53 protein-coding genes and 4 tRNA genes (2 of these 57 cut by a window edge) are annotated in these 57,671 nt (G+C 40.5%); 19 read left to right on the forward strand and 38 right to left on the reverse strand.

What is annotated here, in order from left to right; genetic code table 11:
- From lon to TAO_RS05500, 13 genes are all read right to left on the reverse strand, one after another.
- Positions 1 to 792, reverse strand: partial view of an endopeptidase La gene (gene lon, locus TAO_RS05435; RefSeq protein WP_096526971.1) — the beginning only. It extends 1,650 nt beyond the left edge of the window; 792 of the gene's 2,442 nt are visible here — the first part of the coding sequence; it begins with the start codon at positions 790 to 792; its stop codon lies beyond the left edge, outside the window.
- Between the two features lie 71 nt (positions 793 to 863).
- The gene (clpX, locus tag TAO_RS05440) at positions 864 to 2,156 is read right to left on the reverse strand and encodes an ATP-dependent Clp protease ATP-binding subunit ClpX (RefSeq protein ID WP_096526972.1); all 1,293 of its coding nucleotides are present in this window, start codon (positions 2,154 to 2,156) and stop codon (positions 864 to 866) included.
- Positions 2,157 to 2,199: 43 nt separating this feature from the next.
- The gene (gene clpP, locus TAO_RS05445) at positions 2,200 to 2,814 is read right to left on the reverse strand and encodes an ATP-dependent Clp endopeptidase proteolytic subunit ClpP (RefSeq protein ID WP_096526973.1); all 615 of its coding nucleotides are present in this window, start codon (positions 2,812 to 2,814) and stop codon (positions 2,200 to 2,202) included.
- 55 nt (positions 2,815 to 2,869) lie between these two features.
- Positions 2,870 to 4,204, reverse strand: a complete 1,335-nt coding sequence (gene tig / locus TAO_RS05450) for a trigger factor (protein WP_096526974.1) — start codon at positions 4,202 to 4,204, stop codon at positions 2,870 to 2,872.
- A gap of 66 nt (positions 4,205 to 4,270) precedes the next feature.
- Positions 4,271 to 4,355 (reverse strand) — tRNA-Leu (locus TAO_RS05455).
- Between the two features lie 88 nt (positions 4,356 to 4,443).
- Positions 4,444 to 4,878, reverse strand: a complete 435-nt coding sequence (locus TAO_RS05460; RefSeq protein ID WP_231910597.1) for a hypothetical protein — start codon at positions 4,876 to 4,878, stop codon at positions 4,444 to 4,446.
- Positions 4,879 to 5,061: 183 nt separating this feature from the next.
- Positions 5,062 to 7,980, reverse strand: a complete 2,919-nt coding sequence (gene treY, locus TAO_RS05465; RefSeq protein WP_096526976.1) for a malto-oligosyltrehalose synthase — start codon at positions 7,978 to 7,980, stop codon at positions 5,062 to 5,064.
- Positions 7,976 to 9,841 carry a malto-oligosyltrehalose trehalohydrolase gene (gene treZ / locus TAO_RS05470; protein ID WP_096526977.1) on the reverse strand — a complete coding sequence of 622 codons (1,866 nt, stop codon included), beginning with the start codon at positions 9,839 to 9,841 and terminating at the stop codon, positions 7,976 to 7,978. The genes treY and treZ overlap by 5 nt, the downstream gene beginning before the upstream one ends.
- 399 nt (positions 9,842 to 10,240) lie before the next feature.
- Positions 10,241 to 10,314 (reverse strand) — tRNA-Cys (locus TAO_RS05480).
- A gap of 67 nt (positions 10,315 to 10,381) precedes the next feature.
- A tRNA-Gly gene (locus TAO_RS05485) sits at positions 10,382 to 10,457 on the reverse strand.
- A gap of 246 nt (positions 10,458 to 10,703) precedes the next feature.
- Positions 10,704 to 11,276, reverse strand: coding sequence for a CDP-diacylglycerol--glycerol-3-phosphate 3-phosphatidyltransferase (pgsA, locus tag TAO_RS05490; protein WP_096526979.1), 573 nt, complete (start codon positions 11,274 to 11,276; stop codon positions 10,704 to 10,706).
- Between the two features lie 45 nt (positions 11,277 to 11,321).
- Positions 11,322 to 13,136 carry an excinuclease ABC subunit UvrC gene (gene uvrC, locus TAO_RS05495; protein WP_096526980.1) on the reverse strand — a complete coding sequence of 605 codons (1,815 nt, stop codon included), beginning with the start codon at positions 13,134 to 13,136 and terminating at the stop codon, positions 11,322 to 11,324.
- A 77-nt stretch (positions 13,137 to 13,213) separates the two neighbouring features.
- Positions 13,214 to 14,599, reverse strand: coding sequence for a long-chain fatty acid--CoA ligase (locus tag TAO_RS05500; RefSeq protein ID WP_096526981.1), 1,386 nt, complete (start codon positions 14,597 to 14,599; stop codon positions 13,214 to 13,216).
- A 198-nt stretch (positions 14,600 to 14,797) separates the two neighbouring features.
- Between TAO_RS05500 and TAO_RS05505 the strand changes: the two genes are divergently transcribed.
- Positions 14,798 to 16,675: an AAA family ATPase gene (locus TAO_RS05505; RefSeq protein ID WP_096526982.1), complete on the forward strand. Its 1,878-nt coding sequence runs from the start codon at positions 14,798 to 14,800 to the stop codon at positions 16,673 to 16,675.
- Positions 16,676 to 16,708: 33 nt separating this feature from the next.
- On the opposite strand, the gene TAO_RS05510 is transcribed toward TAO_RS05505, so the two are convergent.
- Entirely contained in the window at positions 16,709 to 17,248 is a 540-nt protein-coding gene (locus TAO_RS05510; RefSeq protein WP_096526983.1) for a hypothetical protein, read from the reverse strand.
- A 293-nt stretch (positions 17,249 to 17,541) separates the two neighbouring features.
- Between TAO_RS05510 and TAO_RS05515 the strand changes: the two genes are divergently transcribed.
- The 5 genes from TAO_RS05515 to TAO_RS05540 all read left to right on the forward strand — a co-directional run bounded on the left by TAO_RS05515 (position 17,542) and on the right by TAO_RS05540 (position 20,795).
- Complete coding sequence (locus TAO_RS05515; protein WP_231910598.1) at positions 17,542 to 18,072, forward strand: hypothetical protein; 531 nt, start codon at positions 17,542 to 17,544, stop codon at positions 18,070 to 18,072.
- Between the two features lie 15 nt (positions 18,073 to 18,087).
- Positions 18,088 to 19,008: a DNA/RNA non-specific endonuclease gene (locus tag TAO_RS05520; protein WP_096526985.1), complete on the forward strand. Its 921-nt coding sequence runs from the start codon at positions 18,088 to 18,090 to the stop codon at positions 19,006 to 19,008.
- A gap of 232 nt (positions 19,009 to 19,240) precedes the next feature.
- Complete coding sequence (locus TAO_RS05525; RefSeq protein WP_172419064.1) at positions 19,241 to 19,627, forward strand: hypothetical protein; 387 nt, start codon at positions 19,241 to 19,243, stop codon at positions 19,625 to 19,627.
- Positions 19,624 to 19,842, forward strand: a complete 219-nt coding sequence (locus tag TAO_RS05530) for a hypothetical protein (RefSeq protein ID WP_096526987.1) — start codon at positions 19,624 to 19,626, stop codon at positions 19,840 to 19,842. The genes TAO_RS05525 and TAO_RS05530 overlap by 4 nt, the downstream gene beginning before the upstream one ends.
- A 371-nt stretch (positions 19,843 to 20,213) precedes the next feature.
- Complete coding sequence (locus tag TAO_RS05540; RefSeq protein ID WP_096526989.1) at positions 20,214 to 20,795, forward strand: beta-class carbonic anhydrase; 582 nt, start codon at positions 20,214 to 20,216, stop codon at positions 20,793 to 20,795.
- 52 nt (positions 20,796 to 20,847) lie between these two features.
- Here TAO_RS05540 and TAO_RS05545 read toward each other — a convergent pair whose 3' ends face one another.
- From TAO_RS05545 to TAO_RS05565, 5 genes are read right to left on the reverse strand one after another with little or no spacing between them, the layout of a single operon-like run.
- Complete coding sequence (locus TAO_RS05545; protein ID WP_096526990.1) at positions 20,848 to 21,684, reverse strand: symmetrical bis(5'-nucleosyl)-tetraphosphatase; 837 nt, start codon at positions 21,682 to 21,684, stop codon at positions 20,848 to 20,850.
- 28 nt (positions 21,685 to 21,712) lie between these two features.
- The gene (gene apaG / locus TAO_RS05550) at positions 21,713 to 22,138 is read right to left on the reverse strand and encodes a Co2+/Mg2+ efflux protein ApaG (protein ID WP_096526991.1); all 426 of its coding nucleotides are present in this window, start codon (positions 22,136 to 22,138) and stop codon (positions 21,713 to 21,715) included.
- Positions 22,125 to 23,144: a glucokinase gene (locus TAO_RS05555; RefSeq protein WP_096526992.1), complete on the reverse strand. Its 1,020-nt coding sequence runs from the start codon at positions 23,142 to 23,144 to the stop codon at positions 22,125 to 22,127. Before TAO_RS05555 ends, apaG begins: the two co-directional genes overlap by 14 nt.
- Positions 23,141 to 23,869: a 6-phosphogluconolactonase gene (pgl, locus tag TAO_RS05560; RefSeq protein WP_096526993.1), complete on the reverse strand. Its 729-nt coding sequence runs from the start codon at positions 23,867 to 23,869 to the stop codon at positions 23,141 to 23,143. Before pgl ends, TAO_RS05555 begins: the two co-directional genes overlap by 4 nt.
- Positions 23,870 to 23,898: 29 nt before the next feature.
- Positions 23,899 to 24,150, reverse strand: coding sequence for a DUF4342 domain-containing protein (locus TAO_RS05565; protein ID WP_096526994.1), 252 nt, complete (start codon positions 24,148 to 24,150; stop codon positions 23,899 to 23,901).
- A gap of 310 nt (positions 24,151 to 24,460) precedes the next feature.
- Here TAO_RS05565 and TAO_RS05570 point away from each other — a divergent pair, with 310 nt between their 5' ends.
- Both TAO_RS05570 and TAO_RS05575 read left to right on the forward strand, forming a co-directional pair.
- Entirely contained in the window at positions 24,461 to 25,795 is a 1,335-nt protein-coding gene (locus TAO_RS05570; protein ID WP_172419065.1) for an OprO/OprP family phosphate-selective porin, read from the forward strand.
- A 495-nt stretch (positions 25,796 to 26,290) separates the two neighbouring features.
- Positions 26,291 to 27,694, forward strand: coding sequence for an OprO/OprP family phosphate-selective porin (locus tag TAO_RS05575; protein WP_096526996.1), 1,404 nt, complete (start codon positions 26,291 to 26,293; stop codon positions 27,692 to 27,694).
- A gap of 34 nt (positions 27,695 to 27,728) precedes the next feature.
- Here TAO_RS05575 and TAO_RS09560 read toward each other — a convergent pair whose 3' ends face one another.
- Positions 27,729 to 27,953: a hypothetical protein gene (locus tag TAO_RS09560; RefSeq protein WP_145955146.1), complete on the reverse strand. Its 225-nt coding sequence runs from the start codon at positions 27,951 to 27,953 to the stop codon at positions 27,729 to 27,731.
- Between the two features lie 336 nt (positions 27,954 to 28,289).
- Here TAO_RS09560 and TAO_RS05580 point away from each other — a divergent pair, with 336 nt between their 5' ends.
- Entirely contained in the window at positions 28,290 to 29,492 is a 1,203-nt protein-coding gene (locus TAO_RS05580; protein ID WP_172419066.1) for a PEP-CTERM sorting domain-containing protein, read from the forward strand.
- A 75-nt stretch (positions 29,493 to 29,567) separates the two neighbouring features.
- On the opposite strand, the gene TAO_RS05585 is transcribed toward TAO_RS05580, so the two are convergent.
- Together TAO_RS05585 and TAO_RS05590 are read right to left on the reverse strand one after the other, a co-directional pair.
- A tRNA-Thr gene (locus TAO_RS05585) sits at positions 29,568 to 29,643 on the reverse strand.
- Between the two features lie 40 nt (positions 29,644 to 29,683).
- A complete protein-coding gene (locus TAO_RS05590; protein ID WP_096526998.1) occupies positions 29,684 to 31,690 on the reverse strand; it encodes a sodium-translocating pyrophosphatase in 2,007 nt (668 codons plus the stop codon).
- Between the two features lie 106 nt (positions 31,691 to 31,796).
- Here TAO_RS05590 and TAO_RS05595 point away from each other — a divergent pair, with 106 nt between their 5' ends.
- Positions 31,797 to 32,345 (forward strand): Smr/MutS family protein, encoded by a 549-nt coding sequence (locus tag TAO_RS05595; protein ID WP_096526999.1) that lies wholly within the window; start codon positions 31,797 to 31,799, stop codon positions 32,343 to 32,345.
- Positions 32,346 to 32,349: 4 nt separating this feature from the next.
- On the opposite strand, the gene purL is transcribed toward TAO_RS05595, so the two are convergent.
- The gene (gene purL / locus TAO_RS05600; RefSeq protein ID WP_096527000.1) at positions 32,350 to 36,258 is read right to left on the reverse strand and encodes a phosphoribosylformylglycinamidine synthase; all 3,909 of its coding nucleotides are present in this window, start codon (positions 36,256 to 36,258) and stop codon (positions 32,350 to 32,352) included.
- 61 nt (positions 36,259 to 36,319) lie between these two features.
- Between purL and TAO_RS05605 the strand changes: the two genes are divergently transcribed.
- A complete protein-coding gene (locus tag TAO_RS05605; protein WP_096527001.1) occupies positions 36,320 to 36,775 on the forward strand; it encodes an RDD family protein in 456 nt (151 codons plus the stop codon).
- On the opposite strand, the gene lptG is transcribed toward TAO_RS05605, so the two are convergent.
- Positions 36,753 to 37,817 (reverse strand): LPS export ABC transporter permease LptG, encoded by a 1,065-nt coding sequence (gene lptG / locus TAO_RS05610; RefSeq protein ID WP_096527002.1) that lies wholly within the window; start codon positions 37,815 to 37,817, stop codon positions 36,753 to 36,755. The genes TAO_RS05605 and lptG overlap by 23 nt on opposite strands.
- Positions 37,814 to 38,929 carry an LPS export ABC transporter permease LptF gene (gene lptF / locus TAO_RS05615; protein ID WP_096527003.1) on the reverse strand — a complete coding sequence of 372 codons (1,116 nt, stop codon included), beginning with the start codon at positions 38,927 to 38,929 and terminating at the stop codon, positions 37,814 to 37,816. The genes lptG and lptF overlap by 4 nt, the downstream gene beginning before the upstream one ends.
- 152 nt (positions 38,930 to 39,081) lie before the next feature.
- Between lptF and TAO_RS05620 the strand changes: the two genes are divergently transcribed.
- Together TAO_RS05620 and TAO_RS05625 are read left to right on the forward strand one after the other, a co-directional pair.
- Positions 39,082 to 40,596: a leucyl aminopeptidase gene (locus TAO_RS05620; protein WP_096527004.1), complete on the forward strand. Its 1,515-nt coding sequence runs from the start codon at positions 39,082 to 39,084 to the stop codon at positions 40,594 to 40,596.
- A 3-nt stretch (positions 40,597 to 40,599) separates the two neighbouring features.
- Complete coding sequence (locus TAO_RS05625; RefSeq protein WP_096527005.1) at positions 40,600 to 41,025, forward strand: DNA polymerase III subunit chi; 426 nt, start codon at positions 40,600 to 40,602, stop codon at positions 41,023 to 41,025.
- Positions 41,026 to 41,027: 2 nt separating this feature from the next.
- Here the strand turns inward: TAO_RS05625 and mqo are convergent, their stop codons facing one another.
- The 9 genes from mqo to TAO_RS05675 form a co-directional block, all read right to left on the reverse strand.
- On the reverse strand, positions 41,028 to 42,539 hold the full coding sequence (gene mqo, locus TAO_RS05630) for a malate dehydrogenase (quinone) (protein ID WP_096527006.1): 1,512 nt from the start codon (positions 42,537 to 42,539) through the stop codon (positions 41,028 to 41,030).
- 886 nt (positions 42,540 to 43,425) lie between these two features.
- Positions 43,426 to 43,947, reverse strand: coding sequence for a DUF2780 domain-containing protein (locus TAO_RS05640; RefSeq protein WP_096527008.1), 522 nt, complete (start codon positions 43,945 to 43,947; stop codon positions 43,426 to 43,428).
- A gap of 59 nt (positions 43,948 to 44,006) precedes the next feature.
- Positions 44,007 to 44,588 carry a TerD family protein gene (locus TAO_RS05645; protein ID WP_096527009.1) on the reverse strand — a complete coding sequence of 194 codons (582 nt, stop codon included), beginning with the start codon at positions 44,586 to 44,588 and terminating at the stop codon, positions 44,007 to 44,009.
- Positions 44,589 to 44,631: 43 nt separating this feature from the next.
- Positions 44,632 to 45,651 (reverse strand): DUF475 domain-containing protein, encoded by a 1,020-nt coding sequence (locus tag TAO_RS05650; protein ID WP_096527010.1) that lies wholly within the window; start codon positions 45,649 to 45,651, stop codon positions 44,632 to 44,634.
- Between the two features lie 34 nt (positions 45,652 to 45,685).
- Positions 45,686 to 46,648 carry an HpcH/HpaI aldolase/citrate lyase family protein gene (locus TAO_RS05655; protein ID WP_096527011.1) on the reverse strand — a complete coding sequence of 321 codons (963 nt, stop codon included), beginning with the start codon at positions 46,646 to 46,648 and terminating at the stop codon, positions 45,686 to 45,688.
- A gap of 18 nt (positions 46,649 to 46,666) precedes the next feature.
- Positions 46,667 to 47,779, reverse strand: coding sequence for a cysteine protease StiP family protein (locus tag TAO_RS05660; protein WP_096527012.1), 1,113 nt, complete (start codon positions 47,777 to 47,779; stop codon positions 46,667 to 46,669).
- Positions 47,780 to 47,911: 132 nt separating this feature from the next.
- Positions 47,912 to 49,009 (reverse strand): phosphoribosyltransferase domain-containing protein, encoded by a 1,098-nt coding sequence (locus tag TAO_RS05665; protein ID WP_096527013.1) that lies wholly within the window; start codon positions 49,007 to 49,009, stop codon positions 47,912 to 47,914.
- A 53-nt stretch (positions 49,010 to 49,062) separates the two neighbouring features.
- On the reverse strand, positions 49,063 to 49,641 hold the full coding sequence (locus TAO_RS05670; RefSeq protein WP_096527014.1) for a TerD family protein: 579 nt from the start codon (positions 49,639 to 49,641) through the stop codon (positions 49,063 to 49,065).
- A 23-nt stretch (positions 49,642 to 49,664) separates the two neighbouring features.
- Positions 49,665 to 50,117, reverse strand: coding sequence for a tellurite resistance TerB family protein (locus TAO_RS05675; RefSeq protein ID WP_096527015.1), 453 nt, complete (start codon positions 50,115 to 50,117; stop codon positions 49,665 to 49,667).
- A gap of 358 nt (positions 50,118 to 50,475) precedes the next feature.
- Here TAO_RS05675 and TAO_RS05680 point away from each other — a divergent pair, with 358 nt between their 5' ends.
- The 3 genes from TAO_RS05680 to TAO_RS05690 all read left to right on the forward strand — a co-directional run bounded on the left by TAO_RS05680 (position 50,476) and on the right by TAO_RS05690 (position 52,892).
- Positions 50,476 to 51,048, forward strand: coding sequence for an acyloxyacyl hydrolase (locus tag TAO_RS05680; RefSeq protein WP_096527016.1), 573 nt, complete (start codon positions 50,476 to 50,478; stop codon positions 51,046 to 51,048).
- 99 nt (positions 51,049 to 51,147) lie between these two features.
- The gene (gene hpnA / locus TAO_RS05685; protein WP_096527017.1) at positions 51,148 to 52,137 is read left to right on the forward strand and encodes a hopanoid-associated sugar epimerase; all 990 of its coding nucleotides are present in this window, start codon (positions 51,148 to 51,150) and stop codon (positions 52,135 to 52,137) included.
- Entirely contained in the window at positions 52,137 to 52,892 is a 756-nt protein-coding gene (locus tag TAO_RS05690; RefSeq protein WP_096527018.1) for an endonuclease/exonuclease/phosphatase family protein, read from the forward strand. Before hpnA ends, TAO_RS05690 begins: the two co-directional genes overlap by 1 nt.
- A gap of 4 nt (positions 52,893 to 52,896) precedes the next feature.
- On the opposite strand, the gene TAO_RS05695 is transcribed toward TAO_RS05690, so the two are convergent.
- The 3 genes from TAO_RS05695 to bfr form a co-directional block, all read right to left on the reverse strand.
- Entirely contained in the window at positions 52,897 to 53,667 is a 771-nt protein-coding gene (locus TAO_RS05695; RefSeq protein WP_231910599.1) for a methyltransferase family protein, read from the reverse strand.
- Complete coding sequence (gene cmoA, locus TAO_RS05700) at positions 53,664 to 54,395, reverse strand: carboxy-S-adenosyl-L-methionine synthase CmoA (protein WP_096527773.1); 732 nt, start codon at positions 54,393 to 54,395, stop codon at positions 53,664 to 53,666. The genes TAO_RS05695 and cmoA overlap by 4 nt, the downstream gene beginning before the upstream one ends.
- A gap of 229 nt (positions 54,396 to 54,624) precedes the next feature.
- On the reverse strand, positions 54,625 to 55,089 hold the full coding sequence (bfr, locus tag TAO_RS05705; RefSeq protein WP_096527019.1) for a bacterioferritin: 465 nt from the start codon (positions 55,087 to 55,089) through the stop codon (positions 54,625 to 54,627).
- A 150-nt stretch (positions 55,090 to 55,239) separates the two neighbouring features.
- On the opposite strand from bfr, the gene TAO_RS05710 reads away from it, so the two are divergent.
- Genes TAO_RS05710 through TAO_RS09920 form a run of 3 tightly spaced genes read left to right on the forward strand, consistent with a single transcriptional unit; the run spans position 55,240 to position 56,855 of the window.
- Positions 55,240 to 56,433, forward strand: a complete 1,194-nt coding sequence (locus tag TAO_RS05710; protein WP_096527020.1) for an NnrS family protein — start codon at positions 55,240 to 55,242, stop codon at positions 56,431 to 56,433.
- A gap of 45 nt (positions 56,434 to 56,478) precedes the next feature.
- Complete coding sequence (locus tag TAO_RS05715) at positions 56,479 to 56,727, forward strand: universal stress protein (RefSeq protein ID WP_231910600.1); 249 nt, start codon at positions 56,479 to 56,481, stop codon at positions 56,725 to 56,727.
- Positions 56,691 to 56,855: a universal stress protein gene (locus TAO_RS09920; protein WP_408607633.1), complete on the forward strand. Its 165-nt coding sequence runs from the start codon at positions 56,691 to 56,693 to the stop codon at positions 56,853 to 56,855. The genes TAO_RS05715 and TAO_RS09920 overlap by 37 nt, the downstream gene beginning before the upstream one ends.
- A gap of 104 nt (positions 56,856 to 56,959) precedes the next feature.
- On the opposite strand, the gene TAO_RS05720 is transcribed toward TAO_RS09920, so the two are convergent.
- Positions 56,960 to 57,671: the 3' portion of a sensor histidine kinase gene (locus tag TAO_RS05720; RefSeq protein ID WP_096527021.1), read on the reverse strand. Its footprint extends 659 nt past the window's final position; the window shows 712 of its 1,371 coding nt (coding positions 660–1,371); the start codon falls outside the window, past its right edge; the stop codon is at positions 56,960 to 56,962.

The following is a 57,671-nucleotide window of genomic DNA, read 5'->3' on the forward strand; positions in this document are numbered from 1 at the left end:
CTTATTAGTAATATCCTCAATCTCATTTGGTGCATCCTCAAGCTCGCCCAGTTCTTTCTGAATAGCTTTCATCTGCTCATTTAAATAATACTCCCGCTGGCTCTTTTCCATTTGCCTCTTAACGCGCCCACGAATACGCCTCTCTACTTGAAGGATATCAATTTCAGACTCTAAAAGACCCAGTAAGTGCTCCAGCCGTCCTTTAATGCTATCAATCTCTAAAATAGCCTGCTTCTCTTCTATTTTAAGCACCATATGCGCTGCAATGGTATCTGCTAGTCGCCCTGAATCATCAATGCTTGATAGGGAAGAGAAAACTTCGGGGGGTATTTTCTTATTAAGTTTAACGTATTGCTCAAATTGATTGAGTAAAGATCGAGTAAGTACCTCTATCTCTCGATCATCTTCTTCTGCATCTTGATACTGAAATAATTGTGCGCAGAAATAATTTTCTGTATTAGTATACTGTCGAACCCGCGCCCGTTTGATTCCCTCTACCAGTACCTTAACTGTACCATCCGGTAACTTAAGCAGCTGAAGAATATTAGCTAAAGTTCCAATACCGTAAATATCTTCAACTTGAGGATCATCTTGAGCTGGATTTTTCTGAGCCACTAGTAATATTTGTTGGTTAGCTTCAATCGCAATTTCAAGCGCTTTAATAGATTTCTCTCGCCCAACAAACAGTGGAATCACCATATAAGGATAAACAACGACATCCCGTAACAGTAGTACCGGTATAGAAATCTCTTGTATTTCATCTATATCGGTTTTCACGCCGTCTTTGTCCATAATAAGGAACCTCTATATACAAATATGTAGAGTTTTTATAACCCTAGAACCAATGATAGGTATAAGACTATCTAATCAGATATTGCACGGTTGGTTTCTTGGTTTTCATAAATTAGGAGTGGCTCAGCCTCTCCATTAACAACGCTCTCATCAATAATCACTTTACTAACATGATCCATCGAAGGAAGATCATACATAGTATCCAGAAGCATATTTTCAAGGATTGAACGTAACCCCCTAGCCCCAGTTTTACGTTCCATAGCTTTAACTGCAATAGCTCGTAGTGCATCTTCACGAAATTCAACCTTACAACTCTCCATCTCAAAAAGTTTAGAAAATTGCTTAATAAGTGCATTCTTTGGTTCTACGAGAATACGAATAAGCGCATCCTCATCAAGCTCATCTAAGGTTGCAATTACTGGCATACGCCCTACAAACTCAGGAATTAAACCGTACTTAATAAGATCTTCTGGCTCAACAGTTTGTAAAATTTCTCCCATACTTCGCTTATCTTCAATACTCTTAACCTCTGCAGAAAAACCTATCCCTCCTTTTTTAGATCTATCTCGGATAATTTTTTCAAGACCAGAGAAAGCACCACCGCAAATAAATAGGATATTAGCAGTATTAACCTGCAGAAATTCTTGCTGTGGATGCTTCCTGCCCCCTTGTGGTGGTACAGAGGCAATCGTTCCTTCTATCAATTTCAGTAAAGCTTGTTGTACACCTTCCCCAGAAACATCTCTTGTAATAGAAGGGTTATCAGATTTTCTAGAGATTTTATCTATTTCATCGATATAGACAATGCCTGTCTGTGCTTTCTCAACATCATAATCACACTTCTGTAATAATTTCTGGATGATATTTTCTACATCCTCACCTACGTATCCTGCCTCTGTTAGTGTAGTTGCATCAGCAATAGTAAATGGAACATTTAGCAGACGCGCCAAGGTCTCTGCAAGAAGGGTTTTACCACTACCAGTAGGGCCAATTAATAAAATATTGCTTTTTGATAGCTCAACATCATCGTTATTATTACTATTTTTCTTACCTAACTGAAGACGCTTATAGTGGTTATACACCGCTACTGATAATACTTTTTTAGCGCGGCTTTGATGGATAACGTATTGGTTGAGAATACCTCTAATTTCATGAGGCACCGGAAGGTGGCTACCTTTACCAACAGAGGAGAGCCTATCTTGCATTTCTTCGCGGATGATGTCATTACAAAGCTCAACGCACTCGTCGCAGATAAAAACAGAGGGGCCTGCAATTAACTTTCGCACCTCATGCTGGCTCTTACCACAGAAGGAGCAGTAGAGCAGTTTATCATCTTCACCTCTGCGGGGTTTATCATTATTCATGGTTTAGTCTTTCCTGTAAACTAGGTAAAAAAACCTAAACCTATCACTGGATAGGTATCTCACCACGCTGTTTAAGTACTGAATCAACTAATCCATAAGAAACAGATTCAGTGGCGCTCATAAAATAATCGCGATCAGTATCTTGTTGGATTTTCTCAACAGGCTGACCCGTATGTTTAGCTAAAATATCATTTAGACGTTCTCTGATTAACAAAATTTCCCGAGCATGAATATCAATATCTGTAGCCTGCCCCTGAAACCCTCCTAAAGGCTGATGGATAAGCAACCGCGAATGAGGTAAGCAATACCGTTTCCCATGGGATCCACCGGCCAGAAGCACAGCCCCCATACTTGCTGCCTGCCCAATACAAAGAGTACTAACATCCGGCTTAATAAATTGCATAGTATCGTAGATAGATAAGCCAGCAGTCACTGATCCACCCGGGGAATTAATATACAAATGGATATCTTTGTCAGGATTTTCAGACTCTAAAAAAAGCAACTGGGCAACAACCAAATTAGCCATATGATCCTCAACTGCCCCTACTAAAAATACTACGCGTTCCTTCAACAGTCTGGAGTAAATATCATAAGCACGCTCACCCCGTGCTGTTTGCTCTACAACCATAGGAACTAAGGTATTAAAATTATCCACTATTGGTTCTCTTTATTTATTTTTAAGGATTATCCTAATAATAATTTAATACATTTGGCTAGCTAGGGTTTTTTTCTTCTATTGATAAGAAACGAGAATTAACTACATCTTCAAAATCCATTACTTCATCTAATATTTCAACCTGATCCAATACCCAGCTTATAATCTTCTCTTCTAAAAGAATACCCTCAATTTCTGAAAGCTTTTCTCGATTATTAGTTACATAACGGATAATTTCTTCTTGGTTCTCATAATCAGCTGTAAGCTCTGTAGCTTTTTGCCTTATTTTTTCTGCACTTATCTTAAATCCTTGCTTCTCTGTGATAGCACCTAAAATTAAACTTAATGCTACCCGTTTACAAGCTTGACCCCTAAGCTGATCTCGATCTAAAGAGAAGTCCTTGACCCTAATACCTTGCTTATTTAAATTAACCTTAGCTCTTTCAAGTAAAAGCCCTATCTCATTTTCTACTAAAGATGAAGGCAATGTAATGCGGTTAACTGCTAATAAAGCATCCATTACTTGTTCCCTAATGTAAGTATGGGTGCTTTGTTTTAAATTTTGAACCATTGAGGAGCGAACTTCTTGAAGAAGCGTTTCTATCCCTCCATCTTTAATACCTAGTTTTTCTACAAAATCATTATTAATCTCTGGTAGATGTGGCACCGCTATAGAGATTATCTTTACGTCAAAATTAACCTTTTTTCCTGCTAGCTCTTGATGAGTATAATTATCAGGGAAATAAACCTCAAAAGCCAGTGCTTCATCCTTTTGAGCACCTATCAAGTGCTCTTCAAACCCATCAATCATGGACTTTTCACCTAGGGTAGTGAAAAAATTCTCCCTATGTCCACCTTGGAAAGATTCGCCATTAATAGTGCCGTGGTAAGTTATTGTAATGCCATCTCCTTCTTGAGCTGGACGATCTACCGACTTCCACTCTAGATGCTGGCTTCTAATTTTTTCTAAGACATTCTTAACATCTATATCTGTTACTTCAGCTATTGGCCGCTTAATCTTAATGCCTTCAAGATTTATAGACTCAATATCTGGTAGTATTTCAAAGGTTGCGGTGTACTCAAAAGGTTTATCCGTCTCTAATTTTGATAGCTTATTAATCTGTGGTGAGCTAGCAAGCTGTAAGGATTCCTGTTTAATTGCATCCGATAAGCTATTTCGAATAAACTCATCTACTATTTCTTGGCGTACGGTAGATCCGTATCGATGCTCTAACACCTTATGTGGAATTTTACCAGGGCGAAAGCCATCCAGTTTCACTCGTGACGCGATAGACTTTAGACGTTCTTGAACTTTACTCTCAAAGTCACCAAACGGCAATGTAATGGTTAAACGCCGTTCCAACTCTCCGGTCGCCTCTACCATAACCCGCATAGATGATTACCTCAATCTCTTATTTTTAAGTTTATTTCTGCCAAAGGAGGCAGATAGTAAATTAATTGGTGCGAAAGGAGAGACTCGAACTCTCACGGGGTTACCCACTGGCACCTAAAACCAGCGCGTCTACCGATTCCGCCACTTTCGCATAATAAATCAATACCAACTTCTAGTAACTATAGTATACCTACTTAAATCGTTCACGCGTAGCCCTTTAGTTCAAAATAAAATGAGATTTATTTATTGGAAAACAAAAAGGCATCTTTCCAGTTTTTTTTCTTCTCTACTTCAGTATAAAGGATTTTATACTCCCACCGTATAAATCCTCGTGGGTGCAACTCTCTAAAATACAATCGCTTACTAAATTCCTTATTCTCTCCTGATAAAACCAATAAGGTTACATGTGTATTTATATTTTCTAAAATAATACAGTTTTTCTCTGATTTATCGTCACTTTTTAAACAATCCTTAATAACTAATTCAGCACCAAAACCCGCAAGAGTATAATTTGAATGGTTTAGAAGTTTTCCTGTAAATTCCCATCCAACCCCTCGACTACGCCGCAGGTCAATATCCGTAAATTCTATTTGTTCAATTGGAATAATCCCTCTGCTTTCATTTTCTACCCCTTCCTTAGGTTGTGAAAATAAAAATCCAACTAAAATTAACAAAAGAAGCCCACCTAGAGCCCGTAGCCGTAGTCTAAATGGAATAATAAAGACGATGAAAAAAGAAAGCAGAATTAGCCATATCATGATGTTTCTCACTGGCATAATAATTAAGGCACTTTACCATCTAGCTCGGTATACTTAATGAGCTTAAAGGGGAAGGGCAATAAGGTTTGTATTTTACTATTAATTTAGCTTAAAGGAAGACGGGACTAATAACGCTACAGAAAAACTCGTAAAAATTTTAGCTGCGAAAATACAATGTTTCCCATGATAGTGGGTGATATTTATTATTTCATCTGTGAGTATATTTATAAAGTACTGATTTTCTTCTATCTCTGGTACCTCTATCCAAGTTTCTCCCCAACAAGAATCTCCAAGTGGCAATTTATTTTCATCACTCCCTAGAAGAGAAAGCCAGCGAGGAGCAATTGATATCATCATTTCCCTTTGATATTTTCTTGCAAATACACAAAGATGATCTGCTTTTATTCCTTGAACCGGTAACGGTAAATAACTCCCCTCTTGAAATAAGAGGGGCAATTTAGCGCGCAGATTTAAAACTCTCCAGATTAAATAAAGCTTTACTCGACCATCTTCTTTGTTCTTTAGTAACTCATAGGCGCATAATTTCAGCGGTTGATCCGTGCTAGTCAGTGATGTCAATTCTTGCAATAATTGCTGTCTTAGAGAAAAATCTACAGATGACCGACTGTCAGGATCCACAAACCTGAACTCCCATAGCTCATTGCCTTGATAGATATCGGGCACTCCAGGTGCAGTCAGTTTTAACAAAGTCTGGGATAAACTGTTTAGCAGGCCAAATTGCGCTATATAACGCTGGAACGGTAAAAAATCTGCTAAAAAAGGATTTTTTTCTATATTACCTAATACGCTTTGGATAAAGCTAATTATAGCAGTCTCATATTCAGCATCTGGATTTATCCAAGAAGTATGTATTTTGGCCTCCCTAATAGCTTTAATCATATAGATTTCAATACGGGATCGAAAATTAGCTAATCTCTTCGTATCCATTTCAAGCAAAGGCCAAGCTCCTAGCACTGTTTGGTAAAACAGATATTCATCATTACGGCTAGGTGCCCGAACTCCATTCAAATTTTGCACTTTAGAGCGGTTAATCCGTGCCCATCGATTTAAATATTTACGCCACTTATCTGGCATTTCAGAAAGTACATTCAGGCGAGCACGTATATCTTCATTACGCTTACTATCATGAGTTGAAGAAGACAACATCCCATAAGGCCATCGCTGTCCTCGCTCCTGATTAGCTCTGTGAAAAGCAGCTAGGGAAACACCAAAACTTCGCGGATCGCTCCCTACATCGTTAAGTGATATCAGGCAGTTGTAAATATATAATGCGGTATCTTCAAGGGCTTTTGCCATCACCGGCCCCGTATATTGCTGAAACCGCATAACAAATGGAATAACTTCCCGATAAATATCAAGACCTGTGGGCGTTTCTAAGCGAAGGAGAATAGATTGAATAAAATCAAAAACGCTAATATCAGTTGCAGGGCTACGCTTTTTTGCTTGAGCTACTGCCCATTGCACAAAGCGCTTATCTTCTTCTGAGACCTGATTAATATCCATATAGGTACGATAGACAGGGAAACAAGCTAATAGCTCAGTTAAAGCCTCTCGCAACCCATTTAAAGTAAAATCACGGGTATGCCGATCTGACTGGGCGATATTATCCAGCATGTTTGTCAGCACTGTAAGCTCGCTAGATAGCTGAGTCTGAATAATAGTTTTTTTGCATTTATACAGTAATTCGTCAAAATCTAATGGATGCCGAATAAAGCGAGTATAAATCTGTTTAAATTCTTTTTGCGAGGAAGGATAAACAAAAAGCCCATTATTAATATGGGCAAACTCATAACCCGTGGTACCACAAATTGGCCAACTTTCTGGTAAGTGTTCATAGTTAGCTAAAATTTTTTCTATTACTATATAATAGCTAGCTTTTGAGATCTCATTAGAAACTTTATGGGATGCTTCATTTTCTATTTCTATGATTAGCTGATTAAGACGCTGGTAATAACGAGCAGGATCGTAGAGGCCATCAGGATGATCAACACGTATTCCATCTATTTTTCTTGATTTAATCAAATCCAGAATAAAACGGTGAGTAGCCGTAAAAACTTCTGGATTTTCCATCCTTAGACCTGCAAGCTCATTAATATCAAAAAAACGACGGTAATTAATTTCATCCGCAGCAACTCGCCAATATGCCAGCCGATAAGCTTGATTTTCTAGTAGATGGTGCAATAGATCAAAGCTCTTTGGCTGCCCTACCTTACCATTTAATGTAATTATAATATCGTGTATAAAAGTACTGATTAGCGGGTGTTGCTGACAAAATTCTGCTAAACGCCGCTTATAAATAGCACTATCGCGTAAACGCTCTGCTCGTTTTTCAGAATGGATATCATCTCGAGAAGGAAGGTGCTTAAAAGCGGTAATAAGGCTTTGATATTCAAGAAAGGAAGCTTTATCTTCCGTAAGATACTCTGCTAATTGATCTAATCTGCGCTCTAGAATATATGGGTAAGTCTTAGGATCAATGGGAAGTTGATGATTATAAAACCGAATATTAAACTGTCCTAAGGAAGGATTAAAATCTAGCTGTAGTTCACCATTTTCGATGACTACGCCATAATAATCGCCCAGTAAGGGTAAGAGTACCTTACCTCGTAGTTCTTCCTTAACAGGTTGCCAATCGATATCAAAGTACACAGCGTATTCAGAAGCTAAGCCGTGCTCCAATATATCAAGCCACCAAATATTATCGTTACCCCCAATCCCCATATGATTGGGCACAATGTCCATAATCTGTCCCATCCCATGATGGTGTAAACACTGTGCAAATGCATTAAAGCTATCCCAGCTACCAATTTCTGGATTAAACACATTGTGATCAACAATATCATAGCCATGGAGGCTACCTGATCGAGCTTTAAGGTAGGGTGAGGTGTAGCAGTGGCTTATCCCCAGTTGATGGAGATAAGGGATGAGGGATTCTGCGTCAGCAAAGGTGAATTGGCTATTTAGCTGTAATCGATAAGTTGCGCGGGGAATTTTAATGAGTTACCTCCTCAAGGGCAGCTTCTTCAAAAAAACAAGCTAACGCCCAATTTGGTAGGATCCCGTGAGCTAAAGCTTGCCCTAAATTCTCGGGTGTTGAAAACAGTACTTGTTTAGATATAGCATCGGGTAGCCGAGCTGGAACATCCCCAAAATTAGCTAATAAGATAAACTTCGATCCATCCCCTAGCTGCCAGCAAACACGCAATGCCTCTGTAGATAGAAAAATACAATTACCCTGAGTTGAAGTTATTTTCGCTAACCTTGGCACAATAATTTGCCGGCGTAGTTTAAGTAATTGTTGATATAACTTGGTCCATTCTTGTCCATTTGAGCTAATTGCTTGTTCCCAACTAAGAACGCTATTTTCAAATGTTGCCTGATCTGTAGGATCAGGGATTTGCTCTAGAGATGTGGGATCATTAAATGCAAGAAAACGGGCAAATTCCTGCCGTCTTCCCTCTTTAACGCTTTGAGCTAAATCTTCACTAAAATCACAGAAGAAAAGAAAAGGCTGTGTTGATCCCCACTCTTGTCCCATAAATAGCATAGGAGGGAATGGTGAGAGTAAAATAAGTGCTGTTAATACTCTTACTACCTCAGGGGTTGTTAAGGTATTAATCCGATCTCCAAAGGCACGATTACCAATTTGATCATGGTTTTGCAAGAAAGATATAAAAGCGCTAGGGGGTAAATCAATGCTAGTCTCACCCCGAGGTTGATGATCTCGATAAGAAGATTGTTGTCCTTGAAAATCAAATCCTTGGCTCAAACAGCGTCCTAAATGGATAAGTGGCTGATTAGCATAATCTGAATAGTAGCCTACTGTTTCTTTAGTGGAAAGCACATGCAAGCTATGATGAATATCATCATTCCACTGTGCTGTATACCAATAGGGTCGTTTATTACATCTACGTGTTAAGTAACGCGATTCATTATTATCGTTTTCAAGAATAAGGTGTATCTGCCGATGATCACTAAAGAGGTGATGAGTCGCTTCAGCTATCTCTTTTAGAATGTTAAGTTCAGAATTATCGTAAATAGCATGAACAGCATCAAGCCTAAGACCATCAAATTGGTACTCTTGTAGCCAAAAAAGTGCATTCTGAATAAAAAACTGCCGAACCCAATAGGAATTTTTCCCATCAAAATTAACTGCTAGCCCCCACGGAGTATGATAATTTTCGGTAAAAAAATCTGGAGCATATTGAGATAAATAGTTACCTTCTGGGCCAAAATGATTATAAACTACATCTAAAAACACCATCAGTCCGCGAGCGTGGGCAGATTGAACTAATCGTTTAAGATCTTCTGGCTTACCATAGCGACTATCTGGGGAAAATAAATAAACTCCATCATAACCCCAATTCCATCGTCCAGGGAAATCGGCAACTGGCATTAGCTCTAGTGCCGTCACGCCTAATTTAGCTAAATAATCAAGACGGTTTTCAACTCCTTGAAAATTACCTTCTGGAGTAAAAGCTCCCACGTGAATTTCATAGATAATGGCTTCTTCCCAAGGTCTTCCAGTCCATTTAAGATCTTGCCACTCAAAATTAGCTGGATTGATAATTTCACTGGGACCATGAATATCTTGAGGTTGGAATCTAGAAGCCGGATCGGGAATCTCTATTTTATTATCAATTTGATACCGGTATAAACTTCCTGTTGTAGCTTGGCAGGTTTCCAACTCAAACCAACCATCACCTCGTGAGGTCATCTCTAAATAGGTTTTCTTGGATTCTTTTTCTAGACAGAGCTTTACCTCTTTAGCTGCAGGTGCCCATAATCTAAAGTACCCCGTATCTTTTGATGTTATCTCAGCCCCAAAAGGCATCTGATGATAATAATGCCGTATCATCTTCGTTAGTTTTAGCCACCATTATTTTTCTTAAAGTATAGCACCGAATGATGGTGCCCGGGGCCGGAGTCGAACCGGCACGGGGTTACCCCCAAGGGATTTTCTTACCAACTACAGCTTTCGCTGCTGCGCTAAAAAACACATTTGTGGTCTGGACTTTACCTTTACCTACCATTCAAGCCAAAAAGCTAGGATATGGTTTAGGTAGGAGCCGTCAAGTCTCTACACTTTCCTTAAAAAGGCTTAGCTCGGGATTGCCGTTACTCTAAAAGTATTGAGGTTTTCCCGAATTTGACTCCATTCACACTAGAAGTTTCCTATCTAGGTGCTCAAATTTTTAAGTCCCTTGCGTCTACCTATTTCGCCACCCGGGCCTAAGAAGGCCTTTAATAACATATTTGGAGGCTGGGGTCGGAATCGAACCGGCGTCCGCGGCTTTGCAGGCCGCTGCATAACCACTCTGCCACCCAGCCTAAAACATACTGACACCCAAAGAAAAATGCTCGTAGAGAGCCTAAAATATTAACGAAAACTAATAATTGGAGCGGGAAACGAGACTCGAACTCGCGACCCCAACCTTGGCAAGGTTGTGCTCTACCAACTGAGCTATTCCCGCTTACTTAAGCGATAGTCATTTTATCAGCGAACTATTTTATGTCAACCTATCTGGATTAATGTTTTATCATAGTTAGTTTTAATTTTGTTTCTACAAAATCTCATCGGCTCAATAAATCTGCACCTTATTTGACTATTTTAAGGTAGCCAGAATTATCGCTTTTTCTACTCTTGAAAACTGTGTTGGTGGTAATAAAGTTATTTTATAGCGAATTTCATAATGAAATAAATTTTCCTTTTTAAGGGATCAGTGATGATTTGATCTTCCAATTAATGCTGGCCAAGCAGTATTGAGATAGATAATCATTGAGCCTAAAGTTAAAGCAACGGCGATATATAGTAATATTACACCAATTTTCCACGTCTGGATTGAGCCAATAGGATTTTGGTAAAGAAGTAAAGAAATAGCGCTCATTTGAAATGTAGTTTTAAATTTTCCTAACATAGATACTGCAATGCTAGCTCGTAATCCAACTTCAGCCATCCATTCGCGAAGAGCCGATACCATAAGCTCACGGCTAACAATCACTATTACCGAAATAGCCATGGATGTAGATGGATGGCTTTGTAAAATCAATATTAATGCCACTACTACTATTAATTTATCGGCCACTGGATCAAGAAAAGCACCAAATAGTGAAGTTTGCTGCCAGCGTCTGGCCAAATATCCATCTAACCAATCGGTAGCCGCTGCCAAAATAAATAATATCGCACAAATCTCATGAGTATGGGGTGCTGGAAAGTAAAAAATAACCGGCAGGATTGGAATAGCAATAAGGCGTAATGCCGTTATTAAATTTGGGACTGTATAAATAGGCATGAGCTTGTCCCCTATTTTTTGTTTAAATGGTAATGAGGGTTATAGCTATTTTCTATGAAAATAATCGTAAATACGTTGCGCTAATTTTTTATTTATTCCTTTTATTTGAGTTAAATCTTCAATTCTTGCTTTAGATATCTCTTGTAGTCCTCCTAGCTGGGTTAGTAGCTGTTGGCGACGTTTAGGGCCTAATCCAATAATTCTTTCTAGTAAGGATGTGGTGCGTTTTTTAACGCTGCGTTGACTATGGCCAGTGATTGCGAAGCGGTGAGCCTCATCACGAATATGCTGTAATAAATGTAATGCTGGAGAATCAGAAGCTCTGATTATTGGGGTTTTATGTCCTTTTAAAAATAACATTTCCTCTCCTGCTTTGCGATTATCTCCCTTAGCAATTCCGAGTATAGGTATTTGTGTAATCCCAATTTCCTCCAGTGTAGCTATAGCTTGTGATAACTGACCCTTACCGCCATCAATTATAAGAAGATCTGGAAATTTTTCTTTATTTTTTATTAGCCTTTGGTAATGTCGAGTTAAAGCTTGATGTAGAGCTGCATAGTCATCTCTAGGTGTAATTCCTTCAATATTGAAGCGGCGATAATCAGTGTTGCAAGGGCCTTCTGCAGTAAATACTGCACAGGATGCGATGGTAGCTTCTCCTTGGTTGTGGCTGATATCAAAGCATTCAAGGCGTCGGGGTAAGGTATTAAGCTGAAGTAATTGTTGAAGGTTTTTAAATCGCTTAATAATAATTGTTTTTTTAGTAAGGTGTTGATCTAGTTTTATTTCAGCGTTGATTAAAACCATTTTAACCCATTGAGATTTAGGGTTGCGGGTAGCTTTAAGTAGTTGAATATTTCTTCTAGCGTGTTGACTTAGTACTTCAATTAATAGCTTTAAATTATCAGGTTGATGGCTTAGAATAATTAAAGATGGAGGCTCTCGGTTTAAGTAATACTGAGGGATAAAGGCAGAAATTAATTCCTGTGGAGTGATATTGCCTTGAAATTTAGGTAGAAAAGTTTTATTTCCTAAATGGTGTCCGCCTCGAATGCATGAAACCTCGATACAAGCTATCCCTGCTTTAATGACCGCTCCTAATATATCAGCATCTCTAATATCTTCACTATGGCTATATGAGTGTGCGTGAATCTGTCTTAGATGGGTAATTTTATTTCGATAATCAGCAGCTTGTTCAAAAGCTAAACTTTGAGATGATTTTTCCATTTGTATTATTAATTCATCTATTACCTGTTTGCTTTCTCCTGATAAAAACATAGCTACATATTGTGTATATTGGTGGTAATTTTCTTTATTAATTAAACCAACGCAGGGAGCAGTGCAGTGTTTGATTTGATATTCTAAGCAAGGGCGAGAGCGATTGTAGTAAAAACTATTTGTGCATTGGCGTATAGGAAAAATTTCTTGGAGTAATTTTAAAGTTTTTCTTACTGCTTTAGTATCTGGGTAAGGACCAAAATAACGACCTAGATCCTTTTTAATTCCTCGATGTAATCCTATACGGGGGAAGGTATCTTTGGAGATAAAAATGTAAGGGTAAGTTTTATCATCTCTTAATAGTATGTTGTAACGGGGCTGTAAGTTTTTAATTAAATTATTTTCTAAGATTAAAGCCTCTTTTTCAGTTTCAGTTATAGTAATTTTAATATTATGAATTTGGTTAATTAAAGCACGTGTTTTTGGGGTTAGATTAGATTTTTGGAAATAGCTACTTATGCGTTTTTTTAGATTTTTAGCTTTGCCAACATAGAGAGTTTTATTCTCCTTACCTACTATTTGGTAAATTCCTGGGTGGGAGGTTAAGTTTTTTAGAAAATTAATGGGATTAAAGTTTTTCATTTTTGTTAGAGATATAATATGTCTATTTATTAAATTCTTAAAAAACCACCTGACCCAAAAATAGACTAAGCTAGAATTTAAACTCTACCAAGAATATATAAATAGCCTTCTTCATCGCAATAACCTAGATCACCTGTTCTAAACCAACCATCAACAAAAATACTCTTAGATGATTTTTCGTTAATAGTATTATGATAGCCTGTAAATATCCCAGATCCACGTACAAGAACTTCTCCCGCAGAGTAAACTTTATTTCTCCCTAATCTTACATTTTCTTTTCCTCTAGCAGTAGATGGATCGATACGTATCTCAATTCCAGGAATGGGTCTACCAACGCTGTTTAACTTTTTGGTTCCTAGAAGATTTAAAGTTAGTATAGGCGAGGTTTCTGTTAACCCATAGCCAATGACAACCTGCCATCCAAATCCATGAAAATTCCAGGCAAATTGAGAATTAAGTGCTGCACCTCCTGAAACTATCTTTTGTAACTTCGGAGCTAATTGCTGACGGAAAGGAAACAATAGCCATTTCCCAATACTCAATCTGAGATATTTCTGCTGCCACATCAAAAAACGAGCCACCACCTTAAAACCCCTTCCAATCATTACTCCTTGAACACAAAATTTAGCCTCAATCCCCGAATATAGTATTTTATAGAAACGGGGTATGCCAACAATAAGGGTTATCTGGCCTTCACGTAGAGCGCGAATGATTTGGTAGCTACTTAGCGACCAAGGAAGCACGATGGTTAAACCCAGCGCCAAAGGTGCGAGCATGCCTACTACAAAGGAATAAACATGATATAAAGGCAGTGGAAGTAATACTCGTTCTCCATCAGTAACTAAACCAACAGCACGTAAGGTATTCAATTGAAAAACCAGATTTTGGTGACTTAATAGAACTCCTTTAGGCATACCAGTGGTTCCAGATGTATAGAACAAAGCTGCTGGCGCCAAGGGGGAAAGTACAGGGAACTCACTCACTACCTTAGTAGAAATAGCCTGCCAACTATGAGGATCTCCAGGTTCTACATCTAAGAATATAGGATATATCTGCTGCTCTAACTCAAATTGTGCTAACTTTTTAAAGCAGGTAGCAGTGGTGAAAATGAAATTAACCCCACTATCTCTCAGGGTAAACTCTAATATATGAGCGCTAAATCGCACATTCAAAGGAACAATAACAGCCCCAATTTTAATCACAGCTAAACAAGCTAGTATAGATTCAGGGCAATTCTCAGCTAAAATAGCCACTAACTCCCCTGGGCCAACGCCTATTTGCTTAAGACCATAAGCTAAATGATCTATCCGATGAGCCAAAGCAGCATATGACCAAGACAGCTCTTCTTTTTTTGTGAATGCCAATAATGCTAGATTTTCTCCATCAGATGAAAAAGCATCAATAAGCTGAATTAATGTAGATGATTTATCCAAGTAAGTTTGGGATTGATTACTTTCTGACATGAATTAATATAAGAGCGGATTTTTGCTCTCTCATTCCTAAGTTACAGTTATCTTGGTTTTATTACCTAATTTTCACACTAACCTATAAATTAGTTCAAATTTTAAGGCTCATTTAAACACTACAGTACAGCATCATATTTATTAATGTTAGAAGTCCACACAGGCTAATTCTTCATTTAATCCCTATCATAATATTTTATGTATAAACAGTATTTTGGGCTTAAAGATCAGCCATTTCGCTTAGGGCCAGATCCACACTATTTTTTTCCAGCACCTTTATATAAGACAGTAAGTATATCTCTATTAGAAGGGCTAGCGAGTATGCTCCCTATAGCAATACTCTCCGGTCCAGCCGGTGTTGGAAAAACGCTTCTGTTAACCCACCTAGTACTCCAGCTGGGAGAAAATTATCCTATTGTCCTAATCAGTAACCCTAGACTTCATCTTGAGGAACTCCTCACCTCCATCCAACACCGTTTCAATATTAGAGATGAAGATAATTCAATTAATACTAAAATCTTAGCTTTAGAAAATTTTGGGCAAAACAGTACTCAAACTGGCAGCCGGCCAGTAATTCTTTTAGATGAGGCTGATAATCTCTTGGAAGAGAATTTAATCACACTTTTTAAGCTAGCTAGCCTAGGAATTAATGGGATTTCTCCTTTTTTTATTGTACTGGCTGTCCGAGATGATACTTCTAAATACTTACAACTATTATCAGTAGATACCGTAAAAATATATCCCCTATTACCTCTACTTCCGGAGCAAATTGACCCTTACATAGAATTTCGTCTTCATCAGGCGGGTTACATAGGCGAGCGTCTCTTTAATTCAGATGCAATAGCCCGTTTAGCGGAAATCTCACATGGTGTTCCTAGACTTATCAACCGTCTTTGTGATGCGGCTCTCTTAGAGGCCAGTCTTAGTAACCAAAACCATATTTCATCTCTATTAATTGATGAAATTTCCCAGGGAATGTGGCTATCTCTTGGTAACGAAAGCCCATCTAATGATCCATCCCTCGCTAAAGGCATAGAATCTATTTTTCTCTCTCCAAAGATCGAACAGGTTCAAGAACATATAGAACCTATGATGGAAATTTGGAAAGATAACGCGCCAGTCGATAATAGAATAGAGAGTCATCAAAATGTCCCTTTACCCAAGGAAGAAAAAATTTATAGCCTAGACAGTGAACTTCCAATAGAACAATCGCCAGAATTAATATGGGCTATTCAGGATCAAAATAATAAAAAATCTACTATTTCTCCAAAAAAGCCAAAGATAATAAACAGAAAAAAACTATGGGTTATTGTAGTAGCCGTAAGTATTGTTGCTCTAGCTATAGGTAGTTTATATACATTAAGAATAGATCTAAGTAATAGTCCTCCATCTTCAATCGCTAGCTTTATTAAAACCATCAAAAACACCGTTAATCAGGTAAAAAACCTAGCAATGGAGAAAACCGAAGGATTCTTAGAAATTGCTAAGAACACCACTAACAAAGCTACTACTGCACCCCTTGATAAAAAACCACCAGAAACCCTAGCTAACTCAGAGAATAAGACTCAATATTTCCAAGAAATTAAAAACACCAAACCATTAGCGGAAACTACTCAACCTTTGCAAATAGCGCAAATAGAGGAAGGAGAAAAAAATAATACAGTTGTAGAGGAAATAAAAACAAAAAATACTAATGAGGACTCTGAAAACTCAGAAACATCAAGCCCTGAATTAGAAGAGGTCACCAGTAAAACTCCTTCAGAATACCCAGAAATAACTACGCTCCTAGTACAGGCAAAACGGCAAATAGATAATCTAAAATTAACCACCCCAGAAGGAGATAACGCTTACGAATCTTATATTAAAATCTTAAAGATAACTCCAAATCACCCTGATGCTATAAATGGCCTACAACGTATACGAGAATATTATAAGAGTTGGGGTCTAAAAGCAGAAAACCGCCAAGATTTAAGCCTAGCTGCTACCTATTATAAAAGAGCATTAAAGATTTTTCCTGATGACTCTAGTATTCAAGCCGCTCTACACCGTGTTCAAGCACAACAGAAAGATAAATAATAAGCTAGATTCCTATTTCCTAAAATTCTTCTCTCACACTTCCCTTGTATAATTGCTAAATGGAGGGTAACGTCGATTCATGATAATAAGTGCAATATACCTAGCTATTACAAAAAGAAATATGCCTAGCCCCAAAGAAATAGTAAACAAAATAGGATAAGGCATCTCCGTCATTATTTGAAAAACAACTTCCTTTGCTGAAGGCCGTATAGAAACATAGGAAGGATCGTATCGGCGCATAATGTCCCTTTCACGCAGTTCTAGCTCATCCAGCTCTTTAATTAAACTTTCTACTCCACTAGCATCTGATTGAGGGCTAATTTGAGATCGAAGTAATTGTAAATAGATACTACGGGAATCACGCTGAATATTCGCTAGCAAAAACCTGTCAGATGCATTAATTCGATCTGCTATTTTTGCCCAAGAAGCATCTGCTCTTGAATGTGCAGTTAACCAAATACCGGTAAATACCGCCGAGCTGATTATTGCAATAATTGCAGGGATAACTAATAACCATGCTCTTCTTATATTATCTAGATGAGCATCAGTAATCTGTTTTTTATCTATATCCATTAATATTCTCTCCTATTCGATCTTTTATTTTTCATTCCACATAGAACCTAAGCTATACCTCAACTCAGCGGCAAGTTAAACTGCTTTTTAACCATTTTTAAACCCTCCTACTTGCTCCTTAATCTTCAAATCCTCGATACTATCTAAAAAATTTAAGAATAATTAAGCCGTAACGTCAACATGCGAGGTCACAACCGCTAAAAGCTTATTAAAGTATACTTTGATTTATAGAAACTATCGCTTATTTCATCTCTTCTCACGGTTTTGGCCATGCGACTCGCGCCTGTGCCGTAATGATTGCACTACAAGAGATTAATCCAAGTATACGATTTGAAATTTATACCCAGACTCCACTCTGGTTTTTCCAAAGCTCTTTAGTAAATAATTTTAATTACCACCCGCTATTAACCGATATTGGGCTGATACAAACATCACCTTTACATATTGATCTTAAACAAACAATAGTGCATCTCAATAATTTTTTCCCTAAAAATATGGTGCTTCTTCCTTATCATTCCAATTTTTATCACCCTGATCTGATTGGATCATCTGATTTAGTGCTTGGAAAACTAGGTTATAGTACTCTAGCTGAAACCTACTGGGCTAAAATTCCATTTGGCTACATTACGCGATCTAATTTTCGAGAATCAGACATATTAGCTACGTTTGTAACCCAAGAAATGAGCGACTTTGCGATGAGTGAATCCGATTTCATCGCAGGAAAATGGATTTCTATGCTACCAAGCTATCTAGGCTTATCCTCCCCTAAACGCAACGAGCCTAATGGATTTGAGCAAATTGCAAATTTTATAACCTCCCTCTAAAACTATTAACACCTCATGGCTAGACAAAGAAAATATAATCAATTGCAAATTCTGACTATTTTTTGGCAATTAGGGCGCCCTTATCTACGAATTTTATGGCATTATCCCCGTATCTTTCTATTATCAATAACAGCAATTGCGGGTAGCTGGTATAGTTATGAGGTTTATTATGCCCGCCCAGCCATGGTTTATATGGGGATTCCCGAAGCCCATAATAAATGGCAGCCTATAACTTGGACTCGTATTTTTCGCAACTACGGTTTTATAGTGGGCTATTCTGATCTTCGTGGTAATCCTTTATGGGTAAGCTATCAAATACACCCAATTCCAGAAAATACCCCTTCTTATAAACGCCCTCCACGATTTCGCTCTGATTGGCGTAATTTAAATCTTATTACCCATGATACCTATACTCATAGTGGCTATGATCGCGGCCATATGGCTCCTAATTACGCTATTAGCCATCTTTATGGCCAAAAAGGTCAATTAGATACCTTCCTGATGACCAACATCACGCCCCAAACAAAAAATTTAAATGAAAAACTATGGGAGCGACTTGAGGAAGTAGAAATTAGTTACTTTACTAAACAGTTTGGCACCGTATGGGTATACACTGGCCCTATTTTTGATAACCAAACAGAGCGGCTTACCTCTTCATCGCTAGTAGAAATACCAAATGCTTTTTATAAGATCTATCTTGCTCCACCAACCCAAGAAGAGCAATCACCTAAAATACTTGCCTTTATCATGCCACAACAAGTCCGAGGGAACGAACCCTTAGATCGCTATGTGGTCAATGTAGATGAGATAGAAGAAAGAACAGGGTTTAATTTTTTCCCCAAGATAGAAAATAAACTTCAAGAAAAGCTAGAATCTAGTATTGATCCTAAGCCTTGGGATTTAAACACGGTATCTCGGCTACCTGCCCGTTATTAGCCATCTATGACCTTAAGAGGATTTATATAAAGAGAGGTGTAGCGATGAAAAAAGTAACCAATAAAACACTTTCTTTTGCAGTACTATTATTTACCCCCTTACTCCAAGCACAAACCACCACATCCCCTCCACCTGCTCCTACCTTTCCTAGTATAGTACTATCCCTGAGAACGGCTTGTGATGGAACCCGTAAGATTCAGGTACCAGCTATAGTATTAACACACAAAACAATGTGCTATTTATGGTTATGCTGGCCTATGATGAAAACGGTAACCCCACTTGGTTTACCGGATCGGTTAAGATTCCTGCTACCTCATCAGAGTCTGATGGTAGCCACACATTGACTATTGATCTCATGAAATCAATAGGAGGTGCCTGTCCAAGTTGCCCTAATCAAACCCCGCAAACCCATAATAGTGGAAAACAGCTCATTCTAAGCTTCTCTAGTCTGGGGCATGGGCACGTTACTATAGACGGAAAGCAAAGACCTATCAAGCCGTTTAATTTTAATTACGGGAAAGGTGTTGAAAAATTAGAAGGCACTTGGGCGATGAATTACCAGTCTCCCTCAATTAAAGTTAATATCGGGGGATTAAACCAGATTGGGGGGGTATTATGAGTTCTGTTACTTTAGATAGCAGCAGTGGCAGCTTGACAGGCATATTTCATACCAATAATATCTTTGCCGGTGATCTCTTCTTGATCCAACAGACCGCTGATCCAGATTTATATTTAATCATCACCCAGCAACTCCTCCAATCACCTCAATATCGCGTAGGTATTTATCTTTATAGAGGGTTTAAATCGCCTGACTGGAATATACACTTTAGCTAATACTGCCGATAACCCACAGGGTATTGTGGATCAACTCGATGGTACTAGTCTACCAATATCAATATCAACTGGAGCCCGAATAAGTAGTGCAGATAATTTGACACAAACGACCCCTATTAATAATGGACCGTTTACCAATATTGCTTCTAAAATCCAACCTTTGCTAGATAGTACTACCTTGGCAAAAATAAAAACAATAATACATACCCATACTATCATCCAAACCGGCTCTTCTTCTAATTAACCCTTTTTATATAGTAACCTCCTTAATTTCGTACACTAGAGAATTTAAAAATAAATTGACTATAATAAATTAAAGACATAAACTATTTCGCAAAACTTAAGATTTAGTAAAAATAGGAGAAAGGTAAATGAGTAAAATCTTAGAAGAGGTTTTAGCAGCTAATCATACGTATGCTACAAAATTTGGTGATAAAGCTCATTTACCAATGCCACCAGGACGGCATTTTGCAATTCTCACTTGTATGGATGCCCGTCTTGATCCGGCAAAATACGCGGGTTTAGCCGAAGGAGATGCTCATGTTATTCGTAACGCTGGCGGTAGAGCTACTGACGATGCCATCCGCTCTCTAGTAATCTCCTATAAACTTTTAGGTACTTGCGAATGGTTTATCATTCATCATACAGATTGTGGGATGGAAACATTCACCAATAAAATTATGAATAACCTTTTATCCAGTAGCCTAAAAACTGCAGCACTCGAAGCAAGTGGTTGGCGAGATATAGGACCTGGGCCAGGTAGCTCAGAAGGAAAATACATCAACTGGCTCACTATCAATAATCAAGCAGAAAGCGTGATTGAAGATATACAGCGTATTCGCTATCATCCTCTAGTACCTGCTTATATTCCCATTTATGGTTATATCTACGACGTAAAATCTGGTAAGCTTATTCAAGTACCTGGAGCAACAGAGGTAGGTAAAGCTTCGTAATCATCAAAAATACAATGCTTGGACAAAAAACACAATAGAGAAACCGCTTACCTTATATAGTCGGTCGGCTATGTCCTCGGCAATTCACGGCAAACCATTGAGGATTTTCATCATCTAAACGCAAGGCCACCAACTGTCCGCCCCAAACGCAACCGCCATCCAAAGCAAAAACAGAGTCGTCATAAGCCCCTACCCCCAATGTAGCCCAATGGCCAAAGATAATACGCGAGCCACGGCTTGCTCTATCAGGCATTTCAAACCAAGGGATTAATTCTTTGGTTTTAACTTCCGGAGATCCTTTAATTTTAAGCTTAAGCTGTCCTTTAGTATTACAATACCGCAACCGAGTTAAACAATTCGCAATCAGCCGCAGACGATCCCATCCTTCTAAGCTATCACACCAATTATCTGGCTTATCCCCATACATATGAGCTAAAAAATTCTGCCAACCTGGGCCTTGCAATACGGCTTCTAGCTCACTAGCACAGGCCTCTGCAGTGGTTATATCCCATTGGGGAGGTAAACCCGCATGAATCAACGTAACTCCTAGCAGAGGATCTTGATAGAATAAGGGGCGATAACGTAACCAAGTAATAAGCTCTTCCCGATCTGGTGCTGCTAAAATAGGAGCCAAGGTGTCTTCTGGGAAAAGATCCCTAACACCAGCTGCTACTGCTAATAAATGAAGATCATGATTTCCTAGTACACTAACAACCCGATCTCCTAAGCTATAAATAAAACGCAGTACCGCTAATGATTGAGGGCCTCGATTCACTAGATCGCCAGTCATCCAAAGCTGATCTTTCTTAACATCAAAATGAATTTGCTCTAATAACTGCTGTAACTCAGCATAACATCCCTGAATATCACCAATTGCATAGACAGCCATTAATTATTACGCTAAATCTATAATAAACTCAATGTAGACAACCTGGCATTGCTAAAGAGAAAGCAGCAATCTCAGCCTCAAAAGCCACCCCATCTTCAGTCACCATGCTGTAACTACCCTGCATAGTGCCCACTGGAGTCTCAATCATAGCCCCACTGGTATAGCAAAATTGCTCACCTGGTTTAAGGTGAGGCTGCTCTCCCACGACACCTGGGCCTCGAACCTCTCTTATCTGCCCTTCTCCATTAGTAATTATCCAATGCCGAGCCAATAATGTAACAGCAACAGTTCCTTGATTACGAATTGTAATTGTATAAGCAAATACATAGCGAGCTGCCGCTGAATCGGATTGCTCCTCAATAAAAGCAGTTTCCACTTCCACTGTAATTTTGTAAGGGGTAACCTTCTCCATAGAGTGAGGATTATTTGAAATAATAAGCTTATGATTTTCCATGAGCTAACCTCATTGCCACTAGAGCAGCTCCCCATAAGCCAACTTTTGGCTCTAGAATAACTTTAACTGGGATCTGCTGTAAGAGAGCAGACAATCGCCCTTTATTTAAAAAGGCTTTCATAAAATCGCCTCCTTGTAATCGTTTAAGTATTTTTGGTGCTATCCCGCCCCCTATAAACACTCCACCCCGAGATAGACTTGTTAGCGCTAAATTACCTGCTTGTGCACCATAGATTTGCGCAAATAAATTTAATGCTTGATTAGCCAAGGGATCTACACGTTCCAAAGCAAAGTTACTAATTGCTGCCGGGGGATCATCGCTTTCATTTATGGCCATTCTTAGCGCAGGATTTTCAGTTACCTTACCATTTTCTTTAAGAAAATGATAAATATTCACTAGCCCATTACCTGATAATAAATGTTCATAAGAAACATGCTCCAAGCTATGGGAAAGATAGCGCAGTAATTCAATTTGCATCTCCCCCATAGGGGCAAAGTCTACATGACCTCCTTCAGTAGGTAAAACCTGATAACGCTCTAAATCCTCTCGCCATACTAATAATGCCTGTCCAAGACCTGTACCCGCGCCAATAAGGGCTTGAGGGGCTTTTTGCTCTGATTCCCCCAGCTGCAGTACGGCAAAATCATCTGGTTTTAGGCACTCAATACCATAACCTTGCGCCTGAAAATCATTGATCAAAGCTATCTGAGGTAAATTAAACTGTTGTTGTAAGTGATCTGAATCTAGTTGCCAAGGAAGATTAGTAGCTTTGGCTATCCCTTTTACTATGGGTCCTGCTACACCAAAACAAGCGCTAGCCAAACTATTAGCCACTGTTCTATCTATTTCAGCTAAAAACACCTGCAATAGATCATCAAAACTTGAATAATCACGACTAGAATAACGCCGGTCTGCAAGAACGCGTCGATCACCCATCCCTATCGGCCAATCTACAACCTGAAGTAGGGTCTTTGTACCCCCAATATCAGCCGCCAATACTTTCATTTCTGGTGCTCCCACTCATGAGCTGCATCTGTATCTAGGTACCAGTGAACCTCTCCTTCAGCCTGCAATCGTTGTGCTGGAAAATCTCTACCTTGCGGTTCGGATAATATACAAGCAATTACCGGTGCCTTATCAATACCCGCAACAAGGAATAAAACTTGGCGAGCCTTCTCAATTACAGGATAGGTAATACTAACGCGCCAAGTATTTAATTTTTCTACATAAACTTCGGCCACCAAGCGATTACGTTCCGTTAATATGGAAGTTCCAGGAAACAATGAAGCCGTATGACCATCAGAACCCACTCCTAACAGCACAAGGTCAAAATGCTCACCTTCAGGTAAGGAAGATTTTAACATTTGCGTATAGCTATCTGCCGCTAGCTTCGGATCTGGGTATTCTGTTTGTATTCTCAAGATCTGCTGTGGCGGGATAGGAACTAAATCAAGTAGAGACTCTCGCGCCATACGATAATTACTATCGGGATGATCCATGGGTACGTAACGCTCATCCCCAAAGTAGATATAAACCCGCTTCCAGTCTATTTGACTCACATAAGGCTCACTTGCTAGCAATTGATATAAACCCTTTGGGGTATTGCCTCCTGCTAAGGCAACATGGAAAGCCCCTCTTTGCTCGATAGCAAGCCTCGCAATTTTACCCCAGTACTCCGCTGCCCCATGATAAAGTGCAGATTTAGTAAGAAAAACTTGGATCTTATCCATAACTAATTACCTGTATTTTAAAATATAGCCTACTCGTCATCATCACCTCTGGCAATCTCTACCCTCATTTGTTTAAATAAGGCAACCAAAGCTCCAATTGCTAATAAGGTTGGAGTAAAAAATAAAAACATCCCACCTGCGACAGCACCTGCGGTTAGTGGTACCTCCATAAAAACCTTACTATTAGATTTATAAATAACTAAACGATGTAGATTGCTTCTTTTAGTCAGTTCTTTTGCAAAACTTAAAAACTCTTCATATTTTTCTTTAGATTTTTCCATCTGATTTATTGCCTATCTCACTAATTTTCTAAATGATTGCTATCCAGCTCCCAATTAAAACAATATACACTGAATCCCTACTTATCATGGGCCATAGAGATAAAAACTATTCCATTTGGATTCAGTCATTTTAGCAATGAAACCGCCATTCAATCAGCATATTATTTAATATAAAAACAAATAATTATTATTTGTTTTTATATTAAATAAAGATAAGGCTGATTTCTAAATTTTTAGATTTTAGAAATTCATGCCAATACCCGATATAAGATTTACAACTTACTACAATCTCTTTAAAGATTCTGTTCCTATGACAAGGATGAAAAAATTTCAATGGCTAGTTGTGTTCATTCTATCTGTGAGCAAAGTATCTTGGTCTAGAGATCTATTCATAGAAGAGCACTTAAAAGAAAAAGCGCAAAAAAATCAAACTAAAGAGCAAATTAAAAAACCTTATCGAGAATCTACCCAACAATCAACCCCAAAAACTTCAACTATAAGCGTAGGAGAAAATGGCATTGTAATACGCTCAGCTGACGAGGCCTTTAAAGTTAGATTCGGTATTACCCTTGAGATGGACGGTCGATTCTTCTTAGATCACAATACTCCCAATCTTGAAGAGCTCAGACGTGCTCGCCCTATTATTGAAGGAATTTTATTCCGATACTTTAACTTTAGGCTTGCACCAGATGTTGGGCAAAATCGAAAAATATTTGCTGATGGTTATCTAGGATTTAATTACTGGCCACAATTCCGGATACAAGCAGGTAAGTTCAGACCCCCTTTGGGGCTAGAAATGCAACAACCTGCCTCAGAGACTTTATTTATAGAACGAGGCTTACCCAGTGATCTGGTTTATAACCGAAATATCGGCGCTCAGTTTTATGGTGATGCGCTGGAAAATCGCCTAGAGTATCATCTTGGCCTCTTTAGGGGAGCGCGGGACAATACCCCTGTCACTGACCTTGAGGAAGCAGACGGCATAGATTTTATTGCTCGGGTATTTAGTCATCCATTCATTAATCACTCAACAAACTGGCTAAAAGGGCTAGGAGTCGGGATCGCAGGTAGCTATGGGGATATTCGAGGAGCGCTCTCTAGTCTTCGAATTCCTTCCCAAGGTGTGGGTGGCATTAATTTTTTCACTTATAACAAAGGCGTTATATCCGCTGGCGAGCGCTATATAATCACACCGCAACTATACTACACTTGGAAATCTTTCCGCCTATTGGGGGATTATATTTATAGCTCACGGGAAGTACAAAGCAAAAATAATTTAGGTACTATAGGTTATCGAGCTTGGCAGCTAGCAGCCTCCTATGTGCTTACTGGAGAGAAAACTGTTTATCTTAAAAGGGTAAGGCCACGGCAATCAATTAACCCAGCTCAAGGAGCTTGGGGGGCATTCGAAATCAAAGCCCGTTATGATGAACTCTATATAGATCGAGGCGCTTTCCCAGTATTTGCTAATCCAATTAAAAGCGCCCACAGCGCCAAATCATGGACAGTAGGTATTAATTGGTACTTAACTCCCAATATTGAAACTGAGCTAGAATATCAACAGGGATATTTTAAAGGGGGGGCCATCACTGGAGATATGCCCTCAGAGCGACTGATTATGGCACGATTACAGTTTGCTTTTTAAATTTCTAACTATCCTCTTTCCTAATCAGTATTCCAATTACCAAAAACGCTAGGGTAAAAAAACAAAAATACTTCACCTGCTATAGCCCCTACTGTGAATTGACACCAACTCATATTAGCCTTTCTATAAAAAGTAGCTATAAACTACAGTCGCTTATTACCTTACCTATCTGCTCTTCTACTCTATAGAAGCCAAAAGTATAAGACATCTTATAAAACAGTAAGTATTACTTTTTTTAAATAATTCTAATAAAAACTAGAGAACAAATCCCGCCTAAAAAACTAAGATTAATCAGGCTACTAGATATCTTTCAGCCCATTCATAGTAAGTAATTTATTTCTTGACCATACCCTTCCAATCTTAGCAAAGAAATAGCCATCCTCTATATAATATTATTTTATATTTAAATATAAAATAATAATTTTTATTTATATATAAATTTCATATAAAACAATACCGAAAGACTGTAAATCCTGAATTCTCAAGGAGCTTGATATGTCTCTCGGCCAATTGAAGAAAATCACTATCGACCACAAATACCTTAAGTATTTCACTTTCAAGGCGATGATAAAAAGCTTTCAAGTATCAGCTATATTCATTCTACTTATAAATAAAACGTCCTGGGCTGAAACTCAATCTTTAGGCGGTTATCCAAAAAAAGAAATACAAAAAAACCAGATTACAGAACAATCTCAAAAAGCTAAACAAGAACCCATCCAGCAAAAAATACAGAAAACACCCACTATTGGTTTTGAGGAGAATAGCGGATTCTTCTTACGATCCACTGACCATGCCTTTGAAATCAAGCTAGGTCTTAATTTTCAGACAGATGGCCGTTTCTTCTTTGATAACAATACCCCAAATATCTTAGAGTTCAGGCGCGTCCGACCCATCATCAGAGGCACCTTGTTCCGGCACATTGAATTCAAATTTATGCCAGATTTTGGGCAAGGAAAAACAAACTATCTACTTGATGATTACCTAACCTTTAATTACTGGCCGCAGTTCCAAATACAAATCGGCAAATTCAAACCACCTGTAGGGCTTGAGAGATTACAGTCAGCTCAAGATACTTTATTTATGGAACGAGGCTTACCCAGTAATCTAATTCCCAATCGAGATATTGGCATACAGCTATATGGCGATATGCTATTAAAACGACTCACTTACCAAATCGGCACATTCTTTACCGGTGCGCCGGATAATACCAACACCACCGACATCGACCAAAACAGTGGCAAGGAGTTTGATGCTAGGATTTTCACCCATCCTTTTCTTAATCACTCAATAAGCTGGCTTAGGGGTCTTGGAATTGGCGTTGGAAGCAGCTATGGAAGCACTCAAGGAAAGCTGGCTAAATTTAAAATCCCTAATGGAGGAGAGGGAGTAATCAATTTTTTCACCTATGACAAAGACGTTATGGCCGCTGGAGAGCGCCTTATCATCTCACCACAGCTATACTACTCTTGGAAATCTTTCAGCCTATTGGGAGAATATGCCTATAATTCCCAAGAAGTCCAAAAAAAATCTGATCTAAACACTATACACAATCAAGCTTGGCAGCTGGCCTCTTCCTATGTAATCACTGGAGAGAATCCCTCTTACGAAGGAGTCACACCTCAGAGAAAATTTGATCCTACTCGAGGAGCCTGGGGCGCATTAGAGATCAAGGCCCGCTATAATGAATTCTATATAGATTCAAACGCTTTCCCAGTATTTGCCAATCCAACTAAAAATGCCCACAGCGTTAAAGCTTGGGCGGTAGGTATTAACTGGTACCTCATGCGCAGAACAAAAGTGATGCTAGAGTATGAAGAAGCGTATTTCTGGGGTGGAGCGACTTCTAGAGATATGCCAACAGAACGACTGCTTATGTCGCGATTACAGTTCGCTTTTTAAATTTTTAGAAAAACCTAGATCCTATTTTACTTGTTTAAATAGGAGGCACCTCACGAAATCGTACGCTAAGCACATTAGGCAGCCAGCAATACAGCGTCAGGGCGCATTCCGAATCCTTAACGTACAGTAGTTTCATCCGAATCATACGGTCGCCCCTTGTATGACGCTTCATGAGCGCCAAGGTACGCACCTTCCCAGCTGATAAACGAATACCGCTCGACGGTGTCGGGCGCGCGCTTGCAGGCCGAGCTTGACACACTGAATTGTGAGCTTCTACACAACCTTAGCATCCACCTCCGCATACCAGTTACGTACTAGCCGCTTGACCTGCCAGCACAACAGCCCCACCCCAGTACCTCGGCGATCACGCCGACCCGTTCCACCTCACGCTGCGACATCCCCATCTCCATGCCCGTCTCCTCATCTTCAAAAAAGGGGACACTTATAACTTGCACAAAGAGAATAGATCTGCGTCTTGACAAACGTCTGGCACAGGTGTAGAGGGAAAACGTCCGCTAGCACCGTCTACGGCAATAGTTTTTGGGGCGATAAAGAACATGACTAGTTCACGTCTATTATGAAGAGGATTAAAGATATGAACAGAAAAAAAATTATAACCGTGCTTGGTTTAAGCGGGCTGCTGGCAGTTGCGGCGGACACCGCGTACGCGACACCCACATCGTTCAGCATAACCAGGATCACCAACATCGTCGATCCCGCAAACCCAACCTTCACGCAGGCGCTTGGGATTAACAACAGCAATGCCATCGTCGGCTATGGGAATGCAACGAACTTTGATGGATTCCAGACAGCCGCGCCGTTCGCTCCGGGCAATTTCATGCGGGAGAACTTCCCCAATTCCTCCCCGCCGCCCTCCACATTCTTTACCCAAGTGGTCGGTATTGACGGCGCGGGGGATACCGTGGGGTTTTATGTCACCAATCCGGCGGTTGGAACCACCAGCGGCTTTGAAAAGATAGCTGGCGGCGCATTCACCACCATCAATCAGCCTGGCTTTGTGTTCAATCAATTGCTTGGCATCAACCAGTCCGGCAATGAGATCGCCGGCTATTCGTCCACCGATCCCGCTGGATTGACGCACCAGCAGGCCTTCACCTTCGGCGACGGGAAACTTACTAACGTCAACGCCTTGCTGCCAGCGAACTTTAACAGCCAAGCAACCGGCGTGAACAACGCCGGCACGGTGGTCGGTTTTTACCAGAATGCCGCCGGCAATTTCTCGGGTTTCATAGATACAGGTGGCAATATCTCATCCTTCCAGTTTCCAGGGTCCACATCCACGCAGGCCCTCGGGATCAACAATATGGGTAATATCGTCGGGACTTATACCGCAGCGAACGGCAATACGCTCGGTTTCCTTGATCGTGGTGGCGCTTTCACAACGCTAGATCCCTTCGGGTCAACATCGGTAACCGCCAACGGCATCAACGATTCTGGCCATATCGTGGGGTTCTATACCGCCGCAGCGAACGGCAACACGATCGGCTTTGCAGCAAGCCCAAGCCCCATCGTGTCCGCACCCGAGCCATCCTCGGTGCTGCTGCTCGGCACCGGTCTGGTGGGGCTGGCTTTTTTTGCTTGGAGGCGTCAACGCCTGCATGAATCCGTCCATTTGAAGGTACATTGCAGATTGCTTGACATCCAAGACCGCTATGCAATATCAGTGGGTTATCCATTCGACCGAGCCGGATACGATATGATTGAGTTCGACCGGCACGCCGAGTCGCGCAAGACCTTGCTGCCGCCGAACCTGTTCCAGCGTATCGTTATCGTTTGAACGAACTCCTATCCACGCACATCGAGGAAGGGAGTAAAAAGGGCAGCCCACTTGGGTTGCCCTTCTCACTTCAAGTGGTGCCGGAGATAGGAGTCGAACCTACGACCTTGGCATTACGAATGCCCTGCTCTACCAACTGAGCTACTCCGGCAAAATATTCTCTCTATCCTTACTAAGTATTAACTTTTATATTATAGCAAAGGAGCTATTGTCAGACTGACAATAGCCATCACATTAATCAGGATATTCATAGAAGGGCCTGAAGTATCCTTAAAGGGATCTCCTACAGTATCACCTACTACGCAGGCTTTATGGACATCCGATCCTTTACCGCCTAAATTGCCTTTTTCTACAAATTTCTTCGCATTATCCCAAGCCCCTCCAGCATTGGCCATTGTCAACGCTAACAACACACAACCTAATAGAGCGCCCCCTAGCATGCCCCCTAAAGCTTCAGGCCCTAACCCAAAGCCAACAATAATCGGGGCAGACATGGCTATCACTCCGGGAAAAATCATTCGCTTCAAAGCAGCTGTAGTCGCAATATCTATGCAACGAGCGGTATCAGGTTTTCCGCTACCTTCTAAAAGCCCAGGTATTTCTTTAAATTGGCGGCGAATCTCTTTTATCATATCAAAGGCCGCATCACCTACAGCAGTCATGGTAATAGCGCCAATGAGAAATGGAATAATGCCCCCAATAAACATACCTATCAGCACTTGCGGGTCATTAAGGTTTAACAAAAACTCGGGGTTTTTATTACCCACAGTATGGACATAAGCGGTAATAATGGTGAGTGCTGCTAAGGCTGCCGCACCAATAGCAAATCCTTTCCCAATAGCTGCGGTTGTATTACCTAACTCATCTAGAGAATCGGTAATCTTTCTAGTTTCTGGTCCCATGTTTGCCATCTCCGCAATACCGCCGGCATTATCCGCAACAGGTCCGTAAGCGTCAATAGCCATAGTAATACCTACAGTCGCTAACATACCTACAGCAGCAATTCCCACCCCATAGAGACCAGCAGCCTGACTAGCAAAGAAAATAATCCCAGCAATTGTCAATAAAGGCACTGCTACCGACTGCATACCAACAGATAATCCTGAAATAATGACTGTAGCCGGCCCTGTTTCTCCGGAATGCGCAATCTTACGGACTGGCGCCCCATTTGTATAATATTCTGTCACCAACCCAATAATGATTCCACCAATCGCGCCCGCAATAACAGCAGTCCATACTTGAGTATTTACGCCATCAATCAAGATAACTAAGTACGCCACTAAAATAAACGAAATAGAGGCACCCATAGTGCCAAAACGCAGGGCTACCTGTGGAGATTTACCAGAGAAATGATGAACTAGAAATATTCCCCCCATTGAACATAACAGCCCAGCAGAAGATAACGCTAAGGGAAGAAACATTAATCCACCTTGATTACCTCCTAGTTGCTTAATCTCTGGAAGGGTTAGGGTTGCCCCAATCGCAATAACAGCAATCATGGCTCCGCAATAGGATTCGAAAATATCAGATCCCATACCGGCGACATCGCCTACATTATCCCCTACATTATCCGCAATGACTCCTGGATTACGCGGATCATCTTCTGGGATTCCAGCTTCAATTTTACCTACCAAATCCGCCCCTACATCGGCACTCTTCGTATAGATACCCCCGCCTACACGGGAGAATAAAGCCACTGAGGAAGCCCCTACCCCAAATCCATGAATGACATGGGCCGTTTCCGGATTACCGCCGAACAAAAGATAGAGAATACCCAGCCCTAAAAGTCCCATAGAGGCCACTGTCAGACCCATAATAGAACCACCAAAGAAAGCAATGGTTAAAGCAGTAGCTGCTCCCTCTTGATGAGCCGCTAGGGTAGTACGCACATTGGCTCTAGTCGCTGCATACATACCCGCGTAACCCGCTATTGCAGAGCATAGCGCTCCCGCAAAAAAAGCAAAAGCTGTACTTAAACCCAAATAAATATAGAAAAGCACTAGGACAATGGCAGAAAAAATCCCCAAAATGATATATTCGCGCCTAAGAAATACCATTGCTCCGAGCTGAATTTGCTCCGCGATTTCAGCAATTTGACCCTCGCCACCAAACCGCCCCATGATTATCTTAAACAAACGGTATGCAGCATAAAGCCCTAGCCCCCCTAATAGAGGTGGGATTAGATAGGCGACCAACATTAGTTTCTCCCAGATTTGTACTCAAATTGATAAAATACTACATTGACCTAAAAGCAGAAGCTAGTATATAGCTAGATGTTAAATATAGTAATACTCAATTCTATTCATGATCTCTAAAAAAAGGCCCATCTCTGCTAATGACAGAGCGCTATTTCAAGACGCAGTAAGAGATGTGTTACCGCTAAAACAGGATAAAATCCTACCCTTTCACCGGCACCTACCCCCTATACCTAAACAACGGCAATTAGATGATTGCTTAGTCATTCAAGATATGATGTCCGATGTATTTCAATCAGCAGAAATAGAAACAGGCGATGAACTTCTCTATCTTCGGCCTGAGTTACAAAAGCGCTTATTACACCACTTGCGCCAAGGAAAATTTAGCATCTCTGCTGAGTTAGATTTACATGGTATGAATGTTCCCACAGCGCGCTATGCACTTGCTAGCTTCTTGGGTGAATGTGAAAAAAGGAATATTCGCAGCGTACGCATTATCCATGGGAAAGGGCGGGGATCTTATCACAAAGAGCCTATCCTGAAAAGGAAAGTCAATAGTTGGCTTCAGCAGCGGGGAGACGTGCTGGCTTTTTGCTCAGCCCTATCCACAGACGGTGGCACAGGTGCTGTTTACGTGTTACTTAGGCGATCTAAATAGTCCTTTAACCCACCCAGTAGCGAGCATTGCGAAACATCCGTAACCACGGACCCTCCTCACTCCAATCTTGGGGATGCCAAGAGTGCTGAATACTTAAACATACCCGCTCAGGATGGGGCATCATGATAGTAAAACGGCCATCATCGTTAGTAAGGCCAGTAACCCCTCCAAGGGAACCATTAGGGTTAAAGGGGTAATACTCAGTAGACTGACCATAATTATCAATAAAACGCAGCGCTATCATCCGAGAAGTTAAAATATCTTCTATAGATTTACCCTTAGAGAAATACGCCTGTCCTTCTCCATGAGCAACCACAATAGGGATATGGGAACCTTGCATACCCTGTAAAAATAGAGAAGGAGAGTCTAATACCTCCACCATTACTAAGCGCGCCTCAAATTGCCCTGACTTATTAGCTATAAATATTGGCCATAAGACAGTACCTGGAATCAGGTCTCGCAGGTTGGAAAACATTTGACAACCATTACATACCCCTAGAGCAAAACTATCCTGACGAGAGAAAAAACTAGCAAACTCATCGTAAGCAAGCGAATTCATCAAGATAGTGTTTGCCCAACCACGGCCGGCTCCCAGTACATCCCCATAGGAAAATCCACCGCAAGCCACCAAGCCTTTAAAATCAGCTAAACTTACACGCTTAGCTAAAATATCACTCATATGGACATCAACAGCCATAAAACCTGCCCGATCAAAAGCAGCCGCCATTTCGATATGGCCATTGACTCCTTGTTCTCTTAAAATTGCGACTAAAGGGCGAGCACCGGCTACAATAAAAGGTGCCGCAATATTCTCTGCGGGATCAAAAGTAAGAGCAGCATTCAAACCTGGGTTGCGGTGATCTAGCAGGGCATCAAATTCCTGCTGAGCGCACTCAGGATTATCCCGTAGGGACTGTAATCGATAGCTGGTCTCTGACCATAGCCGTTGATAATAAATTCGGCTCTCTTCTAGCACTTTTCGGCCATGGAAAGAAAAACAAATCTGATCTTGAGGATCTAAACTACCTATGGCGTAACAGTAACTCCCTAGATCAGCCTCACGAAAACGGATAAGCACCCGTTGCTCATCGCAGCTTCGCACTTGAATTATCGCCCCAAGCTCTTCATTAAAAAGCGCCGCTAAAAGATCATCCGCACCTAAAGCGTCTAGCTGTACCCGAATGCCACAATGAGCAGCAAAAGCCATCTCGCAAAGCGTTACAAATAACCCACCATCAGAGCGATCATGGTAGGCTAATAGCAAACCATAAGTATTAAGCTCCTGAATAGCGGAGAAAAATTGAATCAATAGCTGAGGATCATCAACATCAGGAGGGCAATGGCCAAGCTGATTATAAACTTGAGCAAAAGCCGTTCCGCCAAGACGATTTTTACCTTGACCTAAATCAATAAAAATTAAGGTAGTCTCACCTACATCAGTGCGTAATTGAGGAGTCAATGATTGACGAACATCAAGCACTGGAGCGAAAGAGCTAATAATCAAAGACAAAGGAGCCCGCATTACCCGCTCTTCATCGCTCTCTTTCCAAACTGTCTTCATGGATAGAGAGTCTTTCCCCACAGGAATAGTAATCCCTAGCTGCGGGCAAAAATCCATTGCTACAGCTTTTACTGTATCTAGTAAAGCCCAATCTTCATGGGGATGGCCGCAGGCTGCCATCCAGTTCGCTGATAACTTTATCTCTTTTAAAGATTGAATGCGGGCACTGGCAATATTAGTAATCGCCTCCCCAATAGCCATACGCCCTGAAGCTGCGGGATGAATAAGGGCAATAGCAGGCCGCTCTCCCATAGCCATCGCTTCACCCGCATAAGCGCAATAGCTGGATAAAGTGACCGCGCAATCTGCTACCGGAACCTGCCAAGAACCTACCATTTGATCCCTAACCACTAGGCCGGTGATGGAACGATCACCGATAGTAATCAAAAACCCCTTACTGGCTACTGCAGGTAAACGTAGTATTCGCTCTGCAGCCTGTGATAGTGAAATATCTTTGTATTTAAATACTGGTGGCTGAAAAAATAGGCTTTGAACTTGTTTAAGCAGCTTTGGAGGATTACCAAAGAGAAGATCCATAGGAATCTCTATTGGCAAGTTATTAAAATAACTATCTTCGACGACTAGCTGGGCTTTATCAGCCACTTCACCCACTACCGCCCAAGGGCATCGTTCCCGCTCACACAAGGCTTGGAATAAGGCCAAACGATTTCGATCAATCGCCAAAACATAGCGCTCTTGAGCTTCATTACACCAGATCTCCATAGGCGAAAGACCCGTCTCATCATTGGGAATAGCACGCAGTTTAAACCATCCTCCTTGGTGACTATCATGCACTAGCTCTGGTAAAGCATTGGAAAGCCCTCCAGCACCAACATCATGGATAGAAAGAATGGGGTTATCCTCTGTGAGCGCCGCACAACGATCAATCACCTCTTGGCAGCGACGCTGCATCTCTGGGTTGCTTCGCTGTACTGATGCGAAATCTAATACTTCCTCACTTTCTCCGGAAGCTAAACTAGAGGCGGCCCCCCCTCCTAGCCCAATCAACATCGCCGGTCCTCCTATAACCACCAAAGAAGTACCCGATGATAAAGCCTCTTTTTTTACCTGCTCAGAGCGAATATTACCTAAGCCACCCGCAATCATAATCGGCTTATGGTAGCCTCGCAGTTCCCAGCCGTTAGGGCCAAGTACTTGTTCTTCATAGGTGCGAAAATAGCCACACAGATTAGGCCGTCCAAATTCATTGTTAAATGCAGCAGCCCCAATAGGTGCTGTGATAATGATATCTAGCGCTGAAGCAATCCAGTGAGGCTTACCATAATTACCTTCCCAAGGCTGCTCGAAATCAGGAATACGAAGATTAGAAACTGTAAATCCAACGAGTCCTGCTTTTGGTTTCCCTCCGCGCCCAGTTGCCCCCTCATCCCTAATTTCACCCCCAGCCCCAGTAGCAGCTCCTGCAAAAGGAGCAATGGCCGTCGGATGATTATGGGTTTCCACTTTTATGAGCAAATGGCGTGCCTCTTCCCAGTAACTATAGTTTGGAGTACCCGCTACCCCAGTCATAAAATGAGGTACTTTAGATCCAGCAATAACAGCAGCATTATCTCGATAAGCCGAGAGGATATTCTCTGGATGGCATTTATAGGTATGACGAATCATGTCCAATAAACTATATTCCTGCGTCTCACCATCTACAATCCAGCACGCATTAAAAATTTTGTGACGGCAATGCTCGGAGTTGGCTTGGGCAAACATCATCAATTCCACGTCAGTAGGGTTACGTCCTAAAGCGCGGAAACTTTCTAACAAATAACTCATCTCATTTTCAGCTAAAGCTAATCCCATTTGATGGTTAGCTTGGATTAAAGCCGCTCCATCATCGCTCAAGATATCTACGATAGCCAAAGGGGTAGGCTCCTGCTGATAAAAAAGACGTTGAGCTTCATTCATCTGATCAAGCACTTTTTCCGTCATAGGATCATGGATCAAAGACACAAGGATTTTCCGTTCAGCAGCTGAAAGAAAGCCCTCTTTATCCATCTGGAATCGATAAACTATTCCTTTTTCCAATCGCTTGATAGCTTGTAAACCACAAAGATGGGCAATATCGGTAGCCTTGCTTGACCAAGGGGAAATAGTCCCTAAGCGAGGCACAACCAGCAGTTGGTTACTCTCCTCAATATCTCTTTGAATGGGATCGGCGCTAGCCTCCATAAGATGCTCTAGCGCTCTTATCTCTTTCAAGGTAAGGAGCCGGCTTAGATCTACAAAGTAAATATTATTGGCTTCAATAACAGTCACTTCTAGCTTTATAGCAGACAATCGAGCGCGCAGTCTTTGAAGCTGAAAAGAAGATAAGGCCGACTGGCCATATAACTGTAGCATATTTATTATATATTTAATATCTGGACAATTTTCTTATCAATGGGCATGATACTGTACTCATATGAAAGCTACCAACCATCAAACATCATTTACCCCCGGATTGTTCCGTCGTCTTGGAGCGATTTTCTATGACGGATTATTACTGGCGGCTACATGGTTTGTGTTTACTATCCTTATATTGCCATTAACAGGAGGCAAAGCCATTGCCGCCGGCAATATACTCTACCGCCTTTATCTTTTGCTCATTGCTTTTATTTTTTTTGGAGGATTCTGGACTCATGGTGGACAAACTCTGGGGATGCGCGCTTGGCATCTTAAAGTCCAGCAGCCTAATGGTGGTACGATTACTTGGCTCCAAGCACTATTTCGCTTTGGGCTTGCTTTAATCTCATGGGTCCTCTTAGGTGCCGGCTTTTGGTGGATTCTCATCGATAAAGAAAAAAAAGCTTGGCATGATCGCTTTTCAAAGACTGAATTAACCCTTATCTCAAAAACTAATACACCCGGCGCAACATAACCACTCCAATACTTAGGCTAAGAAATGAAGGGAAAGTAGCACTTAAAATTAAAGGTAGCTCAAATACTACGCCAACCCGATTAAAGAAGCGATTAAACAGAAAAAAACCAATCCCTACTAAAGCACCAATAAAAATTCGCTGCCCTACACTCACTGAACGTAATGGGCCAAAAATAAAGGGAATCGCTAAAAACATCATAATCAAAGTGTTAAAAGGTGCTACTATTTTACTCCAGAAGGCTTGTTGATAACGCTCAGTAGCTTGTTTATTCTCCTGTAAATAATCAATATAACGATATAACTCCCAAGCAGATAATTGCTGTGGATCAACCATAACTATCTCTAATATATCTGGATTTAATTTTGATTTCCAAAGCGCCTTATCCAATCGACGAACCATGATCCCCTCGGCGCTGATAATCTGCTGGGTAACCTCTATTAAATACCAACCCCCATCATGGTAGTCTGCGCGGGCTGCTCGAACAATGCTATGTAACTGATGATGGTTATCAAACTCAAAAAGTTCAATATCTGCATATTGCCCATTAGGTAAAACTCGCCCGATATGATTAAATGCATTACCCGATCGGGTCCAGAAACCTTGTTCCGCTTTCTCACTAATTTGACCTGTTTTAGCAAGGGAACGAAGTTTATTGGCAGCCTGCTCCGCAGGCGGTGCCACTACCTCTCCTATTAAGACGGTCATCACTACAAAAACTATTCCGGCGGTTAGTGCAGAACGAACAATCCGCTCTACCGAGAAGCCAGCAGTTCTCATCGCCACCAGCTCGCTTTGACCCGCTAAATTCCCCAGCCCTAACACACTCCCTAATAAGCTAGCCACAGGAAGTAAGTCGTAGATATGCTGAGGTATGGAGTAAACCGTATAATTAAGCGCATCAGAAGCTTTATAATTTCCTCGTCCCACTTCTTCAAGCTCAGTGACAAATGATAAAAAAGTGTAAAGCGCGATTAGTACTAGTAGAACCAGCAGTGTATAATTGATAATTGCTTTGGCGATATAGCGATCTAAAATTTTCATCGCCTCATCCAAATCCGGAATCTATTTAATTGATGTAAAGTCTTCTTCAAAGATTGAGGCCAAAGCAGTATTAACACGACTAAAAGCATAATCCCATGAACCCACCATAATCCAAGCAAAGTAGAAAGGGTTCCCCGCTCTACCCAGTTGCGCGCTATCCCTAGTGTATTGCTATAAATGATATAAGCGAGAATAGCGGGCACTAATCCTGCATAGCGCCCCTGACGTGGGCCAGGGCGAGTAAGGGGTACAGCTAACATCGCCAGCAATACAGTTGCAATAGGCATGGATAATCTCCATTGTACCTCCGAGATATCTTTAGGCGTGCCCATTTCCCAGAGAGTTAGGGTAGGAATAGTTTTATGACGAACCTTAAATTCTTGTGTCCCTCCCTTCTTGATCAATACACCATGGTGAATAAAGCGAAAAATACGAAACCGACTGCCATCATTAGCTAAATCATAGCGATAGCCATTTTCCAATATCAGGTGCTTATCGCCAGTAACCTCATCAGTTTTTAAACGCCCTGCCGTTGCTCGGAAAATTATTTTCTGAGCCAGCTGCTGTGCCTGAATAAATATATTTTTCATCCAAATCCGATCTTTTGCTAAACTCTCTGCGTAGAATATCCGCTGCCCGTTGTTAGTTTCCTTAAAACCACCCGCAACTAAACCGCTAGTCTCAGCGGCTAACAAAGCCTGTTGTTCAAGACGATACCCCTTTGCCAATGCTAGTGGGGCTAGATATAAGGAAATAAAACCAGATGCTATCGCTAAAATTAGCCCGAAAAGTAATACTACTTGTAGTAAGCGATTCCGGCTTATACCACAAGCAAATAAAGCGATGGTTTCCCCATCATTACCCATTCGTCCTAACACTAGAATCACGGATAAAAATGCGGCCAGCGGTAGAAGTAATATTAAAGCCCCCACTGATTCGTAAGCTGCAAGAGCGAAGATAGTCTCCCCAGGCACTGCTCCTTCTGCCGCCTTCCCTAGTAAGTGAATAAAGCGAATTCCACCGAAAATAAGCATTAAAATCATAGTGGCTCCAGCCACATTGAGGCTTAATTCTTTAAGGATATAACGATCAATGATAAAAAACTTGAACATGCTTTAGGCCATTTATGCAAAAATACCTGCAATGCTATTAAATAAACACCTTAAATTTGATCGCCACGAGTCATTAATCAAAACTAAGATAAAATCTCTAGTCTGCTGCTGCTTTTAAAAAAATAAAATATACCCTACCTTTAGGAGCTATCATGGATTACACCACCACCAACGGTACCGCAGAAAAATTACGTACCCAAGCCCTTATAGTGGGTATCTACGAGGATGAAGGGCTTTCTCCTTCTGCTCAGCGTATTGATAAAGCAAGTGAAGGCTATTTATCTAAACTCATCAGTCAAGGGGATTTCAGCGGCAAAATAGAGCGAAATCTCCTGCTCTTTGCCCTCCCCGGGATAAAAGCTGAGCGGGTTATGCTGATGGGTTGCGGTGAAAAAAACAAGTTTGAATCTAAGAAATTACGGCACGGTTGGTCAACTATTATTAAAGTATTAGAGGAGTGCGGAGCTACCGATGTAGTGGCCTGCTTACTTGAACTAAAGCCCAAACATGAGGATATATCTCAATGGGCGCGGCTGATGACTGAAACAGCGGAGCACGCTTCCTATTACTACGATCAAACTAAAAGTAAAAAGAAAGCACTAAAATATCCACTTAGCCAGATTAATTTTTTACTAGAACAGCGAACTCAGCAATCTGCAGTAGCGCGAGGAATCCAATGGGGTCAGGCAATTGCTAAAGGAGTAAGCCTAGCGCGAGATCTAGCTAATCTGCCTGGGAATATCTGTACGCCTACTTATCTTGCCGATACAGCTAGCAAAATGGCTAAAGAATATAAATCTCTAACTGTAAAAATCCTTGATCGTGAGGACATGGAAAAATTAGGCATGGGTGCTTTACTTGCAGTAGCCCGAGGTAGCCAGCAATCCCCTAAATTTATTTGCTTAGAATATAAAGGTACTTCTAGCAAACAACAACCTATTGTACTTATAGGTAAAGGGATCACCTTCGACTCAGGGGGTATCTCGATAAAACCTGCCGCCAGTATGGATGAAATGAAATATGATATGTCTGGTGGGGCTAGCGTTTTGGGTACGATCAAAGCCTGCGCTGAACTTAAATTATCGCTCAATGTGGTTGCTCTGGTTCCGTGTACAGAAAATCTTCCAGATGGAAATGCCACTAAACCAGGAGATATTGTTACCAGCTTATCTGGCCAAACAATTGAGATTCTAAATACTGATGCCGAAGGGCGTTTAATTCTCTGCGATGCTCTCACCTATAGTAAACACTATCATCCAAAAATCGTTATTGATGTCGCTACCCTTACAGGTGCCTGTGTCATTGCCTTGGGCGCTCACGCCAGTGGATTATTAAGCAACGATCAAGATCTTGCTAATAGTTTACTTTCCACCGGACAGATGAGTAATGATCCTGTTTGGCAGCTTCCTTTATGGGAAGATTATCAACAGCAGCTTAAGAGTAATTTTGCCGATATGGCTAACGTAGGTGGACGGGAAGCCGGTACTATTACCGCCGCCTGTTTTCTATCCCGCTTTGCTGAAGATTTTTCTTGGGCCCATTTAGATATTGCTGGCACTGCTTGGAATAGTGGTAAAGATAAAGGGGCTACTGGACGACCTGTACCCTTACTTACTCAATATCTGATTCAATACGCTCAAGCTGGAGTAGTACCCAAAAATAAATAATTAATGATCAGAGTCGATTTCTATTTACTGACCGGGCAAGCCTGCGAGTACTTTGCTTGTAGGCTAACTGAGAAAGCCTACAACCTAGGCCAAAAAATCTATATTCAGACAGAAGATCAACGCCAAGCTCAAGTTATAAATGATCTTCTATGGACTTTTCGTCAAGGTAGCTTTATTCCCCATAGCTTGGTGGGTACTCAAGAAATTATTCAGCCCCCAGTGCTCATTGGCTATGAGTACAAGTTTGAGATTGAAATGAATCTACTGATCAACCTTTCCTCAAAAATACCTGAGTTTTGCTCTAATTTTCAGAGAGTAGTAGAAATTGTTGATCAAAATGAGCATAAACGTCAGCTAGGACGAGAACACTATCGTTACTACCGCAATCAAGGTTATTTATTAGAGACCCATCAAATAGAACCATCGTAAATTCAGCTTTTTTCAAAAATAATTGAGGGATTTATTTTAAGCAATTCTGAGCATTTTATCCTAAGCTTTTTAAATTCCTCCTCGTTTTCCTCAATGTTTTTATACCAAAACGGGATCATTTCAGAAAGCTTGTCCTGCCATTGCGTCGTTTTTATGCTGCTAGAGAATTCCAGTTGAAGCACATGCAACACAATATGCACTGCCGTTGAAGCACCAGGGGAAGCGCCTAGTAAAGCCGTAATGCTTCCGTTTTTACTGTGAACTACTTCCGTTCCGAATTGAAGGATACCGCCTTTTTGTGGATCTTTTTTTATAACCTGTACTCTTTGTCCTGCCGTTTTCAGCTCCCAATCCTTATCATCAGCATCTTTTATAAATTTTCGTAGCGCATCCATACGATCCCTATGGCTCATATGTACCTCTTTGATAAGATAGCTCACTAACGGTAGGTTATGCCAAAAAACGCTCCAATAAGCTGATAAATTAGACTTGTTTATACTCCTAAACAGATCAAAAAAAGAGCCTTTTTTTAAAAATTTAGTGCTAAATCCGGCAAAAGGCCCAAAAAGCAGCGCCTCTTTGCCATTAATATACCGCATATCTAAATGGGGCATACTCATGGGAGGAGCTCCCGATCCAGCTTTACTGTACACTTTAGCGTAATGTTTTTTAATTATTTCTGGATTATTGCAAATTAACCATCGGCCACTGACTGGAAAACCCCCATATCCATTTTTCTCTGGAATCTTTATTTTTTGCAATAAGGGAAGCGTACCACCGCCCGCACCCATAAAAATGCGGCTAGCAGTATAGTATTCCTTCTTGCCAACACTCAGATTCTTAACTTCTACTAACCATTCCATTCCATCACTGGAGTCTATGCCTAACACCTCATGATGAGTGTAAACATAGGTATTGAATTGCTCTTTTAAAATTCTAAAATAACTACGGGTAAGCTGATCGAAATTGACCTCAGTGCCTAATCCCATCCGGGTGGCCGCCATCACTTCTGAAGGCTTTCGCTGATTCATAATTAAAGGAAGCCATTTTTTCAGCACCTCAAAATCATCTGAAAACTCCATTTCTTTAAACAGCACATGTTTTTTCATTGCCTGATATCGATCTGTCAGGAAAGCCACATTTTCCTCCCCCGTTACCCAACTATAATGGGGAACAGGATAAATAAATGCTTTTGGATCTTCTAACAGACCTTTTTCAATCAGATAAACCCAGAACTGTTTAGATAGTTCAAATTGCGTGCAAATCTCAACTGCCTTGCTGATGTTAATAGCCCCTTCTTTATTTCTTTCAGTGTAATTCAGCTCGCAAAAACCCGCATGCCCCGTTCCAGCATTATTCCAAACCCCCGAGCTTTCAAGGGCAACATCATCCAGCTTTTCTAAAATGAGGATCTTTATGTGTTCATCTATTAATTTTAGTATCAACGCGAGGGTGGCGCTCATAATCCCACCACCGACGCAAATTAAATCGTATTTTTTATCGTGAACAGTCATTTACTTAAATTTTTCTATGAAATAGACGATACCAATTTTAATTTTATTCTTTAACTAAACTAGTTAATCGTTGGTGATTATAGTGAAATATATTATTAAAGCAGCATTAGCTGGGTTTGGATTCAGTATGGGGAGGGATGCATATAAAGGTGTAAAAAAGGATCCTGCCCCTCTACTCATAGTACTTCTTTACACACTGATTATACTTCTCGTTTTTATACCGCCTATTCTTATTAGGCGGTCTATGGTATGGATAGTTAGAAACTATAAAAGTATATATCAAAGCATAGCTATACGTATGGCCTCAATCATTGTTCTATTCTTGGTTAGCTCATGCTTATTACTTGATCCCATACTGATTCATCAGAATCAGAGGTATATACCGTATAATTATCAAACACTTATAAGCTATTTAATCTTTATACCTATTGTTACTGTGTATATTGTGCGCTATTTACTACCCTATATACCCAGTAGCTTTATTTCATTTTTAGATCCCGTATTAGATCCTATATTTGCTTCTGTATTTAATATATACCTACATATAGTTAGATGGCTTATAAAAACACTCAATATGTTTGTAGATCCTAGCCATGTTTTAGCTATGGATGTTTCAGTTTTTGCTAATAATACTGTTCGTAAGGAGCGTATTATTTTTGCTACTATCTTCATTTTTTATGTGACGTTAGTAGTCTCCGGCTTCATGGCTGGCCTTTCTCAAAGAAAGAAAAGAAGGCTAATGTGGGAGAGAGAAGGGTGAGATAAAAGGTTATTGGCTGTAGAAATACTAAACTAAATTCTGGAGTAGGTGAAAAACGAAGGCATAGCCTCCATATAGGAAGTACTCCCCCTCCTATATAGGCTAAGCTCTGTTTTATACAGATCCTTAAGGCACTAAAGCAGATTGCAGTAGATTAGCAAGTGCCTGCCCACCATTTGTTTTCACATAGTCGGTAACTATAGGGATATACTGCTTAATCATCTCTGGGGAAAGATTAAGCTGCTTAAAGGAAGAAACCAAGGAATTCATATTTGCTAATTTATCACCGCTAGCCCCCCCCAGCATTGAAGCTAACTCACTAGCAGCACCTGATTTAGAGACCTGAGGAGCCGCGCCTAGCAAATTACTCATTCCTGGCACAGATTGAGATAATGCTGTAAATGTTTGGGGATCCAAGTTTTCTTTTGCTGCTTTGAAAAGCGCACCCGCGCCCCCTAAAGCCTGTTCCTGAGAAACGCCTAGCTGGCTAGTCAGTATGCTAGCTAAACCATTTCCCCCTTGAGCGCTTTTAATCGCCTGCTCAGCAGCTGTAGCCAAACTACTATCGGCAGAGCCAGCAGCATTCCCGTTTTCTATAAAAGATAGCGCTAATATAAATGCGATCATTCTTATACAACTTATTTTCATTGATACCCTCTCTTTATTAATCGATAGTAGGGTTACAGGTAATTTATTAATTTATAAAGCTATAAATAAGGACGAATGGCAGGGAGAAGCTCATGAAAGGTTCTACCATTAGCATTCTCACCAATTGCGTGCATCTTCCACTGATTATTACGACGATAAATCTTAGCCATGATTTGAGCATTATGATCCCCTTGGCAGCTTAAATCATAACGGGCAATTTCTGTATTATTGCTACGATCTACTAAGCGACAAAAAGCATTTTGCACTTGATTAAAGTCTTGGCCTGTAAAATTATTCACTACAAATACCAAGCTCTTGGCAGCCTCTGGTACTCGCATTAAATCCACTATAATTTGCTCATCATCGCCTTCTCCCTCCCCAGTACGATTATCTCCGGTATGGGTAATACTTCCATCCTTACTTTGCAACTGGCGAAACCAGACCGTATCAAATACGTTTCCTGTCTCATCAAATAAAATACAGGAAGCATCTAGATCAATGGATTGGCTGCCACCTCCAAAACCAAAAAACCCCTTCTTTTCTGCGGCATCCCAGCCTAATCCCATTACTACTTGACTTAAAGTACCACCACTCCCTTTCTCAAGAGAAATTTTCTGACCTTTGACTAATTTAATTGACATATTATCCTCCGAAGTAACGAACTAACTTTAACGAGATTATTTTTTAAGTAGCTTGTTCTTGAATCAGTTCTCGTTTCCTATATCGAATTGATGAGAATAAAGCTAAGCTGATAAAAGTAGCCCCAATTAATCCAGTGACAACCTCGGGTACTTCAATCTGAGTACTTATCAGCATAATGAAAGCTAACGCGCCAATCGCATAATGGGCACCATGTTCAAGGAACACATATTCATCTAGAGTTCCCATGCGTACCATATACACTGTGATACACCTAACGAACATAGCGCCAATAGCTAGCCCTAGCATGATAATGATGACATCCTTAGTAATTGCAAAAGCACCAATTACCCCATCAAATGAGAAAGAAGCATCTAAAACTTCCAGATAAAGAAAACCCATCACCCCAGCACGTTTTACTCCATGGGCAATGGCTTCTCCCTCTTCTTGTTCAAATAATCCAGAGATGCTATGGATAAGCACAAATAGCATAATACCGCTAATCCCCGAGAGCATCCCGCTTAACCTTGCCTCTGGAGGTAAAAATCCCTGAAGAATCCATAAAATACCCAGTGATACAACCATCTCAATTGATTCTAGCTTACCAACAGTGGCTAATTTCTTCTCAATCACTCCCAGCCAATGTAAATCTTTGCTCTCATCGAATAAAAAGGAAAAAAACACCATCAATAAAAACATACCGCCAAACACAGAGATTTCCACATGGGAAGCATGCAAATGAGCGGAATAGGTATCTGGATCTTTTAATGCCATCTGCACTACCTCTGCCATCCCAAGATGAGCTACTACAGCTACAATGGCAATGGGAAAGAGTAAGCGCATACCAAACACCGCAATTAGAATACCCCAAGTCAGAAAACGAGATTGCCATTTTGGATCCATATCCTTAAGAACGGAGGCATTCACAACCGCATTATCAAACGATAAGCTTACTTCAAGAATTCCTAGGATAGCAGTAATCAACAAACCCGTAGTCCCGCCCCATAGAAAAGCAGCCGTTAATCCCAGCGCAGTCACTAAAAAAGAATATTTAAAATGTCGCATAATCAAAGTTAACCGATAGGTTTTTTACTATTAATCACATCTTAATAAAATTAAGTGGGCAGATACTATTATCTGTCCGCTCACAACGTATTCCATAAAATTCAGCCCGTAAGAGTAACTGCTCCGCCCAAGATCGGTGAGTAGAGATTTCAACCATCTGATCATTGAATTTAAATACTGCTGGAGCTCCTTCCTTAAGCACTTCTTTTGCCAAATCCATATCCCTTTGAAACACTCGATAAACCGCCTCTATCACCGAGATCTGGGTTGGGTGAATTGCTGTTTTAGCAAATAAACCATGGATAATATCCAATTCTACCTCCCGTTGTAAAACCTCATAGCTATCAAGATACTCAAAAACTGGAGCCGAAAGCTCATAACCCGCAGGGCGGAAAGTTAAAATAATATCATTAATTACCCTACATAGGGGCGTATCATACAAGGTAAAATTCCTTGGGCGTCTAAGCTTTAATAAGCGCAGCAGATCATTACCTCCGATTCGAAGGCATAGAATTGGGTTGCCTACTTTAGTGAACTCATTACATAATATTTCAAGTCGTTTTCGACTAAAAGCAACTTCAGTCTCAAGGGTCGGCATTAAAATCAGCGTAGGTATCCGAGCAGCTATCTCTGCATAAATCGGTAGATTATTTTCATTTATTTTAGGCAATACAAACCCATCAATATTTGTAATCTCAGGGATACCTATTAATTGAGATAATACCTCAGGATTACGAGGACGGATAAATCGCAATAAAGGGGAAGGCTGAAGTTGCTCCAATGCTACTCGTAAATTAACAAGTGCAAGGGTTAATTCTTTCTCTAAAATAGAATCTTCAGTGCAGACAACTACTGAGCGTAACTTAGCCAGTTTTCGTTGATTAAGCACCTCTACAATATCCTTTCGAGTAGCTGGCATATAAAGCGTGGCCCCAAGTTCTATATAGCAAGGTATACGCTCTCGTACTGGCTGCACCCTTAATTGCGGCTGATACATATTACATTACTGAATAATCTAATTTTTCCCTATTGTTTTGATAAAGGCCACCGCGCTAAAAGGCATATTTGGTTGATGCTCAATAGCAATCTCTTTCTCTTTAGCTAACATTAATAAATGAGCCAGATCATCTGATTCTAGATCCCGTAATAATAACCTTTCTGGAACACGGCGCAGCATAACCCGCGTTGCTTCAGCAATGCCCGGTTTAATATGATGAATACTTCTAATTCCATACTGTTTTATCCAACGATCGAAGTAAACATTAGCCTGAGCTTGAATATGATGCTGTTTGCGAGAACGCAATGAAAGTGGGGCAGCGTCCTTAGTAGTATCCATCTGAGACTCCACCTCATCCAAAAACCAATTGCTCAGATCATAGGGCTGTAGATAATCATAAACAATGCAACCATGAAATTGTCCCGGATGGATCTGCGAATTCAGTATAGAGCGAGAGACCAGCCCAGAGACAGTAGCATTAAGCATACCCGAGGGAATAGCATAATCTTCATAGGTAGCCGCCACATCTGCTACCCCAGCCACATCAGAAATCACATAAAGTGAATCTTGAAGCTGCTCTGAATGACGTGAATTCCAATACGCAATAGCTCGTTTAAGCTCCTTTGCAATGACTCCCTTACCGGTCCAAGCATCAATAAAAACAACTCCCGATGCCGAACGTTGATGTTCTCTTAGCAGAAAAGCTAAAGCCTGCTCATCGATACCCCGATCCCTAATAATTGAGATGGAATAATGTCTAGATTCAACATGCAGATGGCGACTTAATGCCCGTTGAAGTAATGCCCCTATAGGAGTGCCTGCCCGAGCTAATGATACTAACGTGATAGGATCTGGTCGTGTATTAATAATACTATAAGCTAATCTCATCACCTGAGCAGCCATACGACTTTTATATTTTTGGGTTAGTTTCCGAAATAACGCTATATAAGGCACGCTAGGCGGTAACTCAGCGCTGATCATCTCTGAATAATGCTTTGCACCAGACTGGACTAAGCATTCTTTCTCATAAATAGAGAAATTCTGAGAATGTCTCCATAACGGAGTAAGTAAAAACTGACAGTCATCCTGGTGATAACTGCCCGTTATAGGGCAAAGAAGTCGCACAGCCACTTCTTAACGATGATAGTTTGACAAACCCAAGCAAGCACTCCGATAAAGCAGAAAATGGGTCAGCAAACGCACATCGGGCGATAATTGCAACATGCACGTAAGCAGTTAACCCCAAGAGTTGTTATCAGTACCTTAGCCATTAACCCCCCAAATACTTCCTCCAATTTGTTCTGGAAGATTATGATTAGCCGCTAGCTTAGCAAGCTCATAAGCAATGATAATTTCTCGACCACAAGGTGGATTATGCAGATAATGATCAATACCCTCCTTGTATTCATCTTTAAAGCATAGGCTCGCACCAATAGAGTCACCAACCTGAATCGGCGATCGGGTAGTGCTCTGAAATAACACATTAAAACCTTCTTTTTCTAAAGATTCAGCCCATAAAAATGGTTGAAATAGAAACTCACCTGTCCCCACAACAGAAACATTATGCCTTTTAGGGTAAGGTCCTTTTATTATAAGAGCCTCCCTCATATTCATTCCTCTTCGACCTATATCCTGTCGGGCCTGTAAAGTTGGTTGAAGTCGCTTAACTTTTTTAGGTAAGACTGGCTTAAATCCCACATTGGGTATAAATGAGAATGTCCCCTCTAATAGATTAATAAATGAGACCGCTCTAGCAAAACTCTCTTGAATAGCTTGTTTTTGGGTAGCAGAGAGCCAATTTACGATGGATAGCAATATAACACTACCGATATTGGGTAGTTTTCCTATAAGCTCGCGTCCTAACTGAGTAAGTGTTCTTCCAGTACTAATTTCGTCATCTACTAAAACTAAGGTCTTAGCCTTAAGAAATTGCTGCCAAAGCGCAGGTAAAGGTTGATAGAGAATATGACTAGGAGCATGGCTATGTATCTCATCAAAGCAAACCCACTCAGCTGCCGATAGCTTATGACGAGTAGTATGTTGAAAGACAACATCCCCATACGCTGTAAGCTTAACAAAACTATCAGCAACGCCCGCTCCTAAGCCCGTTGCCGTTTCAGCCATACCAATGAAGATAACCGGATCTGACACCTTTGGAAGCAATGCTGCTAACCGGTTATAAATACCTCGCATTATTGAAGGTTTGCAAGGGATATGCTTGCCAAGAACCTTAGAAACGAACAAATATCCCCGTTTAGGATTAATTCGACTGGCAAAGCCCAATAGATAATCTAGAGAAAGATCAGATTTATGAAGATCAATTTTTAGGATCCCAGCAGTCAGATGAATATACTGGCTCATAATAAAGAATGCACTAGCAATCTACCAGTGCATTCTTTCTTTTAATAAACGGCTCAGCCAATATTAACGCCGAAATCCTTAGCAACACCTGCTAGCCCTCCTGCATAGCCTTGGCCTACTGCTTTAAATTTCCACTCCTCGCCATGGCGATAAAGTTCTCCAAAGATCATAGCAGTCTCAATACTGGCATCCTCCGATAAATCGTAACGAGTGATCTCCTTATGATCTGCATTATTGATAGCTCGAATAAAAGCATTACTCACTTGGCCAAAATTTTGCTTGCGAGATTCAGCTTCATGAATAGTCACAACAAAAACAACCTTTTTAGCCTCTGCCGGCATTTTAAAGAGATTAACTACAATACTTTCATCATCACCTTCTCCTTGGCCAGTACGGTTATCACCTGTATGGGTCACCGTGCCACTAGGATCGGTAGTATTATTATAAAAAATAAAATGATTGTCGCTCAACACTTTATTACTTTCGCCTAAGATAAGCGCGCTAGCGTCCAAATCAAAATCAGCACCATCTGTAGATCGAGAATCCCACCCAAGACCAAAGGTAATTTCTTTTAGCCCAGGGGCTTCTTTACTCAGGGATACGTTTTGTCCTTTCTGTAACGTAACTGTCATTACTTACCTCTTAATTAATCACTTTAAAGATCAAAATCAGCCGGATTTAACCCTAACTCTGAGCAGATTTTTCTTGTTGCTTTTTTTTCAACCTCATCAAAGTTACCATCAGATGCCCCAATTGCGCAGCACACACGCACTAAGAGCCGAGCCTCCGACTCCTCTTTCTTTATTCTCCCTACCGCCTGAAGCGCACTAGCTTCACCAATAACATAATCAAACTCAAATTGACCAGAGTATTTCTCAAATAACCTAATCACCTCTCCTGTATCAAAAGTTGACAGTACATCGGATGTTTTTAAAAACTTCATCATTGTCTGCTTTTCTTCGGGCTTGACCACTCCGTCTGCATAAGCCACTAAAGCGCACCCAGCAACAATGCTTTCTAATAAATCCTTATTTCTAATTCGGGTAATTTCTTTTTTCAGATTGGAGGAAACTTCGTCAAACTTACCCTTTAACCAATTTAAGGCCATTATTGATATAAACCTCTTCTATCGTATCGCGATATTCCTAGAAGAACGGGCATAAAATTAATGAATGAGACAGGAAATATCGCAAGCAAAATTATAATTTCTGACACTAGTTTTCTAAAAAACTTTAAAGATCATAAGTAAAAAAACCGACTTGATGATTTATAACATATATTTATCTTCATAACAAAGTTAGTTAATAAAGTAATTAAAAATCAATAAAATAAATATAGTTAGCCTTGAGAACTTCTATTTTTTAAGGAAAGGATTAATTTAGTGTTTTACTAACAATCTTGATTATACTAACATTATATTTGTAGCCTAATAAGTCTCCCTAATTTGTATCTTAGCTAAATATAAAATGAAGGCATTTTTAAAAGCAATCATAGGGGTGATCCTGCTTTTCTTCTCCTTAAATTACCCGCTACAAGCAAAAGACAATTATTCTTACGCTGATAAACCTAGCGAGGATAATAATGATGTCAGTGATTACCTAGATCATTATGTATCCAATAATCCTAGTTATTTAGGCTTTGGGGTGGGTTCTTTTGATACGGATCACTCTGAAATGTCCGCTGCAGGCACCATAGAATTTCGTTACGGAAAAAAATTATTTAACGCTATCGGTCCACTGATAGGCATTATGGGGAATACAGATGGGGGATTTTTCGGTTATGGAGGTATTTACGGCGATATTAGATTTTGGAATTTTGCGATTACACCCTTCTTTAGCGTAGGAGGATATGATCAAGGCGGAAGTAAAAATCTCGGCGGTATCTTCAATTTCCGCGAGGGTATAACATTTGCCTATGAACGTGACAACGGTGATCGTATTGGGATTAGATATAATCATATATCCAGCGCGGGTATCAATAAGCAGAATCCTGGGGAAAACGAGCTACTGGTAACCTATGATATTGCTCTACCTTTCTAATGTTCTATTTTTAAAGCTTTATATCTTCAGTAATAGATCCTTAAAACCACTCCTCATCTATTATTACCTTATTAGGCTATTTTCTAAGGAATAAAATCTATGACTAGTTTTGTAACTGGAGCCACTGGTTTTGTAGGATCAGCTATCGTAAAACAACTTCTCGATAGGGGAGAAACTGTCCGGGTACTCGTACGCCCAAACAGTAATCGGCGTAACTTAGAAGGTCTGCCAATAGAAATTTTTGAAGGCGATCTCAGAGATCAGAAATCCTTAGAAAAAGCGCTCCATGGCTGTCAAGCATTGTTTCATGTAGCTGCTGACTATAGGTTATGGGCCGCCAATCCTCAAGATCTCTATGATAGCAATGTTCAAGGATCCAAAAACGTTATGCTTGCAGCTGCTGAGGCTGGCGTCAATCGTATTGTTTACACCAGTAGCGTAGCCACTTTAGGGCTGTATACTGACGGTACATCCGCCGATGAGAATACACCCTCTAGCCTCGATACAATGATTGGCCACTATAAACGATCTAAGTTTCTAGCTGAAAAAACAGTTAAAGATCTTATACCCTCGCTAGGGCTCAACATTGTTATTGTTAATCCATCTACCCCTATAGGGCCACGGGATATCAAGCCTACGCCTACCGGAAAGATGATCACAATGGCTGCTTCAGGAAAAATGCCTGCTTATGTGGATACAGGGCTTAATATAGTCCATGTAGATGATGTCGCTTCAGGCCATCTTCTAGCTTTCGAAAAAGGTGAAACCGGTGAGCGTTATATCCTCGGAGGTGAAAATCTCACCCTGCGTGAAATCCTAGAAATTATCGCTCATCTTACCCAGCGCCGTCCCCCTAAGATTCGCCTCCCTCATTATGCCATCCTCCCTATTGCCTACCTCATTCAAGGTTGGGCACAATTTACTAAAGGCAAAGAGCCTATGACAACAGTTGACGGCATACGTATGGCAAAGAAACTTATGTTTTTTTCCAGCAAGAAGGCAGAACAAGCACTGGGATACCAATTTCGACCTGCCCGTGAAGCCATTTCTGATGCCATTATTTGGTTTCAGGCTAATCATTACCTATAATGATACCCGCCCGTTCTTTTCGATTTGTAGTATGCACCTATAATCTATGGAATGATGAGCGCTGGGCTGATCGTCAAAATCCCTTACGACAATTTATCACTCTCCATCAGCCAGATATTCTCTGCTTGCAAGAACTATGCTTGCAAAGCCGTAATCTACTTGATCAAACCCTAGAAAACCATCAACGGGTAGATGATCCCTTTGAAGGTTGGAAAAGGCAAAGTAATATTTACTGGAATCGATCACTGTTTAACTTAATAGAGTATGGGGCAGAGGAAGTAGGAATCCTCGAGCAATGGCGTCGTCTATTTTGGGTACGATTACAAGCTAATGTTACTGATACTACAACCCTTTTAGTAGCAACTGCTCATTACACTTGGCCCGGCAATAGCAAGGAGCGTATCGATAGAATCAATGTGCGAGTTGAGCAAGCCCTAAATACTATTAAAATCTTAAATCAGCTAGAAAAGCCTACTACAGCGCTGCTATTTATGGGAGATTTTAATGATCATTATCTACCCCTACAAGTACTACAAAAAGCGGGACTAACTAATTGCTTCACCGCTCTAGGCCGAAATCCTCAGATAACCCGCCCTGTTATTCCAGATGCTGTTCACCCTCCAGAAGTCGTTGATTGGATACTCCATCGAGGATCTATACAACCTATGAACTGTAGCACAGCAGATTTCTTTCTCTCAGGAAATATAGCTCCTTCTGATCACAAACCCCTATTAGCTACGTATCGACTAACTTAGTAGCTTATGCTGATTTCTCAGATAAACGTCCGCTTTTCTTTAAAAACCGTGCAACAACAAAACCAATCGTTAACAAGATGAGTGTAATTCCCAAATCTCTAGACCAAAACAGTGTCTCCCAAGTCGAAGACGACTGTACTCGCTCATAAGCTATTAACAAGATAGTAAATACCATCCAGCTATAGACACTTGCGTAATCCTTAGCAATTACCCGATTCCAATTAAATTTCATACTTTTTAGCGTTTTCTTTAATCCTCTTAATTTTGGTAACCATCGATTTACTTGATAGCGATAATTTTGATACTCGGTTCCAAATTTTATGCGTAGATAGGATTCTTCAGCTGCTACAATTGCTGAATAAGAAATCAGGAAAAAACCAAGCCCTAAAACATAAACCCACGGATTATTATGAATAATAAAAAATCCTAGTAATATTAATATATTACCTAGATAAAGCGGGTTTCGACAATGAGCAAAAATACCCGTTGCTACAAGCGTATCTGCGTGAACGCGTTTATTTACACCTCCTCGCTTAATATAAGCTAATCCAATAACAGCGACCCGTATAGTCTCCCCCATAGCCGAGACAAGAAACCCAAATAGATTCATGATCATATTATAATGGCTATTATCTGAGGGTTGCATTGGGCGAAATCCAAATAGCAAGGTACATAAAACAATCGGAAACACTATATTTCGGTATTTAAAAAGAAAATCACCATAGCGGATAAGAAGATATTTTTGAGAGGCTAGCATAATTAAGCTTGCTTTCATTTAACCGCTAAAATGCCACTGAAGTTATACCATCGAAAAAACTCTTCAATATGAGTAAAACCAGCTTCTGAGAGCAACTCATAATTCTCCTCAGGCCGATATGGAATGAGTACGTTTTCTAAAGCTTCTCGCTTCCTAGCGATTTCCACATCAGAATACCCTTGACGTTTTTTCATATTGTAGTAATAACGAATGAATAGACGATTAAACAAACTATCATCTAGGGTGATCTTTTCAAAAATAATAAGACAGGATTGCTGATTCATCCCTTCTATTAAGCTACGAATTACCTGCGTTCGATACAATGGGCGAATAAACTGAAGGGTTAAAATCATAACCACTACCGAGGCATTTTCAACTATCTTCTCTCGATGTAAGTCAGCAGTAATAAACTTACATTTACGAACGCTTTTTCGTTGTGAAAATTTCTGCCTCGCTTTCTCCAGCATATCCTGGGAGCTATCTATTCCTACAAACTGTACTTCCGAGTCCAAGGATAAGTCCAATCTTAAAAGAGTAGTACCTGTAGCACATCCAAGATCAAAAAGATTAGACCCTGCAGTGGCGAAGTCAATCGCGATTTCTTCAGTCATCCGCTGCATTTCAGCATAAAAGGGTACAGAGCGGCTGACCATATCATCAAAAACAGATGCTGTTGCGCTATCAAAGTGAAAATCTTCAATAGCTACACCGCTCTCCTCAAATAGCTGATCCCGAGATTCAACCATTTCATGGTTTAAGGCTAGATCATGACTTGCATCAATACATTCGTCCGTCTCTTTCATAAACAGATCCGTTAACTATAAGAATCCAGCTGAAATAGCTAGCCACCCAATCTATTATCGTATTGCAATTATCGGCTTATCTGGCTTTATTGACAAGAATCTTGGCCCATTTTTTATCGCTAACCTTAAACCCCTATTTTTTTTATTCCCCCCTATACTAAATGACTAAAGTTTATACCTGAGACTGAAGGTAATTTTGCAATCCTATTTTTTCAATTAAATCTAGTTGAGTTTCTAACCAATCAATATGCTCTTCTTCGCTATCTAGGATTTCCTCCACTAATTCCCGAGAAACGTAGTCGCCTTGCTGTTCGCAATAAGCAATCGCTTCTTTGAGTAAAGGTAATCCTTCTTTTTCCAGCTTGAGATCGCACTCAAGTACTTCTTTAGGCGTTTCACCAATCAAAAGCTTACCCAGCTCCTGAAGATTAGGTAGGCCTTCAAGAAATAAGACTCTTTCAATTAGCTTATCTGCATGTTTCATTTCATCTATAGAAGCCTCATATTCGTATTTATTAAGCTTTTCAAAGCCCCAGTTTTTATACATACGGGCATGTAGAAAGTATTGATTAATCGCCGTAAGCTCTTTGGTAAGAATTTTATTCAGATAGCTAATGACCTGTGTGCTGCCCTTCATGGTGCATACTCCTTAGGGTTATTGTATGATAATTCTAAAATACCCTAGCAAGTCACTGTAAAATTGTCAATTTTTCTTTTTATTACAATGAGTTAATACCAACGATAATAGTTATAATTTCGCCTGCTTTTTATAGGAGCTTTAAAATTGATGTCCTCACCATCCCCTGCTTTTCAGCGCCCTCAATGGGCTTTCTTCGCTACTGGTTTTCGACCTTTTTTTTGGCTTGGAGCTACTACAGGCTGCATTTTGATGTTCCTATGGGTACTATTACTTAGCGGTGTACATCTCAATATCTATCCCTCTCTACCCATCTATTGGCATGCTCACGAAATGTTGTTCGGCTTTGTCACGGCTATTATTGCCGGATTTCTCTTAACCGCAGCTCAAAATTGGACGGGACGATCTACCGCTACTGGGCCTTTTTTATTTTTACTCGTACTGTTATGGGTTGCAGGGCGCACTGCCATGCTATTTGGCAATCAATTCCCTACTCTAGCCATCATGATAGTTGATATAGCTTTCCTTCCCTGCCTATTCTTCTTCATTGCCCGACCTGTTATCGCCGCCAAGCATACACGTAGCATAGCCCTACTTATCATCCTAGCAGTTTTAACTGGTTGTAACTTGTTATTCCATTTAGGATGGGCGGGTTATCTACCTATCACCATCGTTCCTTTAGCCTTACAAGTCACTGTAGATATGATTACCTTGCTCATGATCATTTTGGGTGGACGAGTCATCCCTTTTTTCACCCACAATGCTTTACCTCAAATCAATATTCATCAATCTGTTTGGCTTGATCGCTTAGCTATTGCCGCTGTTATCATGCTTTTTATTGCAGAAGCTATCCCAAGTACAATGATATTCGTTGGCCCTATAGGGTTAGCTGCTGGAGGGTTAAACTTAATACGTTTACTAGGCTGGGGAGGATATAAAACCTTATCACAGCCTATTCTTTGGGTATTACATTTAGGGTACTTATGGATCTGCGCTGGGCTAATGACTAAGGGGATAGATGCTTATCTACCGGGTGATTATCGAAGTATCGCCACTCATCTGCTCACAGTGGGGGCTATGAGCACCCTTATATTAGGGATGACCTCTCGGGTTTCTCTTGGCCATACCGGTCGACGATTAGAGCTGCCTCAAGGGATGAGTCGAGCCTATTTATTGCTTGCCCTAGCTACCATTGCCCGTATTAGTGCTCCACTACTACCTCACCCCATAACCACAGCTGCTTTATTTTTATCTGCTGGACTCTGGGTTGCTGCTTTTATGCTTTTTTTATTTTACTATACAGCTATCTTATGGCAACCAAGAACAGATGGGCGGCTAGGATAAACAAATTACCAAACTTAGAATAAGAAAAACTGAGGAATAATATAAATGGGCATTGAATTCGATAACATTATTGTACCCGTGGATGGCTCAGAAAGTTCGCAACGCGCGGCAGGCTTTGCTGCCAATTTATCTATGGACTATCCGAATCATGAAGATAGCAATATTGATCGGATAAAAAAGAAATATCTCGAAAGATTTTCGATAAAATCTATCAAGCTATCAACAATAATAAAGAAAATTTTAATGAAAAAACCCTTATTGGCGATCCAGCAGAGGAAATTATCCTTTATCTAGAACAAAATTCTACTGCGATCGCTATCATGGGTCGACGGGGTATCTCCACCTTTAAAGCGTTATTAATTGGCAGCGTGAGTGAAAAAGTTATGCGTTACTACAAAGGCCCCATTACTATTGTCCCTTAAGAATCTGATTTTCCTTATACCACTATCTACGAATAAAAGTTCCAGTTAGTTATATCCAAAACATAAAGGCTGAATACTCAGCCTTTCATGCCTATAATACAAACCTAGCTAAAAGAGATTTCCACCCGAGTCCCGCCGTTACCACTCACCTGATTTATGCTCACTTGGGCTGCATGCAGATCAGTAATTTCCTTAACAATCGCTAAACCTAAACCACAGCCTTCACCGGGGCTACCGGGGATTCGATAAAAACGATCAAAAATCTTATCCAACTCTGATTCTGGAATACCCGTCCCGTTATCTTCCACGATAAGTCTAGGATAAGGATCTACTTTTAAAGTTACGAGTACTTGCCCCGACTCTCGGCCATAGCGAATAGCATTATCCAAAATGTTAGTCAGCAGCTCGCGAAGTAAAGTCTCTATACCCAGCACAACCACAGACTCAAGCGGCCCATCAAAACTTAATTCTATTTTCTGCTCCAGTGCACAAGGTACCCAATCTATACAAACCTCTTTAGACAACAGGCAAAGATCCACTGGTAGGAATTTCTGAGTAGCTTCCATCACCGCCTCTGAGCGCGCTAGCACTAATAATTGGGTATTTAAGCGAGAAACTTGATCAGCGCATTTTTTTATCTGGGTAAGAGCCGGTTTCATTGTAGCTATATTATGAATCCGTAGCGCCCTATCCGCTTGTATTTTTAAACCAGAAAGAGGGGTACGTAACTGATGGGCGGCATTCTCAATAAACCATCTTTGAGCCGCCAGTGCTGATGTCAGTTTCTGTAATAAATTATTAATTGTATGAGTCAGG

Origin of the sequence: Candidatus Nitrosoglobus terrae, from assembly GCF_002356115.1 — a bacterium.
Lineage (GTDB): Bacteria > Pseudomonadota > Gammaproteobacteria > Nitrosococcales > Nitrosococcaceae > Nitrosoglobus > Nitrosoglobus terrae.

Coding starts and splice junctions, on each gene's coding strand:
- clpX (WP_096526972.1), bottom strand. CDS start 2,156: ATGAATAATGATAAACCCCGCAGAGGTGAAGATGATAAACTGCTCTAC.
- tig (WP_096526974.1), bottom strand. CDS start 4,204: ATGCGGGTTATGGTAGAGGCGACCGGAGAGTTGGAACGGCGTTTAACC.
- treZ (WP_096526977.1), bottom strand. CDS start 9,841: ATGATACGGCATTATTATCATCAGATGCCTTTTGGGGCTGAGATAACA.
- pgsA (WP_096526979.1), bottom strand. CDS start 11,276: ATGCCTATTTATACAGTCCCAAATTTAATAACGGCATTACGCCTTATT.
- uvrC (WP_096526980.1), bottom strand. CDS start 13,136: ATGAAAAACTTTAATCCCATTAATTTTCTAAAAAACTTAACCTCCCAC.
- TAO_RS05500 (WP_096526981.1), bottom strand. CDS start 14,599: ATGTCAGAAAGTAATCAATCCCAAACTTACTTGGATAAATCATCTACA.
- TAO_RS05505 (WP_096526982.1), top strand. CDS start 14,798: ATGTATAAACAGTATTTTGGGCTTAAAGATCAGCCATTTCGCTTAGGG.
- TAO_RS05510 (WP_096526983.1), bottom strand. CDS start 17,248: ATGGATATAGATAAAAAACAGATTACTGATGCTCATCTAGATAATATA.
- TAO_RS05515 (WP_231910598.1), top strand. CDS start 17,542: ATGATTGCACTACAAGAGATTAATCCAAGTATACGATTTGAAATTTAT.
- TAO_RS05520 (WP_096526985.1), top strand. CDS start 18,088: ATGGCTAGACAAAGAAAATATAATCAATTGCAAATTCTGACTATTTTT.
- TAO_RS05530 (WP_096526987.1), top strand. CDS start 19,624: ATGAGTTCTGTTACTTTAGATAGCAGCAGTGGCAGCTTGACAGGCATA.
- TAO_RS05540 (WP_096526989.1), top strand. CDS start 20,214: ATGAGTAAAATCTTAGAAGAGGTTTTAGCAGCTAATCATACGTATGCT.
- TAO_RS05545 (WP_096526990.1), bottom strand. CDS start 21,684: ATGGCTGTCTATGCAATTGGTGATATTCAGGGATGTTATGCTGAGTTA.
- apaG (WP_096526991.1), bottom strand. CDS start 22,138: ATGGAAAATCATAAGCTTATTATTTCAAATAATCCTCACTCTATGGAG.
- TAO_RS05555 (WP_096526992.1), bottom strand. CDS start 23,144: ATGAAAGTATTGGCGGCTGATATTGGGGGTACAAAGACCCTACTTCAG.
- pgl (WP_096526993.1), bottom strand. CDS start 23,869: ATGGATAAGATCCAAGTTTTTCTTACTAAATCTGCACTTTATCATGGG.
- TAO_RS05565 (WP_096526994.1), bottom strand. CDS start 24,150: ATGGAAAAATCTAAAGAAAAATATGAAGAGTTTTTAAGTTTTGCAAAA.
- TAO_RS05570 (WP_172419065.1), top strand. CDS start 24,461: ATGACAAGGATGAAAAAATTTCAATGGCTAGTTGTGTTCATTCTATCT.
- TAO_RS05575 (WP_096526996.1), top strand. CDS start 26,291: ATGTCTCTCGGCCAATTGAAGAAAATCACTATCGACCACAAATACCTT.
- TAO_RS05580 (WP_172419066.1), top strand. CDS start 28,290: ATGAACAGAAAAAAAATTATAACCGTGCTTGGTTTAAGCGGGCTGCTG.
- TAO_RS05590 (WP_096526998.1), bottom strand. CDS start 31,690: ATGTTGGTCGCCTATCTAATCCCACCTCTATTAGGGGGGCTAGGGCTT.
- TAO_RS05595 (WP_096526999.1), top strand. CDS start 31,797: ATGATCTCTAAAAAAAGGCCCATCTCTGCTAATGACAGAGCGCTATTT.
- purL (WP_096527000.1), bottom strand. CDS start 36,258: ATGCTACAGTTATATGGCCAGTCGGCCTTATCTTCTTTTCAGCTTCAA.
- TAO_RS05605 (WP_096527001.1), top strand. CDS start 36,320: ATGAAAGCTACCAACCATCAAACATCATTTACCCCCGGATTGTTCCGT.
- lptG (WP_096527002.1), bottom strand. CDS start 37,817: ATGAAAATTTTAGATCGCTATATCGCCAAAGCAATTATCAATTATACA.
- lptF (WP_096527003.1), bottom strand. CDS start 38,929: ATGTTCAAGTTTTTTATCATTGATCGTTATATCCTTAAAGAATTAAGC.
- TAO_RS05620 (WP_096527004.1), top strand. CDS start 39,082: ATGGATTACACCACCACCAACGGTACCGCAGAAAAATTACGTACCCAA.
- TAO_RS05625 (WP_096527005.1), top strand. CDS start 40,600: ATGATCAGAGTCGATTTCTATTTACTGACCGGGCAAGCCTGCGAGTAC.
- mqo (WP_096527006.1), bottom strand. CDS start 42,539: ATGACTGTTCACGATAAAAAATACGATTTAATTTGCGTCGGTGGTGGG.
- TAO_RS05640 (WP_096527008.1), bottom strand. CDS start 43,947: ATGAAAATAAGTTGTATAAGAATGATCGCATTTATATTAGCGCTATCT.
- TAO_RS05645 (WP_096527009.1), bottom strand. CDS start 44,588: ATGTCAATTAAATTAGTCAAAGGTCAGAAAATTTCTCTTGAGAAAGGG.
- TAO_RS05650 (WP_096527010.1), bottom strand. CDS start 45,651: ATGCGACATTTTAAATATTCTTTTTTAGTGACTGCGCTGGGATTAACG.
- TAO_RS05655 (WP_096527011.1), bottom strand. CDS start 46,648: ATGTATCAGCCGCAATTAAGGGTGCAGCCAGTACGAGAGCGTATACCT.
- TAO_RS05665 (WP_096527013.1), bottom strand. CDS start 49,009: ATGAGCCAGTATATTCATCTGACTGCTGGGATCCTAAAAATTGATCTT.
- TAO_RS05670 (WP_096527014.1), bottom strand. CDS start 49,641: ATGACAGTTACGTTACAGAAAGGACAAAACGTATCCCTGAGTAAAGAA.
- TAO_RS05675 (WP_096527015.1), bottom strand. CDS start 50,117: ATGGCCTTAAATTGGTTAAAGGGTAAGTTTGACGAAGTTTCCTCCAAT.
- TAO_RS05680 (WP_096527016.1), top strand. CDS start 50,476: ATGAAGGCATTTTTAAAAGCAATCATAGGGGTGATCCTGCTTTTCTTC.
- hpnA (WP_096527017.1), top strand. CDS start 51,148: ATGACTAGTTTTGTAACTGGAGCCACTGGTTTTGTAGGATCAGCTATC.
- TAO_RS05690 (WP_096527018.1), top strand. CDS start 52,137: ATGATACCCGCCCGTTCTTTTCGATTTGTAGTATGCACCTATAATCTA.
- TAO_RS05695 (WP_231910599.1), bottom strand. CDS start 53,667: ATGAAAGCAAGCTTAATTATGCTAGCCTCTCAAAAATATCTTCTTATC.
- cmoA (WP_096527773.1), bottom strand. CDS start 54,395: ATGGTTGAATCTCGGGATCAGCTATTTGAGGAGAGCGGTGTAGCTATT.
- bfr (WP_096527019.1), bottom strand. CDS start 55,089: ATGAAGGGCAGCACACAGGTCATTAGCTATCTGAATAAAATTCTTACC.
- TAO_RS05710 (WP_096527020.1), top strand. CDS start 55,240: ATGTCCTCACCATCCCCTGCTTTTCAGCGCCCTCAATGGGCTTTCTTC.
- TAO_RS05715 (WP_231910600.1), top strand. CDS start 56,479: ATGGGCATTGAATTCGATAACATTATTGTACCCGTGGATGGCTCAGAA.